Below are 53,070 nucleotides of genomic sequence, written 5' to 3'. Positions count from 1 at the left end.
ACTGCCGCGCGGCGTGATGCCCCATCAACTTCAGGAGGTGGTTGCGGGCGGCCACCTCCACCAGGATCGCCATGTTCCGGCCGGCGGAGACGGGAATGCGGAGGAGAGGGAGGCGGACGCCCACCAGCTCCGTGGTCTGGTCGTCCACCCCCAGGCGATCGTACTCGACCTCGGGGGACCAGGGCTCCAGCATCACCACGAGCTCGATGCGCTTCCGGTACCGGATGGCGGCGATGCCGAACAGGTCCCGGATATTGATGACGCCGAGCCCCCGGATCTCCATGTGGTGCCGGATCTCCTCCGGCCCCTGGCCGATGACGATGCGGGGGGACTCGCGGCTGACCAGGATCAGGTCATCGGCCACCAGCCGGTGGCCGCGCACCACCAAGTCGAGGGCGCACTCGCTCTTCCCGCTCCCGCTCGGTCCCTGGAGCAGGACCCCGATGCCGTAGACGTCCACCAGCACGCCGTGCAGGCGCGCCTGCTCCGGCCCCGCCTGCGCTCCCGGCATGGGCGCCCTCGATCGTTAGCCCTCGGGCTCGATGAGGCCGTACTGCCCGTCGCGGCGCCGGTACAGGACGTTCACCTGCCCGCTGAGGGCGTTCCGGAACACGAAAAAGGTATGCCCCAGGAGGTCCATCTGGAGGATGGCCTCGTCCACGGTCGCCGGCTTCAGGGCGAACCGCTTCACCTTCACCACCCGGGGCGCCGCCTCCTCCTGCGGCTCCTCCGCCAGCGCCGCGCCGGCCCCCCGGCGCAGGCCGCCCCCGCCGGTGGACCGTTCGCCCCCCCCGGCCAGCCGGTCCCCCCCCCGGGCCCAGTGGCGGATGATGCGCTCCTTGTAGCGGCAGATCTGGCGCTCGATCTTGTCCACCACCAGATCCAGGGAGGCGTACATGTCCGGCGTGCTCTCCTCCGCGCGGACGGTCAGGTCTCGGACCCGCAGAGTGACCTCGACGATCTGCCGGTACTTCTCCACCGAGAGCATCACGTGGGCCGCCGTGATGGCATCCAGGAACTTCTCCAGCTTCCCCAGCTTCTCCGCGGCATAGCTGCGGAGGGCCGCCGTGACCTCCAGGTTCCGGCCGGTGATGGTGAGCTGCATGGGTCCCCTCCCCCTCAGTAGCGGCGCCGCTTGCTGGAGGAGGGAATCCGGAGCTGGCTGCGGTACTTGGCCACCGTCCGGCGGGCGATCTCGACCCCCTGCTGCTGGAGGATCTCGACGATCTTCTGATCGCTGAGGGGCTTCCCCTGGTCCTCCTGCGTCAGCAGCTTCCGGACGATCTCCTTCACCGTCAGGGAGGAGACGGTCCCCCCGCCGTCGGTCGCCGGCACGCCCCGGTGGAAGAAGTACTTCAGCTCGAACAGCCCCTGCGGCGAGTGGACGTACTTATTGGTGGTGACCCGGCTCACCGTGGACTCGTGCATCCCGATGTCCTCGGCCACCTCCTTCAGGGTGAGGGGCCGCATGGCGCTGATCCCCTGCTCCAGGAATGGTCGCTGGAACTTCACGATGCTCTCGGTCACCTTGTACAGGGTGCGCTGCCGCTGCTCGATACTCCGGATGAGCCAGAGGGCCGAGCGCATCTTCCCCTCGACATACTCGCGCGTCTCCTTGGAGTTCTGGCTCCGCCGGGAGAGAATGGCCCGGTAGTAGCCGCTGACGCGGAGGCGGGGAAGCCCGTCTTCGTTCAGCACGACGACGAACCGGTCGTCCACCTTCAGGATGTAGACATCGGGGGTGATATAGCGGGGCTCGTCGGTGCTGAAGGTGCGCCCGGGCTTGGGCTCGAGACTGGCGATGAGCTCCAACGCCACCTGCACCTCGCGCGGGGGGACCTTCAGCCGGTCCGCCAGGCGGGCGATGTTCCGGTGCTCCAGCTCCGCCAGGTGCTCGCTGATGAGGCAGCGGGCTAATCGCGCCTCCGCCCCCCGGGCGTCCAGCTGGACGAGCAGGCACTCCCCGAGATCCCGGGCAGCCACGCCCACGGGGTCGAACGATTGGACGAGCCGGAGCGCCCGCTCGGGCACGGAGGGGTCGGCGGGAGGCTCCTCGTTCAGCTCCGCCAGGGGGACGGTCAGATAGCCGTTCTCGTCCAGGTTGCCGATGATCAGGTTGGCCCAGGCGATGAGGGAGGGGTCGGAGGTCGAGAGGTAGAGCTGGAAGGTGAGGTGGTCGGCCAGGGACCGGGGGCGGGTCATGGTCTCCTCGGGGCCGGCCCGCTCCAGCTCCTCCCGCGGAAACTCCCGCCGGTAGTCCGAGGCATCCTGCAGGTAGGCTTCCCAATCGGTCTCGGAGAGCTTCTCCTCCCGCTCGGGCTCGGCCGGCTCCTCCGCCGCGGCCTCCGTTTTGGTCTCCGGCACCTCCTCGGCGGCCTCGACCAGCTCCTCCTCGAGCAGCGGGTTCTCCTCCAGCTCCTGCCGGACCGTCTGGATCAGCTCCATCCGGGTGAGCTGCAGCAGCCCAATCGCCTGTTGCAGCGACTGGGTCATGATCATCCGCTGCGTCTGGCGGAGGCTGAGCTTGGCCTCGAGTGCCATCGTGTCCTGCGTCCCCCGGTCGCCCCCTGCCTAGAGGGTGAACCGCTCTCCCAGGTAGATCTCGCGCGCCCGCTCGTCGGCGGCCAGCTCCCGGGCGGTCCCGCTGATGAGGATCTCCCCCCGGTGGATGATATCGGCCCGATCGACGATGTGCAGCGTCTCCCGTACGTTGTGATCCGTGATGAGGATCCCGATCCCGCGGGCCCGGAGCTGGGCGATGATCCCCTGGATCTCGTCCACGGCGATGGGATCGATCCCGGCGAACGGCTCGTCCATCAGGATGCAGCTCGGGTCGGTGGCCAGGCACCGGCTGATCTCGGCCCGCCGGCGCTCCCCCCCCGAGAGGGAGTACGCTTTCCGCGCGGCCAGGTGCGCGATCCCCAGCTCCCGCAGGAGGGCAGCCGCGCGCTCGCGCCGCTCCTCGCGGGAGAGGGGGAGCCCCTCCAGGATCGCCAGGAGATTCTCCTCCACCGTCAGCTTCCGGAAGATGGAGGGCTCCTGGGGGAGGAAGCCCAGCCCCCGCCGCGCCCGCTGGTAGACCGGAAGGGGGGTGACCTCCTCGCCGTTGAGGAAGACCGCCCCCCGGTCCGGCTGCAGGAGCCCGAGGGCCATGAAGAAGGTGGTAGTCTTCCCGGCCCCGTTGGGACCCAGGAGGCCCACCACCTCGCCCGGCCCCACCGTGATGCTGACCCCCGACACGACGGTCCGACCCCGGAACGCCTTCACCAGGTTCACGGTCCGGAGGATGGCGCCGGAGACCGCCTCAGGGCCTGGGCGGACCTCCGGGGTCGCGCCTGGGGTAGATGACGGCATGGACCCGCGCGTCCCCCTCCCCCTCCACCACGTGGCGATCCTCGCGGAGGTAGAGGGTGATGGTGCTGCCGGTGACAACGTTCTCCTGCTGCCAGGCCCGCGCGCTCCCCTCGAGCAGCACCTTCTCGTCGCGGGCGAAGTAGGTGGCGGCATCCGCCGTCGCCTCCCGCCCCCCGCGCTCGGTGAGCCGCACGTGCCCGGTCGCCCGGACGCGCTGCACCTCCTGCATCGCCTCGTCGAAGGTGAACTCCATCCGGTCGGCCAGGATGGTCAGGGCGCTGTCGCGCGCGACAACGCTACCGGCGTAGGTGGCGGTGTGCGCTTTCCGGTCCACCTCCAGGCGGTCGGCCGAGATGGTGATGGCGCTCCCCTTCCGCGCCGGGCCGAGGGGGCCCCGAGCGGGGGAGGAGGTTTCCGCCGCCGCCGCGCCGGCCCCAAGGACCAGGGCCGCCAGCACGAGCATCGCCTTCACGACCGGCCCCCTGCCCGTCCGGTGACCCGGGAACCCCGGTGGACTTTGAGCGTCAGGCGCTCGAGAGTCAGGTCCGTCTCCATCCCCTCTCCCTCGACCGTGAGTCCGGCTCGCTCCAGCGTGACGGGGGCGTTCGTCTCCAGGGTCCGCCGATCTGCCGACCAGGTCAGGTGGTCCGTCCGGAGGACGACGCCCTGGTCGGAGCGCGCGGTGACGGTGCCCTCGAGCAGCACCTGCCGCCTGTCCGCCAACACCACCACCCGGTCGGCGACCGATTCGAGCCGCCGCCCGTCGCTGTAGAGCGTAATCCGCACCGGCTCCGCCCCCCGGCTGAGGAGGGTGCGTCCCTCCCGCTCGAAGACCGTCGCGCGGTCCGCCTCCGCCTCCCAGAGCCGCTCCCCCGCCCGGTCCTCCACCACGCGGACGCCCACGAGGGTGAGGTCGGGACGGCCGCCGGGCGACGGGGTCGGGCGAGCGGAGAGCGGCAGCCCCGCCGTCACGCCCCACAGGAGCAGGACCGCTCCCGCCCCGGCGACTCCGGCAACTGCAAGCCCGATGCCCAGAACCCGACGTCGCATGCCCTTCCATAGCACAGGGTCAGGGGTAAGGCAAGGCGGGACTTGCCCCTCACGCGAAGGCGGCGATCCCCGTGATGTCCCGGCCCAGGATCAGGGTGTGGATATCGTGAGTCCCCTCATAGGTGTACAGGGTCTCCAGGTTGCAGAGGTGCCGCATGACCGGGTACTCGTCCACGATCCCGTTGGCCCCGTGGATGTCCCGCGCCAGCCGGGCGACCCGCAGGGCCTGCTCCACGTTGTTCCTCTTGGCCAACGAGACCTGGGTGTGCCGGAGCTTCCCCGCGTCCTTCAGGCGCCCGAGCTGCAGGCAGAGGAGCTGCGCCTTGGTGATCTCGGTCAGCATGGTGACCAGCTTGTCCTGCACCAGTTGGAAGCTCGCGATGGACTTCCCGAACTGGCGCCGGGCCTTCGCGTAGGTCAGGGCGGCGTCGTAGCAGGCCGTGGCCGCCCCCACCGCCCCCCAGGCGATCCCGTACCGCGCCTGGTTGAGGCAACCCAGGGGGGCCTTCAGGCCGTCCGCGCCCGGAAGCCGGCCCTCGGCGGGGATGCGGCAGTCCTGGAGGGTCAGCTCGGAGGTCACGGAGGCGCGCATGGAGAGCTTCCCGTGGATGTCCCGGGCGGCGAAGCCCGGCGTCCCCCGCTCCACCAGGAACCCCCCGAAGGTCTCCTCCACCCGAGCCCAGATGACGGCCACGTCCGCGATGGATCCGTTCGTGATCCAGAGCTTGGTCCCGTTCAGGACGTAGCCGTCGCCGGCCCGCACCGCCTTCGTCTCCATGCCTCCCGGGTCCGAGCCGTGGTCCGGCTCCGTGAGGCCGAAGCAGGCCACCTTCCGCCCCGCCGCCAGCTCGGGGAGCCAGCGCCGCTTCTGGGCCTCCGACCCGAAGGCGTGAAGCGCGTACATGCCGAGGGGCCCCTGGACGGACGCGAACGAGCGGATGGCCGAATCCCCCCGCTCCAGCTCCCGCATGGCGAGCCCGTAGGCGACATTGTTGATCCCGGCACACCCGTACCCCTGGAGGTTCGCCCCGAGCACCCCGAGCTCCCCCAGGCGGGAAATGAGGTGCACCGGGAAGGTTCCGGCACGGTTGTGCTGGTCAATGATCGGCAGGACCTCCGCCTCCACGAAGTCCCGGACCGTGTCCCGGATCAGCCGCTCCTCCGGGGAGAGGAGTTCCTCGATGCCGTAGTAGTCCACCCCCGCGAACTTGGCCATGGCTCTCCCCGCCGCTAGTGTGACTCCACCGATCTGTCCCAGGTGCTCACGTACCGACTCGGGTGCCGGGCCAAATGACGAGCATCACGCGCGCCTTCGGAGCCGCCGCCCTTTTCCCCGGGCCGGCCGGAGGCGTACGCCTTTTGTACGTTCAGGGCCGCCGCCCCCTCACACGTCGATCTGCGCGCGCTGCAACTTGCCGCTGTAGTCCACGTAGATCGTCTTCCACTCGGTGAAGATGTCCAGGACCTGCGGGCCCCCCTCCCGGTGGCCGTTGCCGGTCGCCTTGATGCCCCCGAAGGGAAGGTGAACCTCCGCGCCGATGGTGGGGGCGTTCACATAGGTAATGCCCGCCTGCAGGTCCCCCATCGCCCGGAAGGCCCGGTTCACGTCCTGCGTGTAGACCGCGGTGGAGAGCCCGTAGCGGACGTTGTTGGCGACCGCGACCGCCTCCTCGAAGGAGCGGACCGGGAGGATCGCGACCGTCGGGCCGAAGATCTCCTCCTGGGCGATCCGCATGGCGGGCTTCACGTTCGCGAACACGGTGGGGCGGTAGAAATACCCCTTGGCGAGCGCCCCCTCCCGGGCGAAGGCGCCGCCGCAGAGCAGCGCCGCCCCCTCCCGCTGCCCGACCTCCGTGTACTGGTGGACCCGCTGGAGCTGCGCCTCGTTGACGACCGGCCCCACCTCCGTCTCCGGGAGGAGACCGTCCCCCAGGTGGAGCCGCGTGGCCCGCCCGACCAGTGCGTCGGTGAACTGCCGGGCGACCGCCTCGTGGACGATGAGGCGGCTCGCCGCCGTGCACCGCTGCCCGGTGGTCCCGAACCCGCCCCAGATCGCCCCATCCACCGCCAGCTCCAGGTTCGCATCCTCCAGGACCAGAATGCAGTTCTTCCCCCCCATCTCCAGGGAGCAGCGCCGGTGCTCCTTCGCGCAGGCGACCGCCACATCCTGCCCCACCTCCGAGGACCCGGTGAAGGAGACCAGGCCCACCAGGGGATGCCGGACCAGCGGCGCCCCTGCCTCCTCCCCCGTGCCGTGGACGAGTTGCAGGACCTCGGGGGGGAGACCGGCCTCCAGAAGGATTTCCACCAGGAGGTGGCCGAGGAGGGGGGTGTCCTCGGCGGGCTTGAAAATGACCGTGTTCCCGGCGACGAGGGCCGGGACCAGCTTCCAGGTGGGGATCGCCAGCGGGAAGTTCCAGGGGGTGATGCAGGCGACCACGCCCACGGGGACCCGGACGCTCATGGCCCATTTGTCGGGAAGCTCCGAGGGGGTCGTCTGCCCCGTCAGGCGCCGCCCCTCGCCGGCGATGTAGTACGTCATGTCGATGCCTTCCTGCACGTCGCCCCGCGACTCCTTCAGGACCTTCCCCATCTCCCGGGTCATGCTCCGGGCCAGCTCCTCCTTCCGCCGGAGGAGCGTCTCGCCGGCCCGGAAGAGGATCTCGGCCCGCCGGGGGGCCGGCACCCGCCTCCACCGCTCGAAGGCTCCCGCCGCCGCGCGCGCGGCAGCATCCACGTCGCGGGCATCGCTCCGCGGGAAGTGCCCCAGCACGTCCTCCGTGTTGGCCGGACTCCTGTCCGCAAAGGTCTGCCCCGACGCCGCCTCGACCCACTTCCCGCCGATGAGGTTCTTGTATGCCTGGGCCATGGGCCTCCTCCCGCGCTCCCGGGTCGCCTCAGTCCAGCGCGAGGCGGGTCCCCCGCCCGGCGGCCTGCGCCTTCCGGTAGGCCAGACGCGCCGCCGCCAGGTCCTCCAGGGCGAACCCGACCGACTTGAAGACCGTGATGTCCTCAGGGGAGGTCCGGATGGACCGTGCCCCCGTCACCAGCTCGGCCAGGTCGGCCAGGATGTGGTCCCGGCCGATGGCCCCCTCCGCCATCGGGATCAAGAGCTCCCCGGCCTCCGCCAGGGCCCCCTGCATCGTGTCCACCACCACCTTCGCGCGCCGGATGGTGACCGTGTCCAGCTCGCGGGTCTGCGGGGTGTACGCTCCCACCGCCGTGACGTGCGCCCCCGGCTTCAGATCGTGCCCGTCGAAGAGTGGGGCCTGAGCCGTCGTCGCCGTCACCACGAGGTCGGCCTCCCGCACCACCTCCGCCGGGTCCGCCGCGACGGACACCGCCAGGCCCGCCGTCCGGGCCAGCCTCGCCGCGCAGGCGGCCGCCCGCACGGGGTCCCGGCCCTTCAGGATGACCCGGGTCAGCGGGAAGAGGGTCCGAAAGGTCTCCACGTGCGCGGCGGCCTGCGCGCCGGCCCCGAACACGCCCAGCGTCCGGCACTCGGCGCGCGCCAGGTGGCGGGCCGCGAGGGCGGAGGTGGCAGCGGTCCGGAGGAGCGTGAGAGTGGTGCCGTCCAGCAGGGCCTGGGGGAGCCCGGTCTCGGGATCGGTCAGGAGGTAGAGCGCGGGGACGACCGGAAGGCCGGCGGCCCGGTTGCCCGGGAAGACCCCCACCACCTTCGTCCCCACCCCCTCCGCCTTCCCGAGGCGGGCCGGCATGATGAGCAGCGTCCCGCGCCCCGGGACCTCCAGGACCGTCCGGAGCGGAACGGTGCTCTCCCCCCGTGCCAGGATCGCGAAGGCCTCCCCCATGGCCCCGATGACCTCCGGGACCGGTAAGAGGGCCTGCAGGTCGTCACGGGTGAGCAGGAGCACCATCAGCCCCTCGGAACCACCGGGGCACGGGCAGGGCCCGCGGGGAGACACGCGCGGGACGGACAGGGGGGAGGCGAACGCAGGGCGGACCCATCGCTCGCACCATAGCACAGCCGCCGAGGCGCGAACAAGAGACCGCGGCGTCTCGCCGGGCACAGACAGATCCGGCGGGACCGGGCCACGACGTCCGTGCCCGGCCCCGCCGGCGGTGCGCAGCAGGGTACCGATGAGGCCAGCTGGGGGGACGTGCCCCCCAGCACAGAGACTCCGCTTACTTCTTCTTCGGCCGAGCCTTCTTGGGCTTCCTCTTCGCCATTAGGGCTTTCACCCCCCTTCGGTTGCGGGTGGATGTCGCCTACGCCACCTACTTCTTCTTCTTGGCCTTCTTTGCCTTCTTCTTCGCCATCAGGTGCTCACCCCCTTTCCGGTCCAGGATCCCCCCGCCATCGGGCGTGCGCGCCCGGGCGAGGGCAGGGCCTACAGCAGGCTCCGCTGTGGGTTCTTCTCCTGGATGCGCTGCAGGACGCGCTGCACGAACTCTTCCGCGGCCTTGAGGGCCCCCTCGCCCTCGTAGGTCGAGATCGGGCGGTCTGCGGCGTCGAGGAACTGCTGACTCTTGCGCCGCATCCGCTCCAGCTGGTTCAGGAGGGGGAGGAAGTCGGGCGGCAGCAGGCTGCTGACCACCTGCAGGACCGTCTTCACCTGTTCCCGCCCCTTGGGGCGCAGCCCCTCCGCCAGCACCAGGGCGCGGGCTGCCCGGACCATCCCCTGGGCCGCCATCGTGTAGGCCCACTCTCGGTCCACGAGCAGCGTCGCCTTTGCGGTCTGCAGGTCCTTGGCGGCGCGCCTGGCGAGGGAGGCCACCTGCTTCCCGCTCGCCCCCGCGTCATCCAGAAGGCCCTTTGCCCGCAACTCGTCATAGCGCATCATCCGAGCCGACCACCACTACCCGATCCCCCTGAAGGACCTCGGTCAGGAACGGATCCCCTTCCTCCCTCCGCCGGACGAACTCGGCCCGGTCGAACACCAGGAGGTTGATCTCCCGCCCCAGCCGCTGTTCCAGATCCGCCACCGTCTGGTTCAGGCCGGCCATGTCCGCGGAGCCCACGACGATCAGATCCAGGGCCCCCGCATCCGTCGCCAACGCATCGGCCTTCGCGCCGTACAGAAACGCCGCCACCACCCCTTCCACCTTCCGGAGGGCGGCGGCAATCGTCCCGGGGACACCGCGGGTCTTGTCGATGATCGCCTTCAGCTCGGGGTACACCGGCGACCGGAGGTTCGCACTGTAGTACCGCAGGTTCCCCACCTTCAGGCTCTGCAGGATCCCCGCCTTTTCCAAGTTGTCCAACTCCCGCTTGATCCCCGAGATGTCCCGCCGGAGCTGGCGCGCCAACTCCCGGACGTAAAATCGCTCCTCCGGTCGGCCGAGCAGGCGCACCAGGAGGTCCACGCGCGTTTGGGAGGAAAACAGCCGCTGGAGCATTCCCTCATACCCTCATACCTTCTGTTGAGGCAAATACATCAATCGTTATTTCTTTGTCAACACCTTTTTTTAATCCCTGGTTCTCCTTGGGAAATCCGCTCCGTTCCAGAGGCCGGACCGGGAGCAAGGCCGGGCTTTGTACAGCTCCAGAGAAGGCTTCGGGTCCGCCTGGCCGGCAGTTGGCAGAGTTGCTGGAGGCATTGTCGAGGGAACGTGCGGCAGCTTCCAGGTGGGCCAGGAGAGAGCCGGGGCAGAACCGACAGGCGATGACGTCGTTAGGCGGCGGGTCCAGACGGACGGTGAGACAAGACGTCCGGCGGGAGGGACAGGGGGGTCACGCCGACCACCTCGGTCCGATCAATGGCGAAGGCGGCGCCCTCGCACTCCCGCAGGAACTCGACAGGACCTCCCCCGTACGCCCCCGCGGCGAGCAGGATCGCCGGCTCGATGGAGCCCGTGTGCGTGATGGCCAGCGCCCGGCCTCCCGCGGGCAGCCGGTCGGCGACGTGGCGGAGGGCCCCGAGCAGCCGCTCGCCAGCCTCGAACAGCAGATCGCGCGTGGCCGGGACGCGCAGGAACGCTTCCAGGAGCGTGAGCACGCGGTCCTGGGCTGCGCGGCGGATCTGCGGGAGGAGCGCCCCCAGGGCCTCGGCCGGGGGCGAGTCGAAGGCGGGATCGATCCGGAAGTTGGAAAACCCGAAGGCCCGAGCCGTCTGGATGCAGCGGGACGCCGTCCCCGTCAGGACCGCGGCGTAGGGGCGGTGGAGCGTCTGACCGACCCGGGAGGCCAGCGCCCACCCTGCGGGGGTGAGCAGCCCGTCGGGCCCGCGGGGCGCGTGGCGCCGCACCTCCACCTGGCAGGGATCTCCCACGCGCTTACCGCCGGAAGAGCCGGACGGAGACCGTCCGGCGTTTGAAGAACGGGAGGAGCACCATGCCCGCGGCGAAGCCGCCGATGTGGGCGAACCAGGCCACGCCGCCCCCCTGGAAGCTGAAGGCGAGGAGGCCGTTCACGACCTGCACCACGATCCAGAATCCCAGGACGATCACGGCGGGGATCTCGACGACGCGCCAGAACCAGCCCAGGGTGATGAGGGTGAGGACCCGCGCGTGCGGGTACAGGAGGAGGTACGCCCCCAGGACGCCCGAGACCGCGCCGCTCGCCCCCACCATGGGGATGGTCGAGCTCGGCCCGGCCAGCACCTGGCTGAAGGCGGCCCCCAGGCCACTCAGCAGGTAGAAGAGCAGGAACCGCGCCCGCCCCATGGCGTCTTCCACGTTGTTCCCGAAGATCCACAGGTAGAGCATGTTCCCGGCCACGTGGAAGAGGCCGCCGTGAACGAACATCGAGCTGAAGAGGGTGACCCCCACCGGGAACGGGTGGGGGGCCAGGGTCACGCCGGAGGTGAGCTCCCGCGGGATCAGCCCGTAGCGCAGGAACACCATCCGGGCGGACTCGGGAGCCAGCAGGTACCGGTAGAGGAGAAGGAAGACGGCCACATTGGCGGCGATGAGGGCGACGGTGATGACCGGGAAGCGGCGAACCGGCAGGTTGTCGCGGAGGGGGATCATGGCGCGGTGCCGACGCTAGCAGAGGGGGTAGGCCCCGGCAAGGGAAATTCGCGCTGGCAGCGTCCTGGCGCGCGTGCTAAAATCCCGCGGACTTTTCCCGGGATAAGGAGGGGCAGGGTGGCCGCGGCAGGCAGACGCATTCTCACCATCGATCCCGAGGGACTTCTGCCGGCCGCCGTCCAGGCGCGGCTCACGGCCGAGGGGTTCCAGGCCGTCCCGGTCGGCCGGTCCCCCCAGGCGCTGCACCGGCTGCAGGTCGAAGGCGCCGCCGCCATCCTCGCCTGCGATCGCGCCGCCGACCCCCTGGTTCGCCGGCTGGTGGCCAGCGCCCTCGGCCTCGAGCCCCACCTCCCCGTGGTCCTCCTCTGCCCCGGCGGCGTGGTGGACCCGCAGTTCTCCCCCGACCCCCGCCACCAACCCCTCGGCCTGCCCCTGCCGCCCGACCCGGACGCGCTGGTCAGCGCGCTCAGGCGCGCCCTCGAGGAGGAGCCGGAGCCCCGTCGGCCGCCCCGCCCGCCCGAGGCGGCCGGCCCCCTGATTCCGCTCGAGGCCTTCCACGAGGTCGGGAAGGCCCTCACCTCCACCCTGAAGCTCTCCGAGATCCTGAACAGCATCGCGGACACCATGAGCCACTTCGTCCAGTGCGAAGCCTGGTCGCTCCTCCTCATGGACGAGCGGCGCCAGGAGCTGCGCTTCGAGGTCGCCACCGGGGAGCAGGGGCCGGTGGTGAAGCAGTTCCGCCTGAAGCCCGGGGAGGGGATCGCCGGCTGGGTGGCAGGGGAGGGGGAGGCCTGCATCGTGGAGGACGTGGCGGCCGACGCCCGCTTCGCGGCGCACGTGGACGGTGCCACCGGCTTCACCACCCGGACCGTCCTCTGCGTCCCGCTGAAGAGCAAGGGGAAGGTCCTGGGGGTGATCGAGCTCCTGAACAAGGTGGGCGGCGCGGTCTTCGACAGCCGGGACCTGCAGGTGGTGCGCATCCTGGCCGACTACGCGGCCATCGCCATCGAGAACGCCCGCCTCTACCAGCGGGCGGAGGAGCTTGCGGTCACCGACGACGTCACCGGCATCCACAACTCCCGGTACTTCCACCACATCCTGGAGCGGGAGTTGAACCGGGCCCGGCGATACCAGCGGCCCCTGTCCGTCCTCTTCATCGACCTGGACTACTTCAAGGCCGTCAACGACACCCACGGGCACCAGCAGGGGAGCCAGGTCCTCCGGGAGGTGGCCCAGGTCCTCAAGACCTCGATCCGCACCGTGGACCTCATCGCCCGCTACGGGGGGGACGAGTTCATCGTGGTCCTCCCCGACACCGACGCGGCCACCGCCGCCCGCCTGGGCGAGCGGCTCCGGACCACGCTCGCGAAGACCGAGTTCCTGGCGCCGGAGGGCCTCGCCCTCCGCCTCACCGCCTCCTTCGGCGTGGCCGCCTATCCGGACCACGCCCGGACGAAGGAGGAGCTGATCCGCTTCGCCGACCAGGCCATGTATCGGGCCAAGGGGCACCGGCGCAACACGGTGTACATCGCGACCGAGCTGGCCGAGCCCGCGCCGGAGCGCCCGGCGCGCCGCCGCAAATAGCCCTCCCTCCCCACTTCCCCCCAGAAGGCCGCGCCAGGCTCAGCCGGCCTGCCCCTTCAGCACGTGCTTGAGGACTTTCCCGGTGGCGTTGCGGGGGAGCGCATCCAGGAAGACGATCCGCTTCGGGAGCTTGAAGAGGGCGAGGCGCTCGCGGAGGTAGCGGAGGAGGTCCTGGCCGCTGGCCGCCTGCCCCGGGCGCAGCACGACGAAGGCGGCCGGCTCCTCTCCCTTCACGCGGTCGGGGAGGCCGACGATGGCCGCCTCGGCCACCGCGGGGTGGCCCTCCAGGACCACCTCCACCTCCCGCGGGTACACGTTCAGGCCACCGACGATCAGCATGTCCTTCTTCCGGTCCACGATGGTGAGGTAGCCCTCCTCGTCGAGCCGCCCGAGGTCGCCGGTGTAGAACCAGCCGTCCCGCAGGACCGCCGCCGTCTCCTCGGGCTGGTTGAGGTAGCCCAGCATCACGTTGGGCCCCTTGGCCGCGATCTCCCCCACCCTCCCCGTCGCCACCGGCTGCCCGGCCTCGTCCACGATCCGGATCTGGACCCCCGGCAGCGGCAGACCCACCGATCCCACCTTCCGCTTCCCGGAAGGCGGGTTGACCGTCAGGGCCGGGGAGCACTCCGTGGGGCCGTAGCCCTCGGTGAGGGGGATGCCGTAGCGCGCCTCGAAGCGGTGAAGAACCTCCACAGGGAGCGGCGCCCCGCCCGAGACGCACACCCGGAGCGCGGACAGGTCCACGGCGCTCTCGGGGAGGCTGGCCAGGAGGGAGTACATGGCCGGGACCCCGGCGAAGACGGTGCAGCGACGCTCGCTCAGCGTCCGGAGGAGGGCCTCCGGGGCGAACCGGGGCTCCACCACGACCGTCGCGCCGACCGAGAGGGGAAAGAGGGTCATGACCGTGGCGGCGAAGGAGTGGAACATGGGGAGCACACAGCAGAAGACATCCTCCGGGCCGCAGCGGATGACCTGACCAAAGGAGTCGATGTTGGCCAGGATGTTGGCGTGACTCAGGAGGGCCCCCTTGGGGCGCCCGGTCGTCCCGGAGGTATAGAGGCAGGCGGCCACCTCGGCGGCCGGCGCCTCGGCCGGCGCGTGCCGGGCCGCCCGCATCCCCGCCCCCAGCGTCACATCCGGCGGCGCCACCCCCCCTTCGTCCCCATCCAGGACGAGCACCCGGGGCCGCTCCGGCCCCCCGCCGGCCGCCTCCCGCACCGTGGGATAGAAGCTCCGGAGCGTGACCGCGAGGGGCGCCCCGGAGTCCTGGAGGATGTGCCGCACCTCGGCCGGCTTGAAGAGGGTATTCACGGGCACCACCGTCCCGCCGGCCTCCTGGATGGCGAAGTAGGCCGCGACGAACTCGGGGGCGTTCGGGAGCATCATGACCACACGCTCCCCGAGGCCAAGGCCGAGCCCCCGCAGGATCGCGGAAAGGCCCAGCACCTCCGCCTGGAGCGCCCGGTACGTGAGGACCCGGGGGCCGGCGAGGAGGGCGGGCTTCTCCGGGTAGGCGGCGGCGCTCTTGCGCAGCAGCTCAGGAAGGGTCATGGCGGGCGGATGCTATCAGAACGGAAAAAGGGAGGTCAAGGCTCGCGGGGGATCAGTTGAGGTAATCCTGAAGCTGGCGGGATCTGGCGATGAGGCGGAGCTTCCGCTTCGCCTTCTCCTCGATCTGGCGGACCCGCTCCCGGGAGAGGCGCAGCCGCTTCCCCACCGCCTCCAGGGTCATGGGCTCGTCGCTCTCTATGCCGAAGCGAAGCTCGATGACCTGCCGCTCCCGCGGCTTCAGCTCCCGGAGGAGCCGGTCCACCTCCTCCCGGAAGGACTTGCGGATGAGGTCGAAGTCCGCCGCGGGGATCGCCTCTCCGCCGAGCGCGGCGACCTCCCGCCGGTCCTCCATCCCCTTGTCGTCGTCCAGGGAGGACTGGCGGGCACTGATCCGGAGGACATCCTCCACCTCTTCCAGGCTCAGGTTGAGCTGGTTCGCCAGGTCCTGATCCGTGGGCTCCGCCCCCATCTGCTGGGCCAGCTCGGCCCGGGCCACCCGGAGCTGGCTGGCCAGCCGGGCCTTTCGGAGCGGCAGGCGCATGGCGCCACTTCCCCGGGCCAGCGCCTGCATGATGGCCTGCCGGATCCACCAGACCGCATAGGTGATGAACTTCACGTTGTACTCGGGCCGGAACCGGCGTCCAGCCTCCAGGAGGCCCAGGTTCCCCTCGTTGATCAGGTCGAGGAGAGAGAGGCCGCAGCCCTGGTAATGCATGGCCACCTTGACGACGAAGCGGAGGTTGGCCTCCACGAGCTGCCGCAGCGCTTCCTCATCCCCCTCCTGGATCCGCTTCGCCAGCTCCAGCTCTCGCTCCTTGGGCAGAAGGGAGATCCGGACGATCCGCTTCAAGTACCCCGCGAGCGCGTCGTCCGTGATCTCGTCGTAGAACTGCGCGGACCGGCGGGGCATCGCCCCTCCTTACCCCTTCTCCGGGTGGATCACCACAAACTGACTCCCCCCATCCCTCCACACCCGGAGGAGGATCCCCTTCTCCCCCGCGCGGCGCACCGCCGCCACGAACTCCTTACTGTTTCGCACTCTCTGGCGCCCGACCTCGAGGATGACGTCTCCGGCCCGCAGTCCCGTCCGGGCGGCGGGCCCCTCCGGGTCGAGCTCGGACACCACCACCCCCCCCGTCTCCTTGAGGCCGAATTGCTCCCGGAGCTCGGGCGTCAGGTCCTGCACCTTGAACCCGTACCGGGCAGCCCCCTGCTCGTCGGGCACCGCCGCCGCCACCGGCTCCTCCGCGGGCATCTCCCCCACGGCGAGCGTCAGGAACAGGTCGCCGCCCTCCCGCCGGACCTTGAGGTTCACCTGCTTGCCCGGGGGAACGGCCGCGACGAGCCGCTGGAGTTGGGACACCCCGGTCACCTTCGCCCCGTCCACCTCCAGGACCACGTCTCCCGCCTTCAGGCCCCCCTTCTCGGCCGGCCCGTCCTTCAGGACATTGGCGATCAGGACCCCCTCATCCGGCTTCACCCCGAACTGGGCCGCCAGGTCCTCCGTGAGGCTCTGGATCTGCACCCCCAGCCACCCCCGGACCACCCGGCCCTGGGCGATGAGCATGTCCTTGATCCCCTTGGCCATGTTGATGGGGATGGCGAACCCGATCCCCTGCCCCGCCGCCACGATGGCGGTATTGATCCCGAGGACCTCGCCCCGGACGTTCAGGAGCGGCCCGCCCGAGTTGCCCGGGTTGATGGAGGCGTCGGTCTGGATGAAATCCTCGTAGGCGGTGATCCCCACGTTGCTCCGGCCCGTGGCGCTGATGACCCCAACGGTGACCGTCTGGGACAACCCGAAGGGGTTGCCGATGGCAATCGCCCACTCTCCGATCCGGATCCGGTCCGAGTCGCCCAGCCGGGCCGGCGTGAGCCCCGTCGCCTTCTCGATCCGGATGACCGCCAGATCCGTCTTGGGGTCGGTCCCCACCACCTTCGCCTTGAAGGTCCGCTTGTCGGAGAGCGTCACCTGGATCTCGTCGGCCCGTTCGATGACGTGGTTGTTGGTCAGGATAAAGCCCTGCTGATCAATGATGACGCCCGACCCGAGGCTGCGCCGCTCCAGATCCCGCCGCGGCCCCTCGCGGAAGAAGCGCTCGAAGAAGTCGTCCCCGAAGAATTCCCGGAAGGGGCCGCGGAAGAAGGGGTCCACCTGGGGCCGGCGGGGCGGGCGCGCCTTCTGGGTCGTGTTGATGTTCACGACGGCAGGCTTCACCCGCTCCGCCACCTCGACGAAGGCCTCCTGCACCGCCTGGAGCGCTTCCAGCGAGGGCTTGGCCGCTCCGGGCCGCGGGAGAGAGAGGGTGGCGGCGACCAGGGCCGCGACCGCGAAGGCGCGGAGCAGGGCTGGCCAGATCCTGCGACGGGTGCGTGTCCTCATGCCCGCACTCCTTGCTCTCTACGCGAGACGAGGATTTCACCGTACCACACGCTTCGAGAGGGTGTCAACGGAGCGGCGGGTGGAACGAGGGATTGGGGGGTGGACCGTCGGGATTCGGGAGCGCGCGGGACGCCGCGGGGACCCTACTGCGGGGACGGCCGGAGGGGGCGGCTCCCCTCGAGCCGATACTCCAGGCCCTGCACCTGGTACCGCAGGGGCTGGCCCCAGGGATCGCGGAGCTGGCGGGCCGCAAGGTACCCGCCCTCGACCAGCGCCTCCAGGCGGGCCGGCAGGCGACCGGTGGTGAGCAGGTAGAGATGGATCCTTCCCTCCACCTCCCGGAGGTCGGCCTGGAGCTTGTGTTGGCGCAGGAGCTCCCACCCGGCCTCCCCCTTCCCTGCCGCCGGGAGGAGGAGGAGCGGGTCGTGCTGCCAGAGGCCGACCTGGGCGAAGAAGGCCGCGGCCAGGATGCCCACCACCAGGCCCCGGAAGAGCCAGGCGGGGGTTTCCCGCGGAGCCCGGGTGGCCTGCACAGTCTCCCGCTCCGCGGACCCCCCCGCCGCGAGCGCCAGCGCGCCATCGGCGATGAGGTCGGCGATGGCCTTGGCGGTGTCGAATTCCCCGAGGCCGCTCACCTCGGCGATGTCGCGCGCCGTGGCCTTCCCGTCCACCAGCTCCAGGACCAGCCGCTCGCCCGGCGTGAGCTTGTCCACCTCCAGCGCGCCGAGCCGCTCCTCGTCCTTTCGGACCGTGGACTCCATGGAGGGGAGGTGGCGCTGGATGAGGGGCCACTCATCCATCTGGCGGATGGCCTCCAGCAGGAGGTTCTCCGCGCTGATCGGGTCGATTCGGCCCTGGCTCAGGTCCACCGTGGGCAGCGCCGTGAACTGGTAGCGCCCGTCCCGCCACCGGAAGACCCGGTACAGCACCTCGCGCACCTTGGTTTCCACGACCCGCTGCAGCTCCAGCGGCGGGACGTCCCCCTGCTTCAGCAGGAGGTACACCAGGCCCTGCTGGGTCTCCCGCCGCTTCCGGGTCAGCTCCTCGACCAGCGTCTGGCTGATCAGCCCGCCCTTCGCCAGCGCCCGGCCAACCAGCTCGTCGAAGGCTTCCTCACCCGGGCTGGCCCAGACCACCATCCCGTCCACCAGGCTCACCGTCACGTGCTCCGTCTCTCGGCTCAGGGCCAGGAGCCCGGTCTTCTTCTGGTAGCCGATGAGCTGGAAGATGTCCGGCAGGTTGAAATCCTTGAGGGTTCCTTCCAGAGCCATCAGGCGGTCCCTTTCTTCCGGGCCCGAATCGACCAGCCATAGCAGGCCAGGACCACGAGGCCGCCGGCCAGAGCGAAGAGGTCCTCCGCCGGCTGGGGGAGGTGCAGGACGGGCAGGGCCCAGGGGAGCAGCAGACCCTGGAAGGCCGCCCAGAGGGCCGCGAGCAGCAGAAGGAAGCCCACCACGGCGGACCCGGTGTACAGGTGCCCGGCGCCGGGAAAGAGCAGGGAGAGGACGAACGCGAAGCGGCGCCCGCGCGCGAGATGCGCCTCGTGTTCCCGGACCCGCAACGTCTTGGTGGTCTCCCCGACCCCCTCCCGCTTGAAGGCGGCGGCGCATCGAGCACAGAGCCGCCCCTCCTTGAAGAAGCGCTGGCACTTCGGGCAGAAGGGTCTCCCGCACTTCTCGCAGGGGAGCGCATGCCCGCGCGCCCCCTGCACGAACGCCACGAGCCAGACGAGGAGCGCCGCCCCGCCGAGGACCCACGGCGCCGCCGTGAACGGGACGTAGGGGAGGCGCCCCCCCCAGAGGGCGCCGGCCAGCGCCTCGGTGTCCCGCGAGCCGGCCACGGCCACCCGCCAGAGCTCCTCGACCGGAACGGGAGCGTCCACCAGGACCCGATTCGCCCCGGCCTGGGTGGCGACCGCCAGCCGCCCCGCCAGCGCAGGGCGCCGCGCCACGGCGGCCTCGTAGCTCGCCTTCGCGCGCTCCACCTCGAGTCGCTCCGTCTGGAACTGGCTCAGGTTGAAGAGGGCGATGGGGTCATCCGGGCGGAACGCCAACGCCCGCTCGTAGGCCTGGCGGGCGCGATCCGGCTCGCCCTGCAGGAAGGCGATGTTCCCCAGGTTCACGTGCGCCGCCGGGAGGGACGGGGCGAGCGCCAGCACCCGCTGGTAGGTGGTGCGCGCCTCCTCCAACTCTCCTCGCCGGCGGTAAATGAGCCCCTGGGCCAGGAGGGGGAGGACCTCGGCCGGCTCCTGGGCCGCCCACCGGGTGACCGCCGTCAGCAGGCCCCGGCTCCGCCCACCCCGCTCGATCTCCATGAGGGCGGCCACCCGGGGAGAGGTGGTGGCGTCGTACAGGAGGGCCAGTCCGCTGGCACCGTCTGGCATGAGGGCGGTGAGGAGCAGAGCGACGGAAGCGACGATCCGCTCCCGGCCGCGGAGGTAGGCCGCCAGCAGCACCAGGGCGAAGCAGGAGAACCAGAGGGCCCCCAGGCCGAGGAGGAGGGGGAGGAGCAGGAGCACGAGGGCGGCCGCGCGCTGGGCCTCCGCGGAGAGGCGGAAGCGGGTCACCTCCGTGACGTCGTGATGCAGGAGGGGAAAGGTCCGGATCGCCAGCACGGCGGCCATGAGGAGAAGCGCGAGGGGCAGGGCGGTGAGCAGGGCCGCGAGGCCGTTCACGGCAATCGCGTAGCGGACCGGGAGGTCGGCGTAGAACCCCCGGAGGGCCCCGCCGATCGTGCGCAGGAACACGGGGTCGAGGAGGCGTCCCCGCCGCACGAAGAGGCCCGCCCGTGCCAGGTGGACCTCGGGGGACACCGGGTCGAACTCCGCCGCCAGGGCGAGGGTTTGCTCCGCCGCCTCCTTCTCCCCCGCGGCGGTGAGAGCGCGGGCCGCTTGCGTCAGCTCCTGCGCAACGAAGCTGAGCCGGTCCAGCCCGAGGTGGAGGCGGAGCAGGCGGAGGCGCTGCAGCTCCTGCTGCGCCTCCTCGTGGCGGTCCAGGGCCTGGAACACCTTCACGAGGCGCCAGCGGACGGCCAGGTCGTTCCCGGCCAGATCCGAGGCCCGCCGGTAGGCCCGGGACGCCCCCGCGGGGTCCTGACTCCCGGCGGCGACGATTCCCCAGGCGACCCACAGGAACGGGTTCTGCCCTTCCGCCCGCTCGACGGCCCGCAGGTGCTCGCGCGCGGGGAGCAGGGCTTCGGGCGGGACGGCCCCCGCCTCCCCGCGGGTCCGCGCCGCCAGGGCGGGGACCCCGTCGAACACGCGCGCGAAGGCCCGGGCCGCGTCCAGGACCTCCTCGGAGGCGAGCGGGGCGGCGGCAACCGGGGCAGCCCCGAGGAGCACGCCGGAAAGGGGGAGGGCAAGCAGGACGAGAAGGAAGCGAAGGGTGAGGCGCCCGGCGGAAAGGGGAGAGCGCCAGCCCCCGGGGCCGGGGCCCCCCGGGCCTCCGGGGGCGGACGGCCTGGGCTGAGGAGTCATCCCTTTGACGACTCTCCGTCGCGGGCGCCCGCCCCTTCCCGTGGGGCTGGCGTTTTCACGCCGGGTCCGCGACGCCACTCCTCTACCACCCGGGTGGCGGGAAGTCAACGGCGCCCGGGCAGAAGAGGGAACTCATGGAAAAGGCCCTTTCATGTATCCGATGGCTTTCAGGTAGCGCATCCGGAGATCATGCAGGATCCGTTCCAGGATGGCGGTCTCCTCCGGGGTGAGGTTCCCCTGTGTCTTGGCCTGGAGCATCGCGAGGATGTCGATCGTCCGGCGGGCCTGCTCTGGGTCCCTCTCGATGCCCCGCGCCGTGGGATCGGTCATCTCGCCCAAGTGGATGAGGGCGGTACTGGCCAGCATGACGATAAAATGACCGAACTCCATTGCCGCGGCATCCTGCGGCCCGCCCGCCCCTTCCGCCGCCTTCGCCTCCTCGGGCATGCTCCCCTCCCCCCTCACACTGCTCCATCCACCGCGAGCCCAAGCCCAGGGCAAGCGGGATCGCGCATCTCACCCCCGGGTGAAGGTCACGGTCACGCTGGCACCGCGCGCAACGTCGAGCGCGGCGGCCGCACTGCCGCCGGGCAGGAAGATCTCCAGCGTGCCGGCGCTCCCCACAATCGCCCCGGGGTGACCGGCTGGGGCCGCCGCGTAGGAGTCGGCCAGACCCCGGATGCGCTGGCCACCCACCGTCACCACCGGCACCCCGCGGTCGGGGTCGAACAGGGCCTGCGGGAGGTTCGTGATGAGGTTGCCGAACCGGTCCACGTGGAGAACCCGGCCGGCCGTCCCGCCGTCCGGGAGGGGCTCGGGGCGCGGGAGGTCGAGGCGGACCGGATCGCTGACCGGAGGACCCAGCGCGGCAACGGAGACGCCATTGGCCAGGTGCGCCGAGACCGGGGCGAAGACATCCCGGCCGTGGAAGGTGCGGCTGACCGGCCGTCGGAAGAACTCGGCCCGGGTGAGGGCGTGCAGCGCGGTCACTTCCCCCGCCTCCAAGACGGGGGTCAGCACTCCGTTATCCGGGACGACGAAGCGGCCGTGCCGTCCCTCGGCGGCCAGCGGGCGCCGGCTGCTCCCCACGCCCGGGTCCACGACCACCAGGTGGATGGTCCCCTGGGGAAACTCCCGCCAGGCGGTCTCCAGGAGGAAGGCCGCGACCGCCACCGCCTGGGGCGGGACCTCGTGCGTCAGGTCAACGAGATGTACGTGGGGCGCGATCCCCAGGATGACCCCTTTCATCACCCCCACGAAGGCGTCGGCGGTCCCGAAGTCGGTCAGGAGCGTGATGATGGGTCGGTCAGCCATCTCGGTTCTTGACTTTTCGCCGAAGCGCTTCTACAAATAGACGATCACTCTTTTCTGCCGCGCCGGGCCGAAGTGGCGGAACATGGCAGACGCGCATGATTCAGGGTCATGTGGGCGCAAGCCCGTGGGGGTTCAAATCCCCCCTTCGGCACCACGCGATCCGGCTTCCCCTCGCGAGCCTCTTGTCGCGGATCGAACCTCACCGGCGCCGTCCTGCGTCTCCCCTCCATAGGCTCCTTCGCTGAAAGCCGCACGCCTCCGAGGGAATGTATCCCCCCAGGGGCGTTCGTGTCTACAGGACAACGAGGGCCGGGGCGTTCGCCCGCCGCCCGGAGACATCCGCCAACTCGCCGTCGCTCGCGAGGTTGTCCGCCGCCTCCTCGGGCGGGTATACTATGTCTCCCGAGCGTGCTACCACCGGGAAGGCGGCGAGAAGATGGTCCGCCCAGAAGCCACCACGAACAAGCCGCCGACCCCGGAGCGCACTGCAGCCGGGAGGCGTGCCGATGGGAGAGGGATGAAATCGCTTGCGCAACGTCGGGCGGGCGGCCCCCGCCGCGCCCCTCCCCCGGAGGATGGTTGGGCCGACTGGCCGGATGAGAAGCTCCTCGACCTCCGGATGTGCGATCTGCCCCTCCAGATCGAGGGGTCCGAGCTCGAAGCGCGGATCGCCCAGCTCTCCCGGGAGCTCGAGGACCGGGGGCTCAGCTTCCGGCCCCATTTCTGGCTCTCGGACGACTGGTTCAGCCCCGACGGGGTTCCCGGGGTCGCCCTCCCGTTCTACCTGGCCCACCCCCGGCTGGCGCGGCTCGAGCTCAACCAGATCCTCGAGATCGAGGGGGGGACTCCCGAATGGTGCATGCAGATCCTCCGCCACGAGACCGGGCACGCCATCGACAACGCCTATCGGCTGCGCCGTAAGCGGCGCCGGCAGGAGGTCTTCGGCAGGTCTTCCCAGCGCTACCCCGAGTACTACACGCCCAGACCGTACAGCAAGAGCTTCGTCCTCCACCTGGATACCTGGTACGCGCAAAGCCACCCGGATGAGGACTTCGCCGAGACCTTCGCGGTGTGGCTCACCCCTAACTCCATGTGGCGGGAGCGGTACGCCGACTGGCCTGCCCTGCGGAAGCTGGAGTACATGGACGAGGCCATGCGGGAGATCGCCGCCCGCAAGCCCGTGGTGCGGCCCCAGGCGCGCGTCGATCCTCTCCCCCGCCTCCGGAAGACCCTGCGCGAGCACTACACCGAGAAGCGGAAGCGCTACGGCCTCGCCTACCCCGACTTCTAAGACCGGGATCTCCGGCGGCTGTTCTCCGACGCGCCGGCCTTCGGCAACAATCAGACGGCGGCCTCCTTTCTCCGCCGCATCCGCAAGGAGGTCCGGCGCAAGGTCGCCGGCTGGACGGGAGAGTACCAGTACACCATCGACCAGGTCCTGGAGGACATCATCGCGCGCTGCCGGGAGCTCAGCCTGCGGCTCGCCGGGCCCGAGGAGCAGGCCAAGCTCGATTTCACGATCCTCCTGACCGTCCAGACGATGAACTACCTCCACAGCGGCCGCCACCGGGTCGCCCTATGAAGACCCTTCGCGTCCTGGTCCTGATGCACGAGGCGCTGGTCCCGCCCGACGACCCCGCGGGGGCGGACCTGGCCACGGTGAACTGGAAGACCGAATTTGACGTCCTCACCACCCTGCGCAAGATGGGCCACGAGGCCAAGCCGGTGGGGGTGGGGAGCGACCTGGCGGTCATCCGTCAGGCCATCGAGGAATGGAAGCCGCACATCGCCTTCAACCTCCTGGAGGAATTCGACGGCGTGGCGGTCTACGATCAGAACGTCGTGGCCTACCTCGAGCTGCTCCGGCTCCCCTACACCGGTTGCAACCCCCGGGGGCTCATGCTCGCCCGCGATAAGGCCCTCTCCAAGAAGGTCCTGTCCTACCACCGGATCCCCGTCCCCGAGTTCGCGGTCTTCCCCCTGAGACGCGCGGTCAGGCGGCGCAAGCGGCTCGCCTTCCCGCTCATCGTGAAATCCCTCTCCGAGGAGGCCTCGACCGGCATTTCCCAGGCGTCGGTGGTGGACACCGAGGAGAGCCTGCGCGAGCGGGTGGCCTTCGTCCACAAACGCATCGGAACCGACGCCATCGCCGAGCGCTATATCGAGGGGCGGGAGCTCTACGTGGGGGTGCTGGGCAATCTGCGGCTGCGGGTCTTCCCGGTGTGGGAGCTGTTCATGGACGGGATGCCCGAGGAGGTCCGGCGCATCGCGACGGCGCACGCCAAGTGGAGCCCGAAGTACATGGAGAAACACGGCATCAAGTCCGGCCCGGCCCGGGAGCTGGCCGAGGGACTACCGGAGCGCATCCAGCGCCTGGCCAAACGCGTCTACCGTGCCCTGAATCTCAGCGGCTACGCCCGCCTCGACGTCCGGCTCGACGCGACCGGCCGGGTCTATGTCCTCGAGGCGAACCCCAACCCCGAGGTCGCCCACAGCGACGACTTCGCCCGATCGGCGGAGAAGGCGGGCCTCCCCTACGACGCCCTCCTCCAGCGCATCCTCGCCCTCGGCCAGCACTGGCAGCCCGACCGGCCTGGGTAGCCGCGAGCCGCGCCGGGGATCACCGGTCCGGGAGGCGGGTGGACGGGGGGGAAGCCGCTTCGGCCGCGGTCCCGGGGTCGGCCAGCGCCTTATCCAGGTAGCCCTTCAGGCTCCCGTACACCACCTCCCCCGTCCGCATCGCCCGCCCGGCATCCCCCTCGGTGTAGGAGCGGGACGGGATCCAGATGGGAAGATCGGGCCGCTGGAAGAGCGGGAACCGGACCCGCGCCCCGTGCCGCTCCAGGGAGTCGATCCCCCGGACCAGGTCGTCCATGTTGCTGAAGTTCTCCTGATAGACGGCGGCAAAGAGGGCCGAGAGGTTGTGATCCACGGTCCGGATGTTCTTCAGCGAGAGGCAAGCCTTGACGATCTTTTCGACGGCCTGCTGGATGAAATAAATCGTGCGGCTGTGGTACTCGGTCCCGGAAAGGAGCTGGGCGATCCGGTAGTCCACCTCGCTCTCGATCAGGAACGCGCGCGCGATCTCGCGGCCTTCGTGCATCGCCACTCCCTCCCCCACTACTCTTCCGTCCCCGGCGCAAAGACCCGGGCGATCTCATCCCGGGCGAACACCGGGAGGGGCCCGGCTCCCCCCGGCCTCACCAACGTCACCCCCTCCTCCGCGGGCACGACCTGCCCGATCCGCCCCGCCAGGATCCCGTTCTCCTGCAATGCCCGCACCAAGTCCGCGGCGGCGGCCTCGGGGCAGGTCACGAGCAGGGCCCCCGAGGCGATCGTCCCGAGCGGATCCAGGCCAAACTCCTCGCAGAGCGTGGCGGCTTCGGGCAATATCGGAATGGCCTCCTCCTCGATTCGCAGCCCGACGCCGGCCGCCGTAGCCAATTCGGACAGGCCGGTGGCCAGCCCCCCCTCGGTCGGATCGTGCATCGCCGTGACCGGCGCGGCGGCAACCGCCACCCGCGCATCCCGCAGGACCCCGATCCCCGGCTCCCGGAGGTACCCCCGCGCCCGGGCGAGAAAGGCCTCCCCGTAGCCCCGGGCGCGCAGGCGCGGGGCACACTCGCGGGCGAGCAGCGCGGTCCCCTCGATCGCGATCCCCTTCGTCAGGATGACCGCGTCCCCGATCCTCGCCCCCGCCGTCCGGATGACCCGGTCCGCCGGCGCCTCCCCCACCATCACGCCGATGGCGATCGGGCGGGGAAGGCCGGCGGTGACCTCCGTATGGCCTCCGATCAGGGCGACCCCGATCTCCTCGCAGGCGGCCACGACCTCTGCGAAGAGCGCCTCGGCCAGCGCGCCGTCCGCCTGCCCCTCGGGGAGGAGCAACGCCACCCCGAACCAGCGGGGCTCGGCCCCCCGGACCGCCACGTCGTTCGCGTTCACCGTGACGACGTAGTAGCCGATCTCGTCCGTCGCGAACGTGATCGGGTCCAGCGTCAGGACCAGGCAGCGGTCCCCCATCGCCAGGACGGCCGCATCCTCCCCCACCGCCGGGCCGACCAGGACGCGCGGATCCCGCGCCGGGATGCCGCGGAGCAGCCGGGCCAGGAGGGCCGCAGGGAGCTTCCCCGCCGGGAGGAACCTCCGGCCCCCCCGTGGTCTCGGCAGAGCCACCTCGCGGCCGGCCCCGGCCACTGCGCGCGGCGCCCGCCCCCCGGGCTTCCGCGTCACATCCCCTCCGGGAAGAAGAAGGGGGCCGGGGTGATCAGGAGCAGGAGCAGGGCGAAGGCGCCCAGGGCGAGCCAGCGGCGGCCCGGATTCAGCGGCGTCACGTCGTCCAGGGGGGGTGGGTGCTGGAAGCCCATCGCCATCGCCAGGACCGCCCAGACGAGCCAGCCCGGCCAGAAAAGGATGCCGAGCGTCACCAGCAGCCCCGCCGTCCCCATCGCCACCTGCTTGTGCCGGCGGCCGAGCAACGCGTAGGCGATGTGCCCCCCGTCCAGCTGCCCGACCGGAAGCAGATTCAGCGCCGTCACGAAGAGCCCGATCCAGCCGGCGAAGGCCACCGGGTGCAGGAGGATGTCGAGGCCCTCGGGGACCGGGCCGACGGCGATGGCCTGGAGCGCGAGAAACAGGAGCGACGTCCCGAGCCCGACGCCCGCGCCCTGGGCCGGCACGATGGTCGAGAGGCGCAGCCCGACGAGGACAGCCGGGATGGCCAGGACGAGGCCGGCGAGCGGGCCCGCGATCCCCACATCCAGGAGAGCCTTCCGATCGGTGACCGGGGATTTCATCCGGATGAAGGCGCCGAAGGTCCCGAGGCCGACGGGGGCCGGGATGAAATACGGCAGCGTGACCCGGATCCCGTAGGCCCTCGCCGTGAAGTAGTGGCCCAGCTCGTGGACCCCCAGGATGGCCAGGAGCGTGGTGGCGAAGGGAAGTCCGGCGGCCAGCGTCGCGGGGTCACCCAGCGGATCCGCGCCCTGGTGGAGCGCGCCGACGAACAGGGTCGTCAGCAGCGTGGCCAGGAACAGGGCCAGGTTCGGCCACGGCTCCGTGAGCCACGGCCTCCTGCGGGGCGCCGCGCGCAGCAGGACGAGCTCCTCCCGGCTCCGGAGGAGGGGATGGTAGCCGAGGGGACCGAACCGGCTCGTCAGAACCCGCACCGCGGTCTCCGGGGACGCCAGGAGGATCCCCCGGAACCGGATGGCCGCGTCCTGGACCTGCAGCTCTTCCACCAGGAAGACGTCGCCGAGCAGGCGGGCCAGCTCCGAGGCAGGATGCTGGGAGGCGTCCGGCTCGGTCACGTTGTCTCCCGCGCAGGGGAGGAGGTCCCGGGCGCAGGGGCCGGCGCCGGCAGGTGCGTCCCCACCCGGGCGAGGAAAGCCGCCGCGACCACGGTGCAGGCTACGGCGAGGCCGAAGGCGGCCCGGTACGATCCCGTCGCATCGAAGACCGCTCCGCCGAGCCAGGGGCCCAGGGCCATCCCGAGCCCCTGCCCCACCGAGATCACCCCGAAGATGGCGCCGTAGGAGTGCCCCCGGTACAGCTCGGCGGTCAGCGCGGAGATGATGGGCCCGCGCGCGCCGAAGGTGAGGCCGAAGAGGAGCGCGTAGGCGTAGAGGGGCCAGAGGACCGGGGGGCCCGGCGCGAAGAGGAGGGCCAGAATCCCGAGGGCCGTCAGGGCATAGGTCAGGATGCCCGTGGCCGCCCGGCCGAAGCGGTCCGAGAGGGCGCCGAAGCCGAACCGCCCGACCGAGCTCAGCCCCCCCACGATGCCGAAGATGGCCACCGCCATGAGTTGCCCGTAGCCCCGATCCACGGCATAGACCACCTGGTGGGTCGTGACGGCGAACATCCCGACCGGCGTCAGGAAGAAGACCAGCAACAGGTACCAGAGGGTGCGGGTCCGCAGGGCCTCGCGGAGCGTCCACCCTCCAGCGGTCTCGGCCATGACCGTCGCCGTCGCCGAGCCTGGCGCCCGGAGGGCTCCCGGTCGCGGGAGCAGGACCGTCGTCAGCGGGAGGAGCAGCACCGCCGCGAGGACGGCCAGGGCGACGAAGGCCCCGCGCCACGTGAGGGCGGCGATGAGGGCCTGGGCCAGGGGGCTCAGCAGGAACACCCCGAGGCCGACGCCGGCGAAGGCCATCCCGATCGCCGCCCCGCGGGTCCGGGGGAAGGCCTGGGCCAGGAGGGTCGACTGGGGGACGCTCCCCACGCACCCCACCCCGAGGGCGACCAGGATGCCGAACGTGAAGGCCAGGTCGGTGAGGTCACGCGCAGCAGCGCTGAGGAGCAGGCCGCCCGCCAGCAGGATGGCGCCGACCGGGAGCAGGATGCGGGGGCCCGAGCGGTCCATGCAGGTACCGATCAGGGGGGAGATCGCGCCTCCCACCAGCATGTGGAGCGAATAGATGGCGGCGGTCGGCCCACGGAGGCCGCCGAACTCGGAGAGCAGAGCCACATAGAAGATCGGGAAGGTGTAGGAGAGCCCGTAGGCGACCGCCAGGGTGAGGAAGCTGACGGCCAGCGTCCGCGCTGGCCCCCTCTCGCCTGGCCGCCTCTCCCCATGCGCTGCCCGCGCCCTCCACCACAGCGCGTGCTGCATCTCGTCTGGGGTTATAGCACGCGCCCCGGGAGCAGTCAAAGGGGTCCCAAGAGGGGGTGCCGGCGGCGACCGCTCAGGGGAGGGGCATGGGGAAGAGGGTCCCGGCGAGCCAGGCGGCGAGCTGGTCGGCGTAGTACGGGGAGGCGGGATCGCCCGAGACCCCCCCCGGGATGACCCAGCCGGCCTCGTCCGGATTCCCCAGGTCCACCACCTGTCGGTAGGAAGGGCCCGCGAGAGGCTCGAAGGGAGCGCTGAAGAGATAGGCGCTCATGTTGACGGTCATGCCGTCGCCCGGCATTTCGATCGGGCCCCGGTTGAAAGCGAAGAGGCCGGACAGGATCCGGCCGAGCCACCCCGTCTGAGGCATCAGGGGATGTCGGACCGTCAACTGGTGCAGCCGTCCCCACCGCCAGGCGGCCGCGTCCGGCCCCAGGCGTTCCCGGAGAAATTCCAGTGCCTCCTCGAGTGTCTCCTGGAGCAGGGAGGGAAGCGGCGCGGGGAGCGCCGTCGGCTCCCCGTCGAGCAGCAAGGCGTCCAGGAGGGCGGCCGAAACGTGGTTGACCGCGAAGAGGCGTGCTGCCAGCCCGGGCCGCAGCGCCTCGAGGGGCGCCCGCAGAACCTTCTCGCGGAGGCGCCAGTACCAGGCGTGAAAGAGGGCCGCTTGGCTGCTTTCCGCTGAAACCCGTCCGTCCCAGATGATCAGCCGATCGGCGGCCGCGCGCGCCTCTCCCTCCAGGGCATCGCGGTGCGGCGCAAGGCAGCGCCCGATGAGCAGCAGGGCTTGGAGCGAGACGGTGTCGGTCTGGAGGCGCCGGCAGGCCTCGGTCCGCGCCACGGGCATCTCCCGCAGGACGCCCAGGATCCGGCTGGCCCGGTACGCGGGCTCCCAGAGCGTCGTGAGGTACGGTCCCGCCTCGCTCGCGCGATTATTGGCGCTGACCAGGAGTCCCGATGCCGGGTTGACGACGTGCGGCAGCTCCTCGAAGTCGAGGAACCCCTGCCAGGAGGTTGCGGGGTCGGCGCCGTCCAGAGGAAGGGAGCCATCCCCCGGCCGGGACCGCCTCGGGAAGCGCCCGGCGACGAAGGCGCCGATGTTCCCCGCTGCGTCGGCGACGAGGACGTTCTGGGGGGCGAGCCCGAATTCCCGCAGCGCCTCCCGGAACGCCGCCAGGTCCAGAGCGCGGTTCATGGCCAGGAGCGCATCGAAGCTTTGCGTCGGCACCATCCCGGTCCACGCGAGGGAGAGGGGGCCCAGCGGCCCGGCGTCCAGGAGGTCCGAGATGAGGGGACAGCGCCCCGGGAACCGGCGGACGAAGCGGAGCCTGACCCGCCGCGGGTCCGCCTCCCCCCGCACCCGCACCGCCACCTCCTCGACCTCGAGCGGCTCCCAGCGGTCCGCGCGGCGCGCCGCGACGGGCGGACCGGGCGCCAGCGTCTCCCGGTACAGGTCCACGTCGTCGGGGAGAGCCGCCGTCATCCCCCAGGCGAGGGAGGGGGTCCGGCCGATGGCGACCCCCGGGACGCCGGGCACGGCCACCCCGGCGACCCGGTAGGGCCCGCCCCGGAGGCAGACCGGCAGCCAGATGCCGGGGAGACCGAGCGGGAGGTGCGGGTCGGTGGCCAGAACCGGCTTCCCGCTGGCGCTCCGCGCCCCCGACACGACCCAGGCGTTGCTCCCCACGAAGCCGGCTGACCATCGGAATTCGCCAAGAGCGGCCCCGGGTGCCGGGAGGCGGGCGGGCGGGGGGCCGGTGAGGGTGGGGCTCCACGCCGGAGGGGAGGGGAGGAGCGGGGGCCCCTTCCGCAGGAGGGCGATCTCCCCCAGCACCAGCTCGGCGCGTAGCGCGATAGTCAGGCGCCACGCCACGAGGCGGCCCACCGCAAGCGAGTCTGCGGGGCGCCACGGCTCGGGGGTATAGCCCAGAAGGGCGCACTCGATCGGCCAGGCGCGGCGCGCCTCCGCCTCCGCGAAGTACGCGTTCACGCCGGACGCGTAGGCGGCGAGGGCATCCCGGGTCTCGACGGAGGCCGCGGCGGCTTCGGCTACGGCCGCCGCCTCGAGGCCGAGGGCCCGATGGAGCAGGTCCATCTGGAGGAAGACCTCCCCGGGCAGCTGGAGGCTCCTGGCCTCAGGCGTCCCCTGTCCCGGACCGAGGATCTCGGCGAGCCGGCCGCACGCGACACGGCGGTAGAGGTCCATCTGGAAGAGCCGCTCCGAAGCGGTCACATACCCGAGGGCCAGGAACAGGTCCTCCGAGTCTCGCGCCTCGATCGTGGGGACGGCCCGGGCATCCCGAAACAGCCGCACGCCAGCCCGCTGCCCCGGGAGCTGGAGGGGGCCGGGGGGAACCGGGAGGCGGGGTGGCGGCAGGAGGCCGCACCGGCGGCCCAGCGCCTTCCCGAGGATCCGCAGGCGGAGGGAGAGCGGAAGAGAGCCGGGCACTAGGAACCGCCCCGGAGCCCGGACAGGCCTCCGAGGTACTCGAAGGAAGCGATGATGTTGAGCCGGTCCAGGCCCATGACCTCCGGGAGAGGGGCGTACGGAGCGGCCAGCCGAATAGCCTCCAGCGCGGCATCGTCCAGGATGGAGACGCCGGAGGAGTCGGCCAGATGGAGGCGGGTGAGGCGGCCGTCCCGCCGGATGGCGAACTCGATGACCAGTCTGCCCGCGAGACCACGCTCCTGGGCCAGCAGCGGATAGCGCCACCGCCGCTCGATCCGCCGCTTGATCTGCTCGAGGTAGGCGGCGTATTCGTGCGCCCGGGACTCGAGCGTGACGGTCGCCTCGCGGCCGCTCCCCTCCCCCGCCTGCCCGGCGTCGTAGGGACCGGGCACGGGCGAGACGAGCGCCCGGTTCCCGATGCGGTCGAGTTGCTCCCGCAGCGAGAGTCGCGCGCCCTGCGACGGCTCCCGCGACGGGGACGGCGCCGGGGGAGGGACCACCGGCACGGGCGGCGCCGCAGCCTGCGGCGGTGGGGCTGGGGCCAACGGCGCCACCCGGGCTTCCGGCGCGGGGCGCGCCTCGAGCACTCGGGGCGGCGTCGTCTCTCTCGGGAGACCCGGCGCGGCTGGCAGGGGGCTCGCGGGCAAGCGGGGCGTCCCGCGGCTCCCGGCCGAGCCGATGGGCCCCGTCCCAGGACCGGGGGCCTTCGCGCGGCTGCTCGCCCGGCCGATCACCTTTGCCCCGGGGGGAGGGCTCTCGGGGCGCGCTGGCGGAGGTTGTTCTACGAGAGGGCCGGCCGGCGGCTCGACGAAGCGGACCCGGAGGGGACTGCCGTTCGGCAGCGGGTCGGGGAGCGGCCCGAACTGCAGGACGCTCAGAAACCCGGCATGGAGGAGGGCGGAGGCGGCCAGGAACCGGAGGAGGGGCTGCTCCCTCAGGGTCATCCTCGCCCCCCGCGACGCCCCGCCTTCCGGAGCCGCACGGACCGCTCCAGAATCTCCGCGGCGTGGCGGCGGGGAAGATCCGAGTCCCCGGCGGCACCGAGCATCCGGGCCACCTCGGTGATCCGGTCCTCCCCTTCGAGGCGGCTGAGCGACGTCTCGGTCCGCCCCCCGCGGGTCCGCTTCTCCACCCGATAGTGGGCGTCGGCCATCGCCGCGATCTGGGGCAGGTGCGTGACGCAGAGGACCTGGCGCCCGGCGCTCACGCCCGCCAGTTTCCGTCCCACCACCTCGGCCGTCCCGCCCCCGATCCCGCTGTCCACCTCGTCGAAGATGAGGGTCGGCGTGTCATCGGCCTCGGCGAGCATCCCCTTCAAGGCCAGCATGATCCGGGACAGCTCCCCTCCCGAGGCGACCTTCGCCAGCGGACGGACCTCCTCCCCCGGGTTCACGCTCAGGAAAAACTCCGCCTCCTCCAGGCCCGACGGCCGGAGCGGCACGGGCCTGCCCTCCTCGGCCGGCTCGCGGTGGAAGCGGACCTGGAACGCCGCCCGGGGCATCCCGAGCTCGCGCAGCTCGGCCAGAACCCCCTCGCCGAGCTTCGCCGCCGCGGCGTCACGCTTGCGGGAGAGCCGGCGGCCGCGCTCCAGGAGATCCGCGAGGAGCCGGGCCTCCTCGGCGGCCAGGGCCTTCAGGCGCTCCGGCGCCTCCTCGATCCCTGCCAGGTCGGCCGCGGCGGCGGCGCGCGCCTCGAGAGCCGCAGCGACGCTCCCCCCGTACTTGCGCGCGAGGCGCTCGATGGCGTGCAGCCGGGTCTCGATCGCCTCCAACCGCCCGGGATCGAATTCGAGCTTGGAACGATACCGACGCACCTCTGCCGCCACGTCCTTGAGGAGCGCCTCGGCCTGGCCGCAGGATTCCTGGAGCGGCTTCAGGTTGGGGTCGAAGCGGGCTCCCTCGGCCAGGCGGGCCGCGACCGCCTTGAGGCGGGCCAGGACCGCTCCCTCCTCTCCCTCCAGGATCCCGTAGGCCGCCTCCACCACCGCGAAGAGGCGCTCGGCGTTGGCGAGGATCAGGCGCTCGGCGCGCAGCCGCTCTTCCTCCCCGACTTCCAGGAGGGCCGCGTCGATCTCCTTCACCTGAAACGCGAGGAAGTCCCGCCGGGCGGCCTGCTCGCGGGCGGCGCTCTCCAGGGTTGCCTGCTCGCGCCGCACCGCCTCCCACGCCAGATACCGCTCCCGGAAGGCGGCGGCCTCCGCCGCCGTCCCGCCGAAGAGGTCCAGCAACTCCAGGTGCCGCCGCGGGCTCAGCAGGAGCCGCCCCTGATGCTGGCCGTGGATATCCACGAGACACTCCCCGAGGACGCGCAGCGTCGCGGCCGGGACCATCTGGCCGTTCGCGTAGGCCCGGCCCTTCCCGTCCCGCGGCAGGAGGCGGCGCAGGATGAGCACGCCGTCCTCGGGCGGCGCGAGCCCCGCCTCGGCGAGAGCGGCCGAGACGGCCGGAATGCCGGAGACATCGAAGGCGGCCTCCACGGCCGCCTCCGCCGCGCCGGTCCGGATGAGGTCCGGATCGCTGCGCGCTCCCAGCGCCAGCGTCAGGGCGTCGATGACGATGGACTTCCCCGCCCCCGTCTCCCCCGTGAGGGCCGTCAGCCCGGGCCCGAACTCCGCCCGGACCTCTTCCACGAGAGCGATGTTCCGGATGTTGAGCTCGCGAAGCATCCCGTTACCGCTCGCCCCACTTCAGCTTGGTGCGCAGGACCTGATAGTAGGACTTCTTCGGGGAGGCGACGAGGGCAATCTGCTCCTGGGCCCGGCGGACCTCCACCACGTCCCGGTAGCGGAGGGGGAACCCGGCCTGGCCGTCCAGCGTGAGGAAGACCTCCTCCCCCTCCGAGCCCTGCACCACCTCGATCTTGGATCCCGCGGGGAGGACGGCGGGCCGGTTGGTGAGGGTGTGCGGGCAGATCGGGATGAGGATCAGCGCCTCCACGGCGGGATGGACGATCGGGCCGCCGGCGGAGAGGCAGTAGGCGGTGGAACCGGTGGGCGTCGCGAGGATGAGCCCGTCGGCCCGGTAGGTGGTGACGTACTCGCCGTCCATGTAGGTCTCCAGGTCCACGATCCGGGCCATCGCCCCCTTGTTGATCACGGCATCGTTCAGCACCGTGTACTCGGCGACCCGCGCCCCCTCCCGGTGCACGTGAACCTGGAGCATCATCCGGCGGCTCACCCGGAGCTCCCCGCCGAGTATCTCTCCGAGGAGGGGGAAGAGCTCGTCCAGGGTGATCTCGGTGAGAAAGCCGAGCCCACCGAGGTTCACCCCCAGGATCGGGACGTCCCGGCCCGCCACCAGCCGAGCCACCGACAGGAGGGTTCCGTCGCCGCCGAGGACGATGAGGAAGTCCACCCGGCCCGGCAGGTCGGGCTTGGGGATTCCGGCCTCGGGCATCTCGGCCAGGGCCGCCGTGTCCTGGTCGAGGAGGATGGTCCGCTCCCGCGCCTTCAGCCAGGGGATCAGCTGTCGGAGGACGTCGCGGGCCTCCGCCTTGTGCGGCTTGACCACGATCCCGATCGTCTTCAGCTCGCGCCGGCTCATGCGGCTACCGCTCCCCCGATGGGGACCTCCTCCCGGACGATCGCGTACAGCATCTGATCAATCGTCTGCCCGTCCTTCGTCACGCTCTTCCGCAACCGCCCCTCGCAGGTGTAGCCCGCCTTCTCGAGCACCCGCATGGACGCGGGGTTCCACTCGAAGACGCTCGCGAAGACCCGGCAGACGTCGAAGGTGGCGAATGCGAAGTCCGTCATGGCGCGCACCGCCTCCGTCATGATCCCGCGCCCCCAGAACGGCTCGGCCAGCCAGAACCCGATCTCGGCCGAGCGGCGGAAGACGTCGGTCTGGAGCTCCAGCCCGATCCCTCCGACCGCCTCCTCCCCCACGGCGATGGCGAAGTGGGTCTCGGGCACCATCCCGGTGGCCCGGCCGATCCACTCCTCGGCGTCCCGCGCCGTGTACGGGTGCGGGAACCGGTCCCGCAGGTTGCGCCACACGCGGCGGTTGTTCGCATACCGGACCAGCGCAGCGGCATCCCCCGGCCTCCAACTCCGGATCGTGCTCCGCGTCAGGCGGAGTTCCACTGACGTTCCATGCCGCTCGCGCCCCCGCCGCCCCTACCGGCGGCGCGCCACCGGGACCTCCGGGATCACCGACCCCAAGGCCGCCGCGAGGTCGAGCCGCTCCCCGCCCCCGGCGAGGTGGAGGAGGAACTCCCGGTTCCCCTTCGGCCCGAGGAGGGGCGAGGCCGTGAGCCCCCGAACCGTGAACCCGGCCGCGGCCGCCGCCTCCGCCACCCTCCGGACCGCCGCCCGGTGCTTCTCCGGCTCCCGGACGACCCCCCCCTTTCCCACCTGCCCGCGCCCCATCTCGAACTGGGGCTTCACCAGCGCCACCACCTCCCGGGGGGAGGCCAGGAGCGGCGGCAGGACCGGGAGGATGAGCGCGAGCGAGATGAACGCGAGATCCGCCGTTGCCAGGCTCGGGACCTCCGGCAGGTCCGCCGGCCTCAGATGCCGGACATTGGTCCGCTCCAGGAGGCGCACGCGGGGATCGGCCCGCAAGCGCGCATCGAGGAGCCCCGTCCCCACGTCCACCGCGATCACGGACGCGGCCCCGGCCCGGAGGAGACAGTCGGTGAAGCCCCCCGTGGAGGCCCCCAGGTCCAGGCAGACCCGCCCGGCGACCGCGATCCCGAACACCTCGAGGGCGTGGGCCAGCTTCACGCCCCCGCGGCTCACGTAGGGGTGGGGCGGGCCCGCCACCTCCAGAGGCGCATCCGCGGGGAGGAGGGCGCCGGCCTTCTCCACCCGCACGCCCCCGCTCTGCACCGCCCCTGCCATGATCAGGGCCCGCGCCTTCTCCCGGGTGGGAGCGAACCCCCGCTCGACCAGGAGCAGGTCCAGGCGGCGGCGGGCCGCCCCGGGCCGCACGCTAGCCTTCCTCCTCGTCCTCCTCCGCCTCGGCCTCGCCGAAGGGGACCTCCCGCAACCCTCCCTGCTCGTCCCGGAGGAGGAGGCTCACCTTCCGCTCCGCCTCCTCGAGTCGCGTGGAACAGAGGCGGGTCAGGCGTACCCCCTCCTCGAAGAGGCTGAGGGCGTCCTCCAGGGGGAGATCCCCTCCCTCCAGGCGGGCCACGACGGCCTCGAGGCGGGACAGGGCCTCCTCGAACTTCAGCGCCGGCGGCTCGGCGTCGGGGACGGACATGCGCGGGCTCCCTTCCCGCCGCGCGGGCCCGGCGTCACGGCCGGCTGGCGCGGGCGGGACGAACAGAGGGACCTGGGACGGCTCGTCCGCCACGTCACCCTCCCTCCGCCGGGAGCGCCGTGCTCTCCACGCGGCAGGCGAGGCTTCCCCGGTGCAGGAGGACGCTGACCGCCTCCCCGGGCCGGACGGCACCGGCGTCCTTCACGATGCGGAGATCGGGCAGGAGGCGGGTGATGCTGTAGCCCCGCGCCAGGATCGCCAGGGGGCTCAGCGACTCGAGCTTCCCGGCCAAGGCGCGCAGGTCCCCCTCCCAGAGCTTCACGCGGGTCCGGATGGCTCCCCATAACGTCTCGGCGGCGGCCGCGACCCGCTCCCGCTGGCGGCGGACGCGCTCCACCGGACTCACGAGGCCGAGGTGCCGCGCGAGGGAGGTGAGGCGCTGACGCCCCGCCTCCACGCGGTGGCGCAGGGCGGTTTCCAGGCGGGAGGTGAGGTCATCGAGACGCTGGGCCAGCTCGGCCTTGTGCGCCACGACCAGCTCGGCGGCGGCGGAGGGCGTCGGCGCCCGCAGGTCGGCGACGAAGTCCGCGATGGTGAAGTCCGTCTCGTGGCCCACCGCCGAGATGACCGGGACCTTGGAGGCCGCGATCGCCCGGGCGACCCGCTCCTCGTTGAAGGCCCAGAGGTCCTCGATGGAGCCGCCCCCGCGCCCGACGATGAGGACGTCCAGGTCTCCGCGCGCGTTGAGCACCTCGATCCCGGCCGCGATCTCCCCGGCCGCCTCCTCCCCCTGGACGCGCGCGGGGTAGATCACGACCTCGACGTTGGCGAAGCGCCGGTCAATGATGTTCAGCATGTCCCGGATCGCGGCGCCGCTCGGGGAGGTCACGATGCCGATCCGACGCGGCAGCCGGGGGATCGGGCGCTTGCGGGCCTCGTCGAAGAGCCCCTCGGCGGCCAGGCGCGCCTTGAGCTGCTCGAAGGCGAGCTGCAGCGCTCCGAGACCCTTCGGCTCCATGTGCTCGACGTAGAGTTGGTACTCCCCGCGGGGCTCGTAGACGCCGAGGGAAGCCCGGACGAGGACGCTGAGGCCGTCCTCGGGCCGGAACTTGAGCCCCCGGTTTGCCGTCCGGAACATGACGGCGCGGATCTGGCTCCCCGCGTCTTTCAGGGTGAAGTACATGTGGCCGGAGGCGTGGTGCTTGAAGTTACTGACCTCGCCTTCGACCCAGAGGGTGGGATAGGTGCCTTCGAGGAGGGCCTTCAGTTCGGCGGTGAGGGCGCTGATCGTGTAAACATGCGGCGCCGCGGGCTCCATCAGCGCCCTTCTTAACACAGGGGATAGGCGAAGTCAAACCGATTCCCGGCCAAAACCGCTGGCCTCCCGGGGCCGGAAGTGGTAGGGATGACCGGCTGCGGGGGCCCGGGGCCGCTGGGGCCCGCAGAGGAGGGGACGTGCTGAAGGGCGAAGAGCTCAAGGGGGCGGGCCTCGCCGTGGCGGCCACCGCCTGCTTCTCCACGGGGGCGGTCCTGGTTCGGTTCGCCCAGGCGCTCTCCCCTTTCGAGGTGACCGCGTTCCGCCTCCTGCTGGGGGCGGTGTTCGTGGGGGCGGCGGCGCGGGTGTGGCGCATCCCCCTCGCGCTGGCAAAACCCCTTCGACTGCCGGTCCTCGGCGTGGGCCTCGTGGCCGCCCTCCACTTCCTGACCTTCATCACCTCCCTCTACTACACGAGCATCGCCCATGCGCTCACCCTCACCTATACGGCGCCCGCCATGCTGGCCGTCGCCTCCTGGATCTTCCTGGGGGAGCGCCTGCGCCCGCGCCAGGTGCTGGGGATCCTCCTCACGGTAACCGGCATCGCGCTGCTGGCCGGCTTCGAGCCCACCCTCACGCGGCGGATGCTGGGAGGGGACCTGCTGGCCCTGGGAGCGGCGGCCTCATTTGCCGCCTACTCCTTCCTGGGCCGGCACCTGCGAGGCGCCCTGCCCCTCCTCCGATACGTCTTCTGGCTGTACCTCACCGCCGGGCTCATCGCGCTGCCGGCCGCGGCGGCGACCCTCACGGCCCCCTACCAGGTCGGGGCGCTCTTCGCCGTCACCCTGCAGGCCCTCCTGCCGCTCGCCTTCGGGCATACCCTCTACAACGCGGCCATTCGCCGCCTGTCCCCGACGCTGGTGAGCCTCATCGCCAGCCAGGAGGTGACGGGGGGCATCCTCCTCGGCTGGCTCCTCCTGGGCGAGGCGGGCACACCCACGACATTCGCCGGGGTGGCCGTGACGCTGGCAGGGATCCTCCTCGTGCTCTGGTAGGTCCGCCACTCGCATCCTCGCATCACTCCGGCGCCACCTCCACTGTCGGCACCACCGTGAGGGAGCCGCCATCCAGGAAGAGCCGGACGGCGCCGTGCCGGTCGGTTCGCAAGATCCGGGCGCCGACCTGCCGCAGGCGGGCCAGCACCTCGGGATGGGGATGGCCGAAGCGGTTCCCGAATCCGACCTGGATGACCGCGACCGAGGGCCGGAGGACCTGCAGCAAGCCATCCGTGCTGCTCGTCCGGCTGCCATGGTGCGGGACCTTCAAGACCGCGACCGGGTGCAGGGGCCCGTTCGCGACGAGGTGGGCCTCCGCCTCCGCCTCGACGTCGCCGGTCAGGAGGAGGCGCTGGTCGGCATGCCGGAGGAGCAGGACGACCGAGTTATTATTCACCCGGGAGGCGCGCGATCCCCGGGTCGGCGTAAACAGGCCGGCGGGTGGGTGCAGGACGGTCACCTCCGTGTCGGCGCCAAATGACCGCGTCGCTCCCGCGGCGACCGCGCGCAGGGGAATCCCCCGCGCCCGCAGGGTCTCCACCAGGAATCGGTAGGCCGGCGCGGCCGACGGGATCCCTGACTCCCACACCTCGGCCACGGTCAGACGGCGGAGGACCGCTTGGAGGCCGTTCAGGTGGTCCGGCTGCGGGTGGGTGAGAACGACCAGATCCAGGCGTGAGCGCCAGCGCGAGAGGATGTAGGGGACCACGATCCGGTCCCCCACGTCGAATCGGTCATCGTAGACCCCGCCCCCGTCAACCAGGATGAGCCTCCCGCCGGGGGCCTCCACCAGGATGCTGTCCCCCTCCCCCACGTCCAGGAACGTGACCGAGAGCGCCGAGGCGCGGGACGGCAGGAGCTTCCAGCCGACCTGCCCGAGAAGGGCGAGGGTGAGCAGGCCCGCGAGGGGAAGGCGCCACCGCCCGGGGCCCCGGACGCTCAAGCTCAGGGCGAGCGCGTAGTAGGTCCCGATCATGAAGAGTGTGGGGGGATAGACCTGCAGCGTCGCCAGGGGAAGGCCAGCGAACAGGCGGGCGGCGGCGATCTGGGTCGCGGCGACCAGGCGCAGGAGGTCCCCCAGGCCCGGGAGGCCGGCCGGGTGCAGGGCCAACGCGAGCGCCTCCAGCATCCCGAGGGCGGTGAGAACGCCGCTCAGGGGAACGATGGGGAGGTTGGCCAGGACGCCACTCAGGGAGACCCGTTGGAAGTGGACGGCCAGGACCGGGAGCGTCCCGAGGGCCGCCGCTCCCGAGACCGCCAGGGAGAGGAGAACCCAGCGCGCAGGGCGCGGCACCTGGCTGAGGGGCATTCGATCGGCCACGACCGCGATGGCCGCCGTCGCGGCGAAGGTGAGCTGGAACCCGGCGTCGAAGAGGCTCAGGGGGTTCCCGGCCAGCAGGAGCAACGCGGCCAGGCCCAGGCTGCTCCAGAGGTCGGCCTGCCGCTCCAGGATGAGGGCGAAGAGGACCGCGGCCGTCATGACCGCTGCCCGGATGACGGAGGGACTCCCCCCCGCCAGGACGGCGTAGAAGACGACCAGGAGGACGGCAGCGGCGGCGGAGGCCCGGGGCGGGGCCCGCACCCCCCGCAGGAGCAGGAGAAATGCCCCCGCCAGGAGCGACACGTTGAGACCCGAGATCGCGAGAATGTGATACGTCCCCGAGTCCCGGAAGGCGGTGACGGTCGCCTCGGACAACCCCGACCGGTCGCCGAGGACGATGGCCCGGACTAAGGCTCCCTCCTCCCCGCCCACCGCCTCCTGGAGGCGCACGAGCATCCGCCGCCGGAGGGCCGCGATGGCCCGGCCGAGCCGAGCTCCCGGCATCGGCTCGACCGCGAGTTCTCCCTGGATCTCCCGGGCCCACCCCTCGAGCGCCACCCCCTGGACCTGGCGGAAGCGGCGGTAGTCGAAGCCGCCCGGATTGATGGTCCCGCGGGGGCGCCGCAGGGTGAAGGTCCCCTCCACCCGATCACCCGGCCGGTACTCCGCCTGGGCTTCGTAGAGGGCGAGGCGGACGCCTCCCGTCACCGGCTCGCTCGCGCCTTCGCAGGCGAGCCGCTCCGCCTCGAGGCTGAGGACGATGCGGTCCGGCGCCCCCGCGCCCGGCGCCTCCGGAATCGGCTCCTCAGGCGGGTGCACGATCCTCCCACTGAGGCGACAGCGGCGGGGGGTCCAGTCGGCCGGCAGGTGGGCCAGGTGTGTCGGGTCGGGCGGGTAGGCAACGGCCAGGAGGCGGAGCGCCCCGATTGCGGCGAAGGCCGTGAGGAGGGCCAGCAGGGCGGCGGCGGGCCGGCGGGTCCGCCACCAGATGGCGGCACCCAGGAGCAGGACGGCCAGCAGGGCCAGGAGCGGTGCCGGCAGGGGTCTCCACCGGTCCGCGAGCAGAGCGCCCGCGGCGAAGGCCGCCGCGAAGCCGAGCAGCGGCCGCGGCACCGGATGCGACGTCCCTCCCTCCACCGTCGCCCCCCGTGCGGCCTGGCGGCCGAGCTATACCAGCCCCCTGCGGCGATGGCAAGGGGGCAAGAGCCGGACGTCTGGCCTCCCGATCTGGATAGCGATACTGCCTAGTTCGCTAGGCACCTCCAGGGACCTGCCCGAGCGAACATCCCTCCAGCGCTCCCCGCTCGCTCTTTAGAAACCGGCACATCGGCGAGTCCTTCACAGCATTCCTGCGCCATCATCCTCTGGCACCCCCCTTGCCTCTTCCGCAGACCGCCACCAGCCATCCCGGCCGGATTGGCCGGAGCGGGAGGACCGCATGACAGTCGGCAAAGTGATCCCCGGGAACGGCGCCGCCTCGCACGCAGGGGGAAACGCGAGCGCGATGACGTATCCCGAGTACCCCAGGCTGGAGCGCGGGCAGGGCGAATCGGTTCTCCTCCTGCCCGGCCTGATGGGCCAGATCCACCACTGGCAGTCGGCGGTCCACACGCTGGGGGAGTTCTGCCGGGCGATCGCCCTGGAGCTCCCGATCTTCCACCCCGGGCTCCCGGAGGCCACGATCGCCGAGCTGGGACGGTACGTCCGGTGCTTCCTGCAGGCCCAGGAGATCCCGCGCGCCGTCCTGGGGGGCAACTCCCTCGGGGGACACGTGGCCCTGGAGCTGGCCGTGAACCACCCGGAGCGCGTGTCCGGGCTCATCCTGACGGGCTCCTCGGGCCTCTTCGAGCGGGGCTACACCCGCGGGGTCCCCCATCGCCCCTCTGCGGAGTACGTGCGAGAGAAGATGCTGGAGATCTTTCACGACCCGGCCCTCGTCACCCCGGCATGGGTCGAAGAGGTCACGCGCGTCGTGACCGCTCCCGCCTCCGCCATGCGGGTGGTCCAGTTTGCCCGCGCCGCCAAACGCCACAAGCTGGAGGAGCACCTCCCGAACATTCGCGTGCCGACCCTGCTCGTCTGGGGCGCGCAGGATCGGATCACCCCTCCCGAGGTGGCCGGACAGTTTCACGCGTTGATCCCGGACTCGCGGCTCACCTTCCTGCCCGATTGCGGCCACGTCCCGATGCTCGAACAGCCGCAGGCCTTCAATGCCGTCGTCCGGTCGTGGCTCGAGGCCACGCGCCAGCAGCGCGCGCAGCGGGCCGGGACGGCGGGAGTGGCCCGATGATGGTCCGCGCGGCCGGCTGGCTGCTCCGCGAATGCGCGGGGCGGCGGCGGCGCGTCCTCGAGGAGATCTGGCGGGACGCCGTCGCGACGCAGGAGCGCACCCTGCTCCGACTCGTTGCGACGGCGCGAAACACGGTGTTCGGGGAGGCCCACGAGTTCCCCCGCATCCACTCCGTGGCCGACTATCAGACCCGGGTGCCGGTCCGTGAGTACCTCGACTTCCGCCCGCTCTGGCAGCGCGCGCTGGCGGGCGCTCGGGGCATCACCTGGCCGGGGCGAACAGGCACCTGGGTGAACACGTCGGGCACCACCGCCGGGGACAAGGTCATTCCGGTGACGAGGGCAGCCCTCGCCTCGCATCGGAAGGGGGGGTGGGACGCCTTCCTCCTGGCCGCGGACCGGGTGGGCCCCGAACACCTGCTCGGGGGGCCTATGCTGTTTCTCGGCGGAACCAGCGCCCTCAAAACGGTGGGTCAGGGATGTCTGGTCGGGGATCTCTCGGGCCTGGTGGTCCGCCGGCTGCCCCTGGGGCTCCGGCGGCGCTACTCGCCCGGCCCGGCCATTGCGGCCATCACGGACTGGGAAACCCGGCTCGCCGCGGTGGCGGCGCTGGCGGCCCGACAAGACCTGCGTCTCCTCTCCGGGATGCCGTCGTGGATCTTGATCCTCCTCGAGCGCGTCGCGAGCCTGCGGCAAGCCCCCGGGGAGCCCGCCCGCGATCTGGGGGAATCCTGGCCGAACCTGAAACTCTTCATCCACGGGGGGGTGACCTTCGCCCCGTACCGGCGCGTCTTCGAGGAGTGGATCGGCCGGCCCCTCGAGTATCTCGAGGTCTACCCCGCCTCGGAGGGGTTCGTGGCCATGCAGACGGAAGCCAGCGGCGGGCTCACCCTCATGCTCGACTACGGGATCTTCTACGAGTTCATCCCCGTGGAGGATCTGGGCCGCGACCGGCCGCGGCGGCATACGGTCGCCGACGTGGAGCTCGGCCGCCCGTACGCGATCGCCCTGACCACCCCGGCGGGGCTCTGGTCGTACCTGCTCGGGGACACGGTCCGGTTCACGGCGCGCGACCCGCTGCGCCTGGAGATCACGGGCCGGACCCGACACTTCGTCAATGCCTTCGGCGAGAACGTGATCGTGGAGCACGTCGAGCAGGCCCTCGTCGAGGCCTCCCGGCGAACCGGCGCCGAGGTGGTGGAGTTCACGCTGGCGCCCCGCTATCCCACCCCGGCCGAATCACGCGGCGGCCATGACTGGCTGGTGGAGTTTCGCGTGTCCCCCCGGAGCCGGGAGGAATTCACCGGTGTCCTGGACGAAACCCTGCAGAAGCTGAACACCGACTACCGGATCAAGCGCTCGGGGGATGTGGGGATGCGTGGGCCCCGGCTCGTCGAGGTGCCTCCCGGGACTTTCTATGGATGGATGCGCGAGGCGGGCAAGCTGGGCGACCAGCACAAGGTGCCGCGCGTCACGAACAGCCGCGCCGTCGCGGAGGGGGTGCTGGCTTCCGCCAGGGCGAGCACCGGAGCGCGGCCGACTTGATGCGTGAAAATCTCCTTCAGCGGTGAGCGGAAGGACCAGGGCGACCGCCCAGGGAGGAGGCAACGCGGGCCATTTCCTGTTTCATCCGCTTGAGCAGGCGGCGGGCCCAGACGAACTCCGTGGCCAGGATCGCCAGGCCGAGCGGGATGACCACGACAGCCGGCCCCGGCAGGACGAGGAGCGCCACTCCGATAAGCAGAACGGTGCCGCCGACGACCGCGACGATCACGCGCTTCGCCTGCTTCAGCGTGACGAACGTTAGTCCCCGCAATTCACCCCTCCCGATCCCTCACGCTCAGGATACCACGGTGACCGCCAAGCCAGGTAAACGCAAAGCCACCGACGGCCACGAGCCCACCACCGGCAAGCACCAGACCGAGGACCGGCGAGGCCAGGGCCAGGCGTGCCCACCAGACGACCGGCCGCAGGGCTCCCCGAGCAGCCACCCGCAGCTCCGCTTGCGCCGCGATAACACCGGCGAGCGGCGGGCTCAACCGGTAGTAGGCGGCAACGAGGAACCGTCCCAGGCCATTGGTCAACAGGAATCGGTCCCGGAACTGGCGCAGGATCTGGACTTCGCGCGCCAGCGGGGAGCCGAACGCGGCCGTGGCGATGAAGCATCCCTGGCTCCCACCGCCGCCTGGAGATGAGACTCCACCGGTGATCCGGTGGACGGTTCCCCCCAGTCCGACAACATAAATCTCTCCTGCCTCATCTTCGCCGAAGGAAGAAAGAAAGAAATTCAGGCTGGTGTCGAGCAGTAAGGTTGCCGTGCCTCCGCTCGCCGCCGGAAAGAGCTGAAAGATTTCACCTGTGCAGAAGTCGCCGTAGACATAGGCCCCGACGGGCAGGCTCGACTGCGTCCCACGGTAGACGTACCCGCCGATGATTGAACAGCGCCCCGCAGCATGGCTGTACTCGTGGATGGGAGCGGTAAAGCCGGGTGAGCTGCAGGAGGCAGAGTCGAGGCCCGTACAGAGGGTGCCTTCGAATACACGCCAGCCATAATTGGCGCCGAGCGTGACAATATCGATCTCTTCCCGCGCGCCTTGTCCCACGTCGCCGGCAAAGAGCTGACGCGTGCCACCGCGATCGAACGAGAACCGAAAGGGGTTTCGAAACCCCAAGGCATAGATCTCGGCGCCTCCGGCAGTTGGGCCGAAAAAAGGGTTGTCCGCGGGCGAGGAGTAGGGCAGCGACCCACTCGGAAGGTCCACGTCTATCCGCAGCATCTTGCCCAGGAGTTCGTTGATGTTCTGGGCACGGTTGCCCGGGTCGTTCCCAGACCCACCGTCTCCCAGAGCGATGTAGAGGAACCCGTCGGGGCCGAACTCGATCATCCCGCCGTTGTGATTCGCGAAGGGCTGATGAACGACGAGAAATTGGATCTCGGCCGTCTCGGCCACGTTGGGGTCGGAAACGGACGCCCGGTATTCGGCGACGACGGTTGCGCCGTCAGTCTGGCGCGTATAGTTCACGAAGAAGCGGCGGTTGATTGCATACTGCGGATGAAAGGCCAGCCCGAGGAGACCCTGCTCGCCACCTGACAATACTGTCGACATGATGTCAAGAAAGATCGTCGGCGTCGTCGCTCCAGGCTGGAGCACTTTAATGCGACCCGGCTGTTCGACGATGAACAGCCTGTTCGTCCCGTCCCGCGCGCTGGTCAGGTAGAGTGGGCTGGAAAGACCCGTCAGAACGGGTTCGAGCTCAATCGCCGCCACCCGAGGACACATCGTGAGCAGAACTGCCAGACAACCGAGCACACAGAGAAGTACCTTCCGCATGAGAGGCTCCCGACTGGCGCCATTCCCCGTGCCACCGGCGCAGACCTATAGCAGCCTTCTCCACCAGTGGCAATAGGGAGTTTTTCCCGTGAATTTTCGGATAGGCTCGGGTAGGATGGCGAGTCGGAGGAGCCGATGCGCCTCGTGGACCGCTACATTCTGCGGGAGATGCTCTCCTCGCTCGGCCTGGGCCTGCTCCTCTTCACCCTGGTCCTCTTCGCCGGCCGACTCCTGAAGCTCATGGAGCTCATCGTGACGCGGGGCGTCCCGGCTGGGACGGTCCTCACCCTCTTCCTCTACCTCCTCCCCTCCTTCCTGGTCATCACGGTCCCCATGGCGGTACTCCTGGCCGCCCTCAGCGGCTACGGTCGCCTCGCGGCCGACAACGAGGTGCTGGCCCTCCGGGCGGCCGGGTGGTCCCTCTACCGGCTCATCGTGCCCGCGCTGCTCCTCGGGGGCCTCGCCGCCGCCGTGGGCGCCTACCTGTCGCTCGTGGCGCTCCCCTGGGGCAACCACGGGTTCCGGGATCTCCTCTTCCGGCTCTCCCGGACCAAGGCCACGCTGGCCCTGACCGAAGGCCTCTTCAGCGCTGAAATGAACGGCCTGATCCTGTACGTGCAGGAGGTGGACGACGAGACGGGAGAGCTCAAGGGGATCTTCGTGGCCGACGCCCGGGATCCCCGTCAGCCCCGAGAAGTCCTCGCGGCCCGCGGCCGCCTCCTGGGGGAGGAGGCGACCGGGGCTGTGACGCTCACCCTCGAGGAGGGGGCGCTCCACAGCAGGCCGGCGGCCGACCCGGACCGGTACCGCCTGGTCACCTTCCGGCGCTACGACATGCGGCTGGATCTCGGCGCGCCGGGAGGCGGGCCGGACCGGGAGCGCTCGCCGCGCGAGATGACTCTCGCGGAACTCACCGAGGCCATCCGGAGGGCCGAGGGGAGCGGGCGCGCCGCCCCGGCGTTCGCCTTCCAGATCCACCAGAAGCTGGCGAACCCGATGGCGGCATTGGTCTTCGTCCTGGTGGGGGCGCCGCTCGGGATCCAGGTCCGCCGGAGCGGCAGGGGGGCGAGCCTCGCCCTGAGCGTCCTGATCGCCCTCGCCTACTACCTCCTCATGGTGGCCGGCGAGGGGCTGGCGACCCAGGGACGGGTCCCGGCAGCCGTGGGGGCCTGGCTGCCCAACGCGGCGATCGGGGGGCTCGGTCTCGGCCTGCTCCTGCTCGGCGGGCGGGAGGGGCGCCTCGGCAGTCTGCTCCCGTGGGGGAGGGCGCGACATGCGCACCCTTGACCGCTACCTCCTGCGGGAGGGCCTGAAGATCCTCCTCCTCGCGCTCACCGTCCTCACCAGCGTGTACATCCTGGTGAATCTCCTCGAGAACGTCGGCCGCTTCCTGCAGGCGGGAGCGGCGCTCGGGGACGTCGCGCTCTACTACGTCCTGCTCGTCCCCAAGATCCTCCCGGAGGTCACCCCGGTGTCCGTTCTCCTCGCCTGCGCGCTGAGCCTGGGGACGCTCAACCGGCACAACGAGGTCCTGGCCATGCGGATGGGCCACTGGAGCACCCTCCGCATTGCCGTCCCGCTCCTGCTCCTGGGGGTGGCCGTCTCCGCCGGCCTCTGGGCGGTGACGGAGTATCTGGCCCCCCGGACGACCGCGCTGGCCCTGGACCTCAGCGAGACTCGCCTCGGCAAGGCCTCCAAATACCGCCGGACCCGAGAGAACGACATCTGGTATCGCGCGGGAGAGCAGACGCTCCTGCACATCGGGATCCTGCAGGCGCGGGAAGGCGTGCTGCGCGAGGTGACGGTCCTCCGCCTCGCGCCGGAGTTCGCCCTCGTCGAGCGGGCGGACGCACCCGTGGCGCGCTGGGAGGGAGAGGGCGTCGGCTGGGTTCTGGAGGGGGCGACCATCCGGCGCTTCGCCGGCGGGCGCCTGGTGGGAGTCCAGACGAACGCCGACTACCCGCTCGCGCTCAAGGATGGCCCCGAGGAGTTCCGGCAGGTCGAGAAGGACCCGGCCGAGATGGGGTTCCAGGAGCTCCGGCGGCACATTGAACGATTGCTCGCCTCAGGGGCGAACGTCCGCCGGGTTCTGGCGGACCTGCACGCCAAGCCCGCACTCGCCGTGCTCCCCCTGCTCATGGGCCTGATCGGCGTGGCCGGCGCGCTCCGCGTCGGCCGCCGCGGCCTCATGGTGAGCCTCGCGGCCTGCATCCTGGTCGCCTTTCTGTACTGGCTGGCCTTCTCCTTCAGCCTCTCCCTGGGCCGCGGAGAGGTCCTCCCTCCCTGGCTCGCCGCCTGGCTCCCGAACGCCGTCTTCGGGACGGCCGGTCTCGTCGCCCTCATGCGAAGCCGATAGGATCTGTTCTCGGAACTCGAAACCAAGAGAAGAATACTGGGGAACCGCTGATGCTCGAGAGCTGGAGACAATTCACGGGACTGACTTCGAATGAAAGCAGACCCGTGACGTGGGTCTTTTGGTCGAACGTCGCTGCGCTGCTGCTGTGCGTGGTCGGACTCCTGCAGATGTCCGGCTATTTGATCGGCGTCAGAACATTGCAGGGGCTTGGAGCCGCGACGGCGGCGTCTCCCTTCCCCAAGGTATTTTCCGATGTGGATGGGCTGGAAACTTTCGCTTCCCAGTTCGTGTTGCGAATTCACACGGCCTCGGGTGAGGACCTCGAGAAGGAAATTACACCCGAACTCTATCAGCGCCTCAAAGGACCTTACAATCGCAGGAATGTGTTCGGGGCTGCCCTCTCTTCCGCACCCCGGTTGCCCCAAGCCACCTGGCAATCGGTCTACTGCTACGGACTCCGGCCCCAGGGACCTCTTCGTACGGAGCTGGGCCTCCCGGAGGATGCCGTCCGCATCAGCGTGGCCATCCGGACCAAGACGCGCGGCCGAAGCAACATATGGATACTCGAGCCTTCCTGCAAAAAGTAAAGCCGATCTCCCCTTACCAGTTTGCGGCCTTCCGAATCGGACTCGGAGCATACCTCCTCGTCCACCTCGCCAACCTCATTCCGTACGGCGCGGAGCTGTTCAGCCATCAGGGCACGCTGCCGCGCCCACAACTGAATTTCACATACGGCATTCTTCCGAATCCCCTCGAGCACTGGGACTCCCCGCCTGTCGTCACGGCCTTCCTCGCGGCAATGATTTTCCTCGCCGCAGCCTACACCGCGGGATTCTACCGCCGCACTTCCGCCCTCCTCCTCTGGTACGGCTGGGCCTGCCTCTTCAACCGGAACAACCTGATCAGCAACCCGTCCATCCCCTACGTTGGCCTCCTGCTCCTGCTGAGCGTCCTGCTGCCTCATGGTGAGCCCTTGAGCCTGGGGCGCCGCAAGGAACCTTCCAAGTGGGCCTTTCCGGCGACGATCTACAGCGTCGCCTGGTTCCTCATGGCGGCCGGGTACACCTTGAGCGGCACGATCAAGCTCTCCAGCCCGAGCTGGGTTGACGGAACAGCCCTGGTTCACCTCCTCAACAACCCCCTGGCGCGGCCGGGAGTCTTTCGGGACATCTTCCTCGCGTCCCCGGAGTGGGCGATCAGGCTGCAAACGTGGGCCGTCCTGGCACTGGAGATTCTGTTTCTCCCTCTGAGCATGACTCGGATCACTAGGTCGCTGGCCTGGCTTTCCATGGTGCTGATGCACCTCTCGATCCTGCTGGTCGTGGACTTCGCCGACCTGAGCTTTGGCATGCTGATGGTCCACCTCTTCACCTTCGATCCAGCCTGGCTGCCGCCCCGACGGGGAGAGCGCGCACGCCTCCTCGTGCTGTTCGACGGTGTCTGCGGCCTGTGCGACCGGACAGTGGGTTTTCTCACAGAGGAGGATCGGTTGACGCTCTTGCGATTCGCGCCGCTCCAGGGTGCCACCGCGGCATCGATACTTCAAAGACATCCTGAAATTGAGGTTGATTCGAAGACCATCATCCTCGTCCGCGGATACAATACTCCGAACGAAACGCTGGCCCTGCGCTCGGAGGCTGTTCTCTGTGCCTTAGATGAGCTGGGCGGGATCTGGCGGGTGGTATCCTGGTTGCGCGTCGTCCCCGCAATCGTTCGGGATGCAGTGTACGATTGGGTCGCCAGGAATCGCTACCGCTGGTTCGGGAAGTACGCTGAGTGTCGGATCCCTACGCCGGGGTCACAGGACCAGTTTCTCCCCTGACCCCTCCGGTCGCCTCTCGCCCACTCTCCCCGCCCCGCTCCGTTGCTCCCGAGAGTCCGAGCACGCCCACCGCTTGCTGCACCCGATGCACGTGGGGAGGTAATGCAGTGGGGCTTTCTCTCCCGCCCCCGGGGCGTGGAGATCTCGAAAGGCCAGGATGTCCTCGAACCGATCCTCGCGCCACGCGTCGAAACCACACGTCGCCTCGAACCGAGCGGGGTTTTTGAACGTCCCGAAGAGCATGTCCCAGATCGGCAAATCGGCGTAATTCTGGGTGTGGTGCCGGTACTGATGATGCACCCGATGCGAATCGGGTCTCTGGACGATGTATCCCAGCCATCGGGGCGTGTTGATGTTCCAATGGTAAAAGTACTCGGCGATCGCGGTGAGGAACGTATAGTACGCGCCCGCCAGAATGCTACACCCGAAAATCAGAAACGCGATGACGGCGCTGAGAATAGAATTCAGGGCGATTTCGACCGGATGCTTGTAAAACGCCGTGAGAACCTCTATCCGCTGCGGCGAATGATGGAGCTGATGACAGAGGAGCCAGAAGAGCCGTGACTCGTGCCGGATCCGATGCCACCAATAGTACACAAAGGTCGAAAAAAGATACGTCACCAGGGCGGAAGGGATATCGCCCATATACTCGCGGATCCGGAACAGCGACACCCGGGCAAACCAGGAGTCCCAGGTGTACCCCGCAACGATCACGATCCCGACCTGAATGGAATTCACCAGGATGACGCGGGGATACCACGCGCGGACACGGGGGAGACGCGCAGCCGGCCACAGGCGCTCGACCGCGATAAATCCGACTGCAATCGCAGCGAGGAGCCACAACACCTGACTCGACCTCCGGGCGACCTCCGCGGACAGGCCTGTTGCAACCTAGAGGCCAGCCCGGCCCAGGACAGCCCGAACGGGTCCCGGCCTGACCCTTCGCTCCCGTCCCGCCCCACGGGGCCAAGGCTTACCCGCCGGGAGGCGGGCGTGACGCGAGGCGGGCGACTCCGCCGCCGGAGCTGACCCCCTCCCGGCCGAATCACCCGGACAGGTTATAGCGTAGGATGCAGTAGATCGCCCGGATCCCGTCCTTCCAGGTGATTTTCTTACCCTCGGCGTATGTGCGGCCCCAGTAGGAGATGGGGACTTCATAGACGCGCCAGCGGCCCTTGGCGACTTTGGCGGTGACTTCCGGCTCGAACCCGAACCCAGCTTCCCGGAGGTCAATCTGTTGCAACACTTCCCTCCGGAACGCCTTGTAGCAGGTCCAGACGTCGGAGAGGTTCAGATCCGTGAACATGTTTGAGAGAGTCGTCAAGATCCTGTTCCCCACGTAGTGCCAGAAGAACAAAACGCGATGTGGGCCTCCAAGGAACCGGGACCCGTACACGACATCGGCCATGCCCCGCTTCATCGGGTCCAACAGCCTGTGGTAGTCCTCGGGATCATACTCGAGGTCCGCGTCCTGCACGACGATGATCTCGCCCTGCGCCTCCGTGATGCCCCGACGGAGCGCCGCGCCCTTGCCCTGATTCTTCTCCTGGAAGAATGCCCTGATGTTCTCGGTGCGCAGCGGGTCTCCGGCCGGGGGGGAGGCGGCGCCGCCCGGGGCCCCCGAGGCAACCTGGGCCAGCCCTCGGAGAAATTCTCGGGTCCCATCGGTAGAGCCATCGTCCACAACGATGATCTCTTTCTCGATCTCCACGGCCTGGACTCGCCGCAGCAGCTCCTCGATCGTCTCCCGCTCATTGTAGACCGGGATCACCACCGAGAGCTTCGGCCGGCTCCGCTCGACCATGGCACCCTCGCCTCGGACAGCAGCAAGCGTTCCGGTCACCGCCTGGGGGCGCCCCCGGAGGGCGGAGCCGTCCCCGACGCCCCCGGCAGGCGACGCCCGATCACGACGTCCTGCTGCGAGCGGGAAACGCGGGAGCGCGCGACCGAGACCGCGGCAACCTCTTCCCACGGGAACGGGATCCGAACCTCGATTCCAGGGACGCGGTTGAAACAGAAATACGCCCCCTCGGCCTCCAGGATACTGCCGCCGTCGGGCCAGGCGACGAGGGCGATGGGGTCGCGGTAGTAGTAGACGAAGAGGGGGTGCACCGGCGTGACGCTGACCAGGCGATGGCCGTGCGGCAGTTCCTGCTTGAGGCGCGCGACGGCGCTTGCCGTGTCCACGCTCGTATTGAGGTGCTTGTTGATCAGCACGCCGGTAAACGTCAACCCCATGAAACCCGCCACCAGCAGGATCGCCACCCGCGCGCCGACCGGCGCGCCTCCCCGCCGGCTGACGCGGAATAGCACCGGTGCCGCCGCGACGCCTACCAGCGCGTACGCCAGGGCAAACAGGGGAGGCTGCGCCCAGGCAACCTCGTCCGGATTCGCCAGCAGGCTGAGGCTCAAGACTGCGAGCCCGGCAGCGACCATGACCCCGGCCATACTCCTGAGATACCACTCCCACACCCGCCGCCATGGCGTCCCGCCGGGTGACTCGGAAGACCGCTGGACCACCAGGCCGATCAAGAACGCAAGGCCGGGGTAGACCGGCATGAGGTAGCGGCCCCGGGCCCCAGGGGCGAGCCAGACCGTGGGGATGGCGATCAGGACAGAAATCGTCAGGAACGCCACAGGGGAGCGGGCATCCTCCAGGCGGTCCCTGAAGCCTCTGAACATGAAACACGACAAGAGCAGGGACCAGGGGAGGAGGGCGATGAAGAACTCAAAGGGGTACGACACGAGGTGCATGGCCACGGTCGCAACCGTATGGCCAATGAACCGCAGGCCGACTTCCCAGAACCAAATTTCCCGCACCCCCTGCCAGCCAAGGCGGAGATAGAGCGGGATCTGCCAGGCTCCGAAGATGACAGCAAAGGCGAGCAGGCCGGCCAGGTGCGCGCCGGTGAAGAGCCGCCGCCATTCCCGCCGAAGGATCAGGAAGAGCCCGACCGAGCCGGCGAAGTACACGGGCACCTGGGGGGCCTTCGCCAGGGTGGCCAGGGCGGCCAGTCCGTATCCCACCACCCAGGTCCACGCGGCCGGCCAGCCGCGTTCGTACCCCGCGTGCCAGAGCAGGAGCGCTCCGCCGAGGAGGAGGGTGAACAGCGCCTCGGTCTCGCCCAGCCGGCCGAGCTCCAGGACGTGGCCCATGGTGGCAAAGGACGCCCCGGCCGCGAAAGCTCCCAGCGGCGGGAGGAACCACCGCGCATAGCCGTAGACCAGAAGGGTCGTCAGGAGGGTTGCCAGGACACTCGGAAAGCGGATGGCGATCGGGTCCACGTCTCCCGTCGCCATGGCGACGAGCGCGATGACCCAGTTATGGAGGGGGGGACGACTCAACCACGGCTCGCCCTGCATCTTGGGGACGACCCAGTCCCCGTCTTCGAGCATCTGATAGGAGACCATCGCCCGCCGCGGCTCTTCCCCGCGGAGGGTCAGGGTCGTCAGTCGGCTGAAATAGATCAGACCGACCAACAGCACCAGCAACCAGACTTCGGGTTCCAGCCATCGGGGTGTCTGTCGCGCTGCGGCCATGCCCCGCTTCGTCAAACGGAGGAGAGTTGGGAAGGGTGCGCCCTACGTCCCGGTCTCCCAGGAGGCCAGATACTTCTTCTGCTCCGGCGTCAGCCGGTCGATCTTCACCCCCATCGCGCGCAGCTTGAGCCGGGCGATCTCCTCGTCGATCTCGCGGGGGACCCGGTAGACCTTCTTCTCCAGCTTGCCGGCATTC

At 70.5% G+C, this 53,070-nt stretch carries 47 protein-coding genes, 1 tRNA gene and 2 pseudogenes; 11 read left to right on the top strand and 39 right to left on the bottom strand.

Annotated features, from left to right (window positions below; all coding sequences use genetic code 11):
• The 13 genes and pseudogenes from VGT06_09495 to VGT06_09435 form a co-directional block, all read right to left on the bottom strand.
• Positions 1 to 499: pseudogene (locus VGT06_09495) on the bottom strand (HPr kinase/phosphorylase).
• A gap of 27 nt (positions 500 to 526) precedes the next feature.
• Complete coding sequence (raiA, locus tag VGT06_09490) at positions 527 to 1,105, bottom strand: ribosome-associated translation inhibitor RaiA (protein ID HEV8663355.1); 579 nt, start codon at positions 1,103 to 1,105, stop codon at positions 527 to 529.
• Positions 1,106 to 1,119: 14 nt separating this feature from the next.
• Positions 1,120 to 2,541 (bottom strand): RNA polymerase factor sigma-54, encoded by a 1,422-nt coding sequence (rpoN, locus tag VGT06_09485; GenBank protein ID HEV8663354.1) that lies wholly within the window; start codon positions 2,539 to 2,541, stop codon positions 1,120 to 1,122.
• Positions 2,542 to 2,571: 30 nt separating this feature from the next.
• Positions 2,572 to 3,354 (bottom strand): LPS export ABC transporter ATP-binding protein, encoded by a 783-nt coding sequence (lptB, locus tag VGT06_09480; protein ID HEV8663353.1) that lies wholly within the window; start codon positions 3,352 to 3,354, stop codon positions 2,572 to 2,574.
• Positions 3,305 to 3,817 (bottom strand): lipopolysaccharide transport periplasmic protein LptA, encoded by a 513-nt coding sequence (gene lptA, locus VGT06_09475; protein ID HEV8663352.1) that lies wholly within the window; start codon positions 3,815 to 3,817, stop codon positions 3,305 to 3,307. The genes lptB and lptA overlap by 50 nt, the downstream gene beginning before the upstream one ends.
• 5 nt (positions 3,818 to 3,822) lie before the next feature.
• Entirely contained in the window at positions 3,823 to 4,404 is a 582-nt protein-coding gene (gene lptC / locus VGT06_09470) for an LPS export ABC transporter periplasmic protein LptC (GenBank protein ID HEV8663351.1), read from the bottom strand.
• Between the two features lie 49 nt (positions 4,405 to 4,453).
• Positions 4,454 to 5,620, bottom strand: coding sequence for an acyl-CoA dehydrogenase family protein (locus VGT06_09465; protein ID HEV8663350.1), 1,167 nt, complete (start codon positions 5,618 to 5,620; stop codon positions 4,454 to 4,456).
• 168 nt (positions 5,621 to 5,788) lie between these two features.
• Complete coding sequence (locus tag VGT06_09460; protein ID HEV8663349.1) at positions 5,789 to 7,273, bottom strand: aldehyde dehydrogenase family protein; 1,485 nt, start codon at positions 7,271 to 7,273, stop codon at positions 5,789 to 5,791.
• Positions 7,274 to 7,301: 28 nt separating this feature from the next.
• A complete protein-coding gene (locus tag VGT06_09455) occupies positions 7,302 to 8,282 on the bottom strand; it encodes an ornithine cyclodeaminase family protein (GenBank protein HEV8663348.1) in 981 nt (326 codons plus the stop codon).
• A 474-nt stretch (positions 8,283 to 8,756) separates the two neighbouring features.
• Entirely contained in the window at positions 8,757 to 9,209 is a 453-nt protein-coding gene (locus VGT06_09450; GenBank protein ID HEV8663347.1) for a HEPN domain-containing protein, read from the bottom strand.
• Entirely contained in the window at positions 9,196 to 9,732 is a 537-nt protein-coding gene (locus VGT06_09445) for a hypothetical protein (protein HEV8663346.1), read from the bottom strand. Before VGT06_09445 ends, VGT06_09450 begins: the two co-directional genes overlap by 14 nt.
• A gap of 308 nt (positions 9,733 to 10,040) precedes the next feature.
• Entirely contained in the window at positions 10,041 to 10,619 is a 579-nt protein-coding gene (locus VGT06_09440) for a histidine phosphatase family protein (GenBank protein ID HEV8663345.1), read from the bottom strand.
• Positions 10,620 to 10,641: 22 nt separating this feature from the next.
• Complete coding sequence (locus VGT06_09435; GenBank protein ID HEV8663344.1) at positions 10,642 to 11,337, bottom strand: rhomboid family intramembrane serine protease; 696 nt, start codon at positions 11,335 to 11,337, stop codon at positions 10,642 to 10,644.
• Between the two features lie 117 nt (positions 11,338 to 11,454).
• Between VGT06_09435 and VGT06_09430 the strand changes: the two genes are divergently transcribed.
• Positions 11,455 to 12,921, top strand: a complete 1,467-nt coding sequence (locus VGT06_09430; GenBank protein HEV8663343.1) for a sensor domain-containing diguanylate cyclase — start codon at positions 11,455 to 11,457, stop codon at positions 12,919 to 12,921.
• Positions 12,922 to 12,960: 39 nt separating this feature from the next.
• Here the strand turns inward: VGT06_09430 and VGT06_09425 are convergent, their stop codons facing one another.
• The 7 genes from VGT06_09425 to VGT06_09395 all read right to left on the bottom strand — a co-directional run bounded on the left by VGT06_09425 (position 12,961) and on the right by VGT06_09395 (position 21,644).
• Complete coding sequence (locus VGT06_09425; GenBank protein ID HEV8663342.1) at positions 12,961 to 14,472, bottom strand: long-chain fatty acid--CoA ligase; 1,512 nt, start codon at positions 14,470 to 14,472, stop codon at positions 12,961 to 12,963.
• Positions 14,473 to 14,524: 52 nt separating this feature from the next.
• On the bottom strand, positions 14,525 to 15,382 hold the full coding sequence (locus VGT06_09420; GenBank protein ID HEV8663341.1) for an RNA polymerase sigma factor RpoD/SigA: 858 nt from the start codon (positions 15,380 to 15,382) through the stop codon (positions 14,525 to 14,527).
• Between the two features lie 9 nt (positions 15,383 to 15,391).
• Complete coding sequence (locus VGT06_09415) at positions 15,392 to 16,855, bottom strand: DegQ family serine endoprotease (protein ID HEV8663340.1); 1,464 nt, start codon at positions 16,853 to 16,855, stop codon at positions 15,392 to 15,394.
• A gap of 143 nt (positions 16,856 to 16,998) precedes the next feature.
• A complete protein-coding gene (locus VGT06_09410) occupies positions 16,999 to 18,126 on the bottom strand; it encodes a DUF4388 domain-containing protein (protein ID HEV8663339.1) in 1,128 nt (375 codons plus the stop codon).
• Entirely contained in the window at positions 18,126 to 20,195 is a 2,070-nt protein-coding gene (locus VGT06_09405; GenBank protein HEV8663338.1) for a tetratricopeptide repeat protein, read from the bottom strand. The genes VGT06_09410 and VGT06_09405 overlap by 1 nt, the downstream gene beginning before the upstream one ends.
• A gap of 267 nt (positions 20,196 to 20,462) precedes the next feature.
• On the bottom strand, positions 20,463 to 20,777 hold the full coding sequence (locus VGT06_09400; GenBank protein ID HEV8663337.1) for a DUF1844 domain-containing protein: 315 nt from the start codon (positions 20,775 to 20,777) through the stop codon (positions 20,463 to 20,465).
• 69 nt (positions 20,778 to 20,846) lie between these two features.
• Positions 20,847 to 21,644, bottom strand: coding sequence for an SAM-dependent chlorinase/fluorinase (locus tag VGT06_09395; protein ID HEV8663336.1), 798 nt, complete (start codon positions 21,642 to 21,644; stop codon positions 20,847 to 20,849).
• Positions 21,645 to 21,710: 66 nt separating this feature from the next.
• Here VGT06_09395 and VGT06_09390 point away from each other — a divergent pair.
• From VGT06_09390 to VGT06_09380, 3 genes and pseudogenes are all read left to right on the top strand, one after another.
• Positions 21,711 to 21,798 (top strand) — tRNA-Leu (locus VGT06_09390).
• A 465-nt stretch (positions 21,799 to 22,263) separates the two neighbouring features.
• Positions 22,264 to 23,226 (top strand): annotated as a pseudogene (locus VGT06_09385) (putative zinc-binding metallopeptidase).
• The gene (locus VGT06_09380) at positions 23,223 to 24,245 is read left to right on the top strand and encodes an ATP-grasp domain-containing protein (GenBank protein HEV8663335.1); all 1,023 of its coding nucleotides are present in this window, start codon (positions 23,223 to 23,225) and stop codon (positions 24,243 to 24,245) included. Before VGT06_09385 ends, VGT06_09380 begins: the two are co-directional and overlap by 4 nt.
• Before the next feature lie 19 nt (positions 24,246 to 24,264).
• Here the strand turns inward: VGT06_09380 and VGT06_09375 are convergent, their stop codons facing one another.
• The 12 genes from VGT06_09375 to xseA form a co-directional block, all read right to left on the bottom strand.
• Positions 24,265 to 24,747 (bottom strand): HEPN domain-containing protein, encoded by a 483-nt coding sequence (locus VGT06_09375; GenBank protein HEV8663334.1) that lies wholly within the window; start codon positions 24,745 to 24,747, stop codon positions 24,265 to 24,267.
• 17 nt (positions 24,748 to 24,764) lie between these two features.
• A complete protein-coding gene (locus VGT06_09370; GenBank protein HEV8663333.1) occupies positions 24,765 to 25,877 on the bottom strand; it encodes an AIR synthase-related protein in 1,113 nt (370 codons plus the stop codon).
• On the bottom strand, positions 25,874 to 26,953 hold the full coding sequence (locus tag VGT06_09365; protein HEV8663332.1) for a site-2 protease family protein: 1,080 nt from the start codon (positions 26,951 to 26,953) through the stop codon (positions 25,874 to 25,876). Before VGT06_09365 ends, VGT06_09370 begins: the two co-directional genes overlap by 4 nt.
• Positions 26,950 to 28,254, bottom strand: a complete 1,305-nt coding sequence (locus VGT06_09360; GenBank protein ID HEV8663331.1) for an MFS transporter — start codon at positions 28,252 to 28,254, stop codon at positions 26,950 to 26,952. Before VGT06_09360 ends, VGT06_09365 begins: the two co-directional genes overlap by 4 nt.
• Before the next feature lie 73 nt (positions 28,255 to 28,327).
• Complete coding sequence (locus VGT06_09355; GenBank protein ID HEV8663330.1) at positions 28,328 to 30,697, bottom strand: penicillin acylase family protein; 2,370 nt, start codon at positions 30,695 to 30,697, stop codon at positions 28,328 to 28,330.
• A complete protein-coding gene (locus tag VGT06_09350) occupies positions 30,697 to 31,641 on the bottom strand; it encodes a TonB family protein (GenBank protein ID HEV8663329.1) in 945 nt (314 codons plus the stop codon). Before VGT06_09350 ends, VGT06_09355 begins: the two co-directional genes overlap by 1 nt.
• Positions 31,638 to 33,362, bottom strand: coding sequence for a DNA repair protein RecN (gene recN / locus VGT06_09345; protein ID HEV8663328.1), 1,725 nt, complete (start codon positions 33,360 to 33,362; stop codon positions 31,638 to 31,640). Before recN ends, VGT06_09350 begins: the two co-directional genes overlap by 4 nt.
• Positions 33,363 to 33,366: 4 nt before the next feature.
• Entirely contained in the window at positions 33,367 to 34,239 is an 873-nt protein-coding gene (locus tag VGT06_09340) for an NAD(+)/NADH kinase (protein ID HEV8663327.1), read from the bottom strand.
• On the bottom strand, positions 34,236 to 34,781 hold the full coding sequence (locus VGT06_09335) for a GNAT family N-acetyltransferase (protein ID HEV8663326.1): 546 nt from the start codon (positions 34,779 to 34,781) through the stop codon (positions 34,236 to 34,238). The genes VGT06_09340 and VGT06_09335 overlap by 4 nt, the downstream gene beginning before the upstream one ends.
• 33 nt (positions 34,782 to 34,814) lie before the next feature.
• Entirely contained in the window at positions 34,815 to 35,630 is an 816-nt protein-coding gene (locus tag VGT06_09330; protein HEV8663325.1) for a TlyA family RNA methyltransferase, read from the bottom strand.
• A gap of 1 nt (position 35,631) precedes the next feature.
• Positions 35,632 to 35,904 (bottom strand): exodeoxyribonuclease VII small subunit, encoded by a 273-nt coding sequence (xseB, locus tag VGT06_09325; protein ID HEV8663324.1) that lies wholly within the window; start codon positions 35,902 to 35,904, stop codon positions 35,632 to 35,634.
• A 94-nt stretch (positions 35,905 to 35,998) separates the two neighbouring features.
• Complete coding sequence (gene xseA, locus VGT06_09320) at positions 35,999 to 37,222, bottom strand: exodeoxyribonuclease VII large subunit (protein HEV8663323.1); 1,224 nt, start codon at positions 37,220 to 37,222, stop codon at positions 35,999 to 36,001.
• A 137-nt stretch (positions 37,223 to 37,359) separates the two neighbouring features.
• On the opposite strand from xseA, the gene VGT06_09315 reads away from it, so the two are divergent.
• Positions 37,360 to 38,214, top strand: coding sequence for a DMT family transporter (locus VGT06_09315; GenBank protein HEV8663322.1), 855 nt, complete (start codon positions 37,360 to 37,362; stop codon positions 38,212 to 38,214).
• A gap of 22 nt (positions 38,215 to 38,236) precedes the next feature.
• Here the strand turns inward: VGT06_09315 and VGT06_09310 are convergent, their stop codons facing one another.
• Positions 38,237 to 40,648, bottom strand: a complete 2,412-nt coding sequence (locus VGT06_09310; GenBank protein HEV8663321.1) for a DNA internalization-related competence protein ComEC/Rec2 — start codon at positions 40,646 to 40,648, stop codon at positions 38,237 to 38,239.
• A gap of 325 nt (positions 40,649 to 40,973) precedes the next feature.
• Here VGT06_09310 and VGT06_09305 point away from each other — a divergent pair, with 325 nt between their 5' ends.
• Positions 40,974 to 41,825 (top strand): alpha/beta fold hydrolase, encoded by an 852-nt coding sequence (locus tag VGT06_09305; GenBank protein HEV8663320.1) that lies wholly within the window; start codon positions 40,974 to 40,976, stop codon positions 41,823 to 41,825.
• Entirely contained in the window at positions 41,822 to 43,369 is a 1,548-nt protein-coding gene (locus VGT06_09300; protein ID HEV8663319.1) for a GH3 auxin-responsive promoter family protein, read from the top strand. The genes VGT06_09305 and VGT06_09300 overlap by 4 nt, the downstream gene beginning before the upstream one ends.
• Before the next feature lie 16 nt (positions 43,370 to 43,385).
• On the opposite strand, the gene VGT06_09295 is transcribed toward VGT06_09300, so the two are convergent.
• Together VGT06_09295 and VGT06_09290 are read right to left on the bottom strand one after the other, a co-directional pair.
• Positions 43,386 to 43,640, bottom strand: coding sequence for a PGPGW domain-containing protein (locus tag VGT06_09295; GenBank protein ID HEV8663318.1), 255 nt, complete (start codon positions 43,638 to 43,640; stop codon positions 43,386 to 43,388).
• 1 nt (position 43,641) lies between these two features.
• On the bottom strand, positions 43,642 to 45,093 hold the full coding sequence (locus VGT06_09290; GenBank protein HEV8663317.1) for a PQQ-dependent sugar dehydrogenase: 1,452 nt from the start codon (positions 45,091 to 45,093) through the stop codon (positions 43,642 to 43,644).
• 198 nt (positions 45,094 to 45,291) lie between these two features.
• On the opposite strand from VGT06_09290, the gene lptF reads away from it, so the two are divergent.
• The 4 genes from lptF to VGT06_09270 all read left to right on the top strand — a co-directional run bounded on the left by lptF (position 45,292) and on the right by VGT06_09270 (position 49,334).
• Positions 45,292 to 46,443, top strand: coding sequence for an LPS export ABC transporter permease LptF (gene lptF, locus VGT06_09285; GenBank protein ID HEV8663316.1), 1,152 nt, complete (start codon positions 45,292 to 45,294; stop codon positions 46,441 to 46,443).
• Positions 46,430 to 47,512, top strand: coding sequence for an LptF/LptG family permease (locus tag VGT06_09280; protein HEV8663315.1), 1,083 nt, complete (start codon positions 46,430 to 46,432; stop codon positions 47,510 to 47,512). Before lptF ends, VGT06_09280 begins: the two co-directional genes overlap by 14 nt.
• Before the next feature lie 104 nt (positions 47,513 to 47,616).
• Positions 47,617 to 48,099, top strand: coding sequence for a hypothetical protein (locus VGT06_09275; protein HEV8663314.1), 483 nt, complete (start codon positions 47,617 to 47,619; stop codon positions 48,097 to 48,099).
• A complete protein-coding gene (locus VGT06_09270) occupies positions 48,069 to 49,334 on the top strand; it encodes a DCC1-like thiol-disulfide oxidoreductase family protein (protein ID HEV8663313.1) in 1,266 nt (421 codons plus the stop codon). Before VGT06_09275 ends, VGT06_09270 begins: the two co-directional genes overlap by 31 nt.
• On the opposite strand, the gene VGT06_09265 is transcribed toward VGT06_09270, so the two are convergent.
• The 4 genes from VGT06_09265 to VGT06_09250 all read right to left on the bottom strand — a co-directional run.
• Positions 49,311 to 50,180 carry a sterol desaturase family protein gene (locus tag VGT06_09265; GenBank protein ID HEV8663312.1) on the bottom strand — a complete coding sequence of 290 codons (870 nt, stop codon included), beginning with the start codon at positions 50,178 to 50,180 and terminating at the stop codon, positions 49,311 to 49,313. The genes VGT06_09270 and VGT06_09265 overlap by 24 nt on opposite strands.
• A gap of 199 nt (positions 50,181 to 50,379) precedes the next feature.
• On the bottom strand, positions 50,380 to 51,138 hold the full coding sequence (locus tag VGT06_09260; protein HEV8663311.1) for a glycosyltransferase family 2 protein: 759 nt from the start codon (positions 51,136 to 51,138) through the stop codon (positions 50,380 to 50,382).
• A gap of 35 nt (positions 51,139 to 51,173) precedes the next feature.
• Positions 51,174 to 52,874 (bottom strand): glycosyltransferase family 39 protein, encoded by a 1,701-nt coding sequence (locus VGT06_09255; GenBank protein HEV8663310.1) that lies wholly within the window; start codon positions 52,872 to 52,874, stop codon positions 51,174 to 51,176.
• 42 nt (positions 52,875 to 52,916) lie between these two features.
• Positions 52,917 to 53,070, bottom strand: a 154-nt coding sequence (locus VGT06_09250) for an adenosylhomocysteinase (protein ID HEV8663309.1), incomplete at its 5' end; no start/stop codon positions are given.

It is taken from the genome of Candidatus Methylomirabilis sp. (assembly GCA_036000645.1).
Lineage (GTDB): Bacteria > Methylomirabilota > Methylomirabilia > Methylomirabilales > JACPAU01 > JACPAU01.
The sequence above is the reverse complement of the archived record's forward strand: the minus strand, read 5'-3'. Positions and strand labels throughout refer to the sequence as shown.

Bases quoted from the DNA above. Each gene is read 5' to 3' on its own strand.
- VGT06_09395 (HEV8663336.1), bottom strand. From the start codon at position 21,644: ATGGCTGACCGACCCATCATCACGCTCCTGACCGACTTCGGGACCGCC.
- xseA (HEV8663323.1), bottom strand. From the start codon at position 37,222: ATGGAGCCCGCGGCGCCGCATGTTTACACGATCAGCGCCCTCACCGCC.
- VGT06_09425 (HEV8663342.1), bottom strand. From the start codon at position 14,472: ATGACCCTTCCTGAGCTGCTGCGCAAGAGCGCCGCCGCCTACCCGGAG.
- VGT06_09400 (HEV8663337.1), bottom strand. From the start codon at position 20,777: ATGCCCGAGGAGGCGAAGGCGGCGGAAGGGGCGGGCGGGCCGCAGGAT.
- recN (HEV8663328.1), bottom strand. From the start codon at position 33,362: ATGCTTCGCGAGCTCAACATCCGGAACATCGCTCTCGTGGAAGAGGTC.
- VGT06_09465 (HEV8663350.1), bottom strand. From the start codon at position 5,620: ATGGCCAAGTTCGCGGGGGTGGACTACTACGGCATCGAGGAACTCCTC.
- VGT06_09305 (HEV8663320.1), top strand. From the start codon at position 40,974: ATGACAGTCGGCAAAGTGATCCCCGGGAACGGCGCCGCCTCGCACGCA.
- VGT06_09455 (HEV8663348.1), bottom strand. From the start codon at position 8,282: ATGGTGCTCCTGCTCACCCGTGACGACCTGCAGGCCCTCTTACCGGTC.
- lptF (HEV8663316.1), top strand. From the start codon at position 45,292: ATGCGCCTCGTGGACCGCTACATTCTGCGGGAGATGCTCTCCTCGCTC.
- lptB (HEV8663353.1), bottom strand. From the start codon at position 3,354: ATGCCGTCATCTACCCCAGGCGCGACCCCGGAGGTCCGCCCAGGCCCT.
- VGT06_09380 (HEV8663335.1), top strand. From the start codon at position 23,223: ATGAAGACCCTTCGCGTCCTGGTCCTGATGCACGAGGCGCTGGTCCCG.
- VGT06_09410 (HEV8663339.1), bottom strand. From the start codon at position 18,126: ATGGCTCTGGAAGGAACCCTCAAGGATTTCAACCTGCCGGACATCTTC.
- VGT06_09255 (HEV8663310.1), bottom strand. From the start codon at position 52,874: ATGGCCGCAGCGCGACAGACACCCCGATGGCTGGAACCCGAAGTCTGG.
- VGT06_09420 (HEV8663341.1), bottom strand. From the start codon at position 15,382: ATGCCCCGCCGGTCCGCGCAGTTCTACGACGAGATCACGGACGACGCG.
- raiA (HEV8663355.1), bottom strand. From the start codon at position 1,105: ATGCAGCTCACCATCACCGGCCGGAACCTGGAGGTCACGGCGGCCCTC.
- VGT06_09435 (HEV8663344.1), bottom strand. From the start codon at position 11,337: ATGATCCCCCTCCGCGACAACCTGCCGGTTCGCCGCTTCCCGGTCATC.
- lptC (HEV8663351.1), bottom strand. From the start codon at position 4,404: ATGCGACGTCGGGTTCTGGGCATCGGGCTTGCAGTTGCCGGAGTCGCC.
- lptA (HEV8663352.1), bottom strand. From the start codon at position 3,817: ATGCTCGTGCTGGCGGCCCTGGTCCTTGGGGCCGGCGCGGCGGCGGCG.
- VGT06_09460 (HEV8663349.1), bottom strand. From the start codon at position 7,273: ATGGCCCAGGCATACAAGAACCTCATCGGCGGGAAGTGGGTCGAGGCG.
- VGT06_09350 (HEV8663329.1), bottom strand. From the start codon at position 31,641: ATGACCCTGAGGGAGCAGCCCCTCCTCCGGTTCCTGGCCGCCTCCGCC.
- VGT06_09360 (HEV8663331.1), bottom strand. From the start codon at position 28,254: ATGCAGCACGCGCTGTGGTGGAGGGCGCGGGCAGCGCATGGGGAGAGG.
- VGT06_09270 (HEV8663313.1), top strand. From the start codon at position 48,069: ATGGATACTCGAGCCTTCCTGCAAAAAGTAAAGCCGATCTCCCCTTAC.
- VGT06_09260 (HEV8663311.1), bottom strand. From the start codon at position 51,138: ATGGTCGAGCGGAGCCGGCCGAAGCTCTCGGTGGTGATCCCGGTCTAC.
- xseB (HEV8663324.1), bottom strand. From the start codon at position 35,904: ATGTCCGTCCCCGACGCCGAGCCGCCGGCGCTGAAGTTCGAGGAGGCC.
- VGT06_09300 (HEV8663319.1), top strand. From the start codon at position 41,822: ATGATGGTCCGCGCGGCCGGCTGGCTGCTCCGCGAATGCGCGGGGCGG.
- VGT06_09375 (HEV8663334.1), bottom strand. From the start codon at position 24,747: ATGCACGAAGGCCGCGAGATCGCGCGCGCGTTCCTGATCGAGAGCGAG.
- VGT06_09280 (HEV8663315.1), top strand. From the start codon at position 46,430: ATGCGCACCCTTGACCGCTACCTCCTGCGGGAGGGCCTGAAGATCCTC.
- VGT06_09415 (HEV8663340.1), bottom strand. From the start codon at position 16,855: ATGAGGACACGCACCCGTCGCAGGATCTGGCCAGCCCTGCTCCGCGCC.
- VGT06_09450 (HEV8663347.1), bottom strand. From the start codon at position 9,209: ATGATGCGCTATGACGAGTTGCGGGCAAAGGGCCTTCTGGATGACGCG.
- rpoN (HEV8663354.1), bottom strand. From the start codon at position 2,541: ATGGCACTCGAGGCCAAGCTCAGCCTCCGCCAGACGCAGCGGATGATC.
- VGT06_09340 (HEV8663327.1), bottom strand. From the start codon at position 34,239: ATGAGCCGGCGCGAGCTGAAGACGATCGGGATCGTGGTCAAGCCGCAC.